Annotated in this window: 62 protein-coding genes (1 of these 62 cut by a window edge); 26 read left to right on the forward strand and 36 right to left on the reverse strand. The window is 66.5% G+C overall.

Features of this window, described 5'->3' with window-relative positions; all coding sequences use genetic code 11:
* Positions 1-79: 79 nt before the first annotated feature.
* Positions 80-718 (reverse strand): TetR/AcrR family transcriptional regulator, encoded by a 639-nt coding sequence (locus CWS39_RS17640; RefSeq protein WP_102144230.1) that lies wholly within the window; start codon positions 716-718, stop codon positions 80-82.
* A 56-nt stretch (positions 719-774) separates the two neighbouring features.
* Here CWS39_RS17640 and CWS39_RS17645 point away from each other — a divergent pair, with 56 nt between their 5' ends.
* The gene (locus tag CWS39_RS17645) at positions 775-2091 is read left to right on the forward strand and encodes an FAD-dependent oxidoreductase (RefSeq protein ID WP_102144231.1); all 1317 of its coding nucleotides are present in this window, start codon (positions 775-777) and stop codon (positions 2089-2091) included.
* Here CWS39_RS17645 and CWS39_RS17650 read toward each other — a convergent pair.
* Positions 2054-3334, reverse strand: a complete 1281-nt coding sequence (locus CWS39_RS17650) for a cytochrome P450 (protein ID WP_102144232.1) — start codon at positions 3332-3334, stop codon at positions 2054-2056. The genes CWS39_RS17645 and CWS39_RS17650 overlap by 38 nt on opposite strands.
* A gap of 46 nt (positions 3335-3380) precedes the next feature.
* Between CWS39_RS17650 and CWS39_RS17655 the strand changes: the two genes are divergently transcribed.
* Positions 3381-5297: a flavin-containing monooxygenase gene (locus CWS39_RS17655; RefSeq protein ID WP_102144233.1), complete on the forward strand. Its 1917-nt coding sequence runs from the start codon at positions 3381-3383 to the stop codon at positions 5295-5297.
* On the opposite strand, the gene CWS39_RS17660 is transcribed toward CWS39_RS17655, so the two are convergent.
* Entirely contained in the window at positions 5294-5797 is a 504-nt protein-coding gene (locus CWS39_RS17660; RefSeq protein WP_102144234.1) for a nuclear transport factor 2 family protein, read from the reverse strand. The genes CWS39_RS17655 and CWS39_RS17660 overlap by 4 nt on opposite strands.
* Positions 5798-5915: 118 nt before the next feature.
* Between CWS39_RS17660 and CWS39_RS17665 the strand changes: the two genes are divergently transcribed.
* Positions 5916-6356, forward strand: coding sequence for a hypothetical protein (locus tag CWS39_RS17665; protein ID WP_102144235.1), 441 nt, complete (start codon positions 5916-5918; stop codon positions 6354-6356).
* Here the strand turns inward: CWS39_RS17665 and CWS39_RS17670 are convergent.
* Entirely contained in the window at positions 6353-6814 is a 462-nt protein-coding gene (locus tag CWS39_RS17670) for an SRPBCC family protein (RefSeq protein ID WP_102144236.1), read from the reverse strand. The two genes, CWS39_RS17665 and CWS39_RS17670, sit on opposite strands and share 4 nt — an antisense overlap.
* Positions 6815-6837: 23 nt before the next feature.
* Positions 6838-7251 (reverse strand): DUF6188 family protein, encoded by a 414-nt coding sequence (locus CWS39_RS17675; RefSeq protein WP_102144237.1) that lies wholly within the window; start codon positions 7249-7251, stop codon positions 6838-6840.
* Between the two features lie 118 nt (positions 7252-7369).
* Here CWS39_RS17675 and dsbE point away from each other — a divergent pair, with 118 nt between their 5' ends.
* Both dsbE and CWS39_RS17685 read left to right on the forward strand, forming a co-directional pair.
* A complete protein-coding gene (gene dsbE, locus CWS39_RS17680; RefSeq protein ID WP_233213555.1) occupies positions 7370-7864 on the forward strand; it encodes a disulfide bond-forming protein DsbE in 495 nt (164 codons plus the stop codon).
* Positions 7865-7877: 13 nt separating this feature from the next.
* Positions 7878-8774, forward strand: a complete 897-nt coding sequence (locus tag CWS39_RS17685) for a cytochrome c biogenesis CcdA family protein (RefSeq protein ID WP_102144239.1) — start codon at positions 7878-7880, stop codon at positions 8772-8774.
* On the opposite strand, the gene CWS39_RS17690 is transcribed toward CWS39_RS17685, so the two are convergent.
* The 3 genes from CWS39_RS17690 to CWS39_RS17700 are packed head-to-tail and all read right to left on the reverse strand — an operon-like array spanning position 8722 to position 9531.
* Entirely contained in the window at positions 8722-9069 is a 348-nt protein-coding gene (locus CWS39_RS17690) for a hypothetical protein (RefSeq protein WP_102144240.1), read from the reverse strand. The genes CWS39_RS17685 and CWS39_RS17690 overlap by 53 nt on opposite strands.
* Position 9070: 1 nt before the next feature.
* Positions 9071-9280, reverse strand: coding sequence for a hypothetical protein (locus tag CWS39_RS17695; RefSeq protein ID WP_102144241.1), 210 nt, complete (start codon positions 9278-9280; stop codon positions 9071-9073).
* A 26-nt stretch (positions 9281-9306) separates the two neighbouring features.
* Entirely contained in the window at positions 9307-9531 is a 225-nt protein-coding gene (locus tag CWS39_RS17700; RefSeq protein ID WP_102144242.1) for a DUF1918 domain-containing protein, read from the reverse strand.
* A gap of 176 nt (positions 9532-9707) precedes the next feature.
* Here CWS39_RS17700 and CWS39_RS17705 point away from each other — a divergent pair, with 176 nt between their 5' ends.
* From CWS39_RS17705 to CWS39_RS17715, 3 genes are all read left to right on the forward strand, one after another.
* Entirely contained in the window at positions 9708-10691 is a 984-nt protein-coding gene (locus CWS39_RS17705; RefSeq protein ID WP_102144300.1) for an esterase family protein, read from the forward strand.
* A 145-nt stretch (positions 10692-10836) separates the two neighbouring features.
* Positions 10837-11721, forward strand: a complete 885-nt coding sequence (locus CWS39_RS17710; protein WP_102144243.1) for a cyclopropane mycolic acid synthase family methyltransferase — start codon at positions 10837-10839, stop codon at positions 11719-11721.
* Between the two features lie 39 nt (positions 11722-11760).
* Positions 11761-12309 carry a hypothetical protein gene (locus CWS39_RS17715; RefSeq protein WP_102144244.1) on the forward strand — a complete coding sequence of 183 codons (549 nt, stop codon included), beginning with the start codon at positions 11761-11763 and terminating at the stop codon, positions 12307-12309.
* Position 12310: 1 nt separating this feature from the next.
* Here the strand turns inward: CWS39_RS17715 and CWS39_RS17720 are convergent, their stop codons facing one another.
* The 4 genes from CWS39_RS17720 to CWS39_RS17735 are packed head-to-tail and all read right to left on the reverse strand — an operon-like array spanning position 12311 to position 15212.
* The gene (locus tag CWS39_RS17720; protein ID WP_102144245.1) at positions 12311-12688 is read right to left on the reverse strand and encodes a thiol-disulfide oxidoreductase DCC family protein; all 378 of its coding nucleotides are present in this window, start codon (positions 12686-12688) and stop codon (positions 12311-12313) included.
* A gap of 20 nt (positions 12689-12708) precedes the next feature.
* Complete coding sequence (locus CWS39_RS17725) at positions 12709-13701, reverse strand: NAD(P)H-dependent flavin oxidoreductase (protein ID WP_102144246.1); 993 nt, start codon at positions 13699-13701, stop codon at positions 12709-12711.
* The gene (speB, locus tag CWS39_RS17730) at positions 13698-14738 is read right to left on the reverse strand and encodes an agmatinase (protein WP_102144247.1); all 1041 of its coding nucleotides are present in this window, start codon (positions 14736-14738) and stop codon (positions 13698-13700) included. The genes CWS39_RS17725 and speB overlap by 4 nt, the downstream gene beginning before the upstream one ends.
* Before the next feature lie 30 nt (positions 14739-14768).
* The gene (locus CWS39_RS17735; protein ID WP_102144301.1) at positions 14769-15212 is read right to left on the reverse strand and encodes an acyl-CoA thioesterase; all 444 of its coding nucleotides are present in this window, start codon (positions 15210-15212) and stop codon (positions 14769-14771) included.
* Between the two features lie 39 nt (positions 15213-15251).
* Between CWS39_RS17735 and CWS39_RS17740 the strand changes: the two genes are divergently transcribed.
* A complete protein-coding gene (locus CWS39_RS17740) occupies positions 15252-16199 on the forward strand; it encodes a threonine ammonia-lyase (protein WP_102144248.1) in 948 nt (315 codons plus the stop codon).
* On the opposite strand, the gene CWS39_RS17745 is transcribed toward CWS39_RS17740, so the two are convergent.
* Entirely contained in the window at positions 16196-17662 is a 1467-nt protein-coding gene (locus CWS39_RS17745) for a peptide MFS transporter (RefSeq protein ID WP_102144249.1), read from the reverse strand. The genes CWS39_RS17740 and CWS39_RS17745 overlap by 4 nt on opposite strands.
* A 199-nt stretch (positions 17663-17861) precedes the next feature.
* On the opposite strand from CWS39_RS17745, the gene CWS39_RS17750 reads away from it, so the two are divergent.
* Together CWS39_RS17750 and CWS39_RS17755 are read left to right on the forward strand one after the other, a co-directional pair.
* Positions 17862-19139 carry a DUF7159 family protein gene (locus tag CWS39_RS17750; protein WP_102144250.1) on the forward strand — a complete coding sequence of 426 codons (1278 nt, stop codon included), beginning with the start codon at positions 17862-17864 and terminating at the stop codon, positions 19137-19139.
* Positions 19140-19390: 251 nt separating this feature from the next.
* Entirely contained in the window at positions 19391-20104 is a 714-nt protein-coding gene (locus CWS39_RS17755) for a L,D-transpeptidase (RefSeq protein ID WP_102144251.1), read from the forward strand.
* Here the strand turns inward: CWS39_RS17755 and CWS39_RS17760 are convergent.
* From CWS39_RS17760 to CWS39_RS17775, 4 genes are read right to left on the reverse strand one after another with little or no spacing between them, the layout of a single operon-like run.
* Entirely contained in the window at positions 20088-20762 is a 675-nt protein-coding gene (locus tag CWS39_RS17760) for a sterol desaturase family protein (protein WP_102144252.1), read from the reverse strand. The genes CWS39_RS17755 and CWS39_RS17760 overlap by 17 nt on opposite strands.
* Positions 20759-21481 carry a FadR/GntR family transcriptional regulator gene (locus CWS39_RS17765; protein WP_102144253.1) on the reverse strand — a complete coding sequence of 241 codons (723 nt, stop codon included), beginning with the start codon at positions 21479-21481 and terminating at the stop codon, positions 20759-20761. Before CWS39_RS17765 ends, CWS39_RS17760 begins: the two co-directional genes overlap by 4 nt.
* A 51-nt stretch (positions 21482-21532) precedes the next feature.
* Positions 21533-21952 carry a lipoprotein LpqH gene (locus tag CWS39_RS17770; RefSeq protein ID WP_102144254.1) on the reverse strand — a complete coding sequence of 140 codons (420 nt, stop codon included), beginning with the start codon at positions 21950-21952 and terminating at the stop codon, positions 21533-21535.
* Positions 21953-21993: 41 nt separating this feature from the next.
* Positions 21994-22728, reverse strand: a complete 735-nt coding sequence (locus tag CWS39_RS17775; RefSeq protein WP_102144302.1) for a helix-turn-helix transcriptional regulator — start codon at positions 22726-22728, stop codon at positions 21994-21996.
* A gap of 142 nt (positions 22729-22870) precedes the next feature.
* Between CWS39_RS17775 and CWS39_RS17780 the strand changes: the two genes are divergently transcribed.
* On the forward strand, positions 22871-23173 hold the full coding sequence (locus tag CWS39_RS17780) for a hypothetical protein (protein WP_102144255.1): 303 nt from the start codon (positions 22871-22873) through the stop codon (positions 23171-23173).
* Here the strand turns inward: CWS39_RS17780 and CWS39_RS17785 are convergent.
* Positions 23148-24389: a cytochrome P450 gene (locus CWS39_RS17785; protein WP_102144256.1), complete on the reverse strand. Its 1242-nt coding sequence runs from the start codon at positions 24387-24389 to the stop codon at positions 23148-23150. The two genes, CWS39_RS17780 and CWS39_RS17785, sit on opposite strands and share 26 nt — an antisense overlap.
* A 212-nt stretch (positions 24390-24601) precedes the next feature.
* Between CWS39_RS17785 and CWS39_RS28645 the strand changes: the two genes are divergently transcribed.
* On the forward strand, positions 24602-25042 hold the full coding sequence (locus CWS39_RS28645) for a hypothetical protein (protein ID WP_142386866.1): 441 nt from the start codon (positions 24602-24604) through the stop codon (positions 25040-25042).
* Positions 25043-25048: 6 nt separating this feature from the next.
* Here the strand turns inward: CWS39_RS28645 and CWS39_RS17795 are convergent, their stop codons facing one another.
* The 3 genes from CWS39_RS17795 to CWS39_RS17805 all read right to left on the reverse strand — a co-directional run bounded on the left by CWS39_RS17795 (position 25049) and on the right by CWS39_RS17805 (position 29062).
* Positions 25049-27277: a molybdopterin-dependent oxidoreductase gene (locus CWS39_RS17795; protein WP_102144257.1), complete on the reverse strand. Its 2229-nt coding sequence runs from the start codon at positions 27275-27277 to the stop codon at positions 25049-25051.
* Positions 27278-27282: 5 nt separating this feature from the next.
* Positions 27283-27861 carry a TetR/AcrR family transcriptional regulator gene (locus tag CWS39_RS17800; protein ID WP_102144258.1) on the reverse strand — a complete coding sequence of 193 codons (579 nt, stop codon included), beginning with the start codon at positions 27859-27861 and terminating at the stop codon, positions 27283-27285.
* A gap of 70 nt (positions 27862-27931) precedes the next feature.
* A complete protein-coding gene (locus CWS39_RS17805; protein ID WP_102144259.1) occupies positions 27932-29062 on the reverse strand; it encodes a nitronate monooxygenase in 1131 nt (376 codons plus the stop codon).
* A 157-nt stretch (positions 29063-29219) separates the two neighbouring features.
* On the opposite strand from CWS39_RS17805, the gene CWS39_RS17810 reads away from it, so the two are divergent.
* The gene (locus CWS39_RS17810) at positions 29220-29951 is read left to right on the forward strand and encodes an HAD family hydrolase (protein ID WP_102144260.1); all 732 of its coding nucleotides are present in this window, start codon (positions 29220-29222) and stop codon (positions 29949-29951) included.
* Here CWS39_RS17810 and CWS39_RS17815 read toward each other — a convergent pair.
* The gene (locus tag CWS39_RS17815; protein WP_102144261.1) at positions 29917-30996 is read right to left on the reverse strand and encodes an NAD(P)H-dependent amine dehydrogenase family protein; all 1080 of its coding nucleotides are present in this window, start codon (positions 30994-30996) and stop codon (positions 29917-29919) included. The two genes, CWS39_RS17810 and CWS39_RS17815, sit on opposite strands and share 35 nt — an antisense overlap.
* Before the next feature lie 73 nt (positions 30997-31069).
* Here CWS39_RS17815 and CWS39_RS17820 point away from each other — a divergent pair, with 73 nt between their 5' ends.
* The 6 genes from CWS39_RS17820 to CWS39_RS17845 all read left to right on the forward strand — a co-directional run bounded on the left by CWS39_RS17820 (position 31070) and on the right by CWS39_RS17845 (position 38242).
* Complete coding sequence (locus tag CWS39_RS17820) at positions 31070-31807, forward strand: glucose 1-dehydrogenase (protein ID WP_102144262.1); 738 nt, start codon at positions 31070-31072, stop codon at positions 31805-31807.
* 123 nt (positions 31808-31930) lie between these two features.
* Complete coding sequence (locus CWS39_RS17825; protein WP_306768839.1) at positions 31931-34570, forward strand: glycoside hydrolase family 2 protein; 2640 nt, start codon at positions 31931-31933, stop codon at positions 34568-34570.
* Between the two features lie 60 nt (positions 34571-34630).
* A complete protein-coding gene (locus CWS39_RS17830; RefSeq protein WP_102144303.1) occupies positions 34631-34858 on the forward strand; it encodes a hypothetical protein in 228 nt (75 codons plus the stop codon).
* 7 nt (positions 34859-34865) lie between these two features.
* The gene (locus tag CWS39_RS17835) at positions 34866-36134 is read left to right on the forward strand and encodes a competence/damage-inducible protein A (RefSeq protein ID WP_102144264.1); all 1269 of its coding nucleotides are present in this window, start codon (positions 34866-34868) and stop codon (positions 36132-36134) included.
* 42 nt (positions 36135-36176) lie between these two features.
* Entirely contained in the window at positions 36177-37385 is a 1209-nt protein-coding gene (locus CWS39_RS17840; RefSeq protein ID WP_102144265.1) for an enhanced intracellular survival protein Eis, read from the forward strand.
* A gap of 23 nt (positions 37386-37408) precedes the next feature.
* Positions 37409-38242, forward strand: coding sequence for a hypothetical protein (locus tag CWS39_RS17845; protein ID WP_102144266.1), 834 nt, complete (start codon positions 37409-37411; stop codon positions 38240-38242).
* Positions 38243-38244: 2 nt separating this feature from the next.
* Here the strand turns inward: CWS39_RS17845 and CWS39_RS17850 are convergent, their stop codons facing one another.
* Together CWS39_RS17850 and CWS39_RS17855 are read right to left on the reverse strand one after the other, a co-directional pair.
* Positions 38245-39159: an alpha/beta fold hydrolase gene (locus CWS39_RS17850; protein ID WP_102144304.1), complete on the reverse strand. Its 915-nt coding sequence runs from the start codon at positions 39157-39159 to the stop codon at positions 38245-38247.
* A 57-nt stretch (positions 39160-39216) separates the two neighbouring features.
* Complete coding sequence (locus tag CWS39_RS17855) at positions 39217-39711, reverse strand: macro domain-containing protein (protein WP_102144267.1); 495 nt, start codon at positions 39709-39711, stop codon at positions 39217-39219.
* Positions 39712-39822: 111 nt separating this feature from the next.
* On the opposite strand from CWS39_RS17855, the gene CWS39_RS17860 reads away from it, so the two are divergent.
* The 3 genes from CWS39_RS17860 (at position 39823) to CWS39_RS17870 (ending at position 42503) form a co-directional block, all read left to right on the forward strand.
* Complete coding sequence (locus tag CWS39_RS17860) at positions 39823-40872, forward strand: FtsX-like permease family protein (protein WP_102144268.1); 1050 nt, start codon at positions 39823-39825, stop codon at positions 40870-40872.
* Positions 40873-40874: 2 nt separating this feature from the next.
* Complete coding sequence (locus tag CWS39_RS17865) at positions 40875-41864, forward strand: ABC transporter ATP-binding protein (protein ID WP_102144269.1); 990 nt, start codon at positions 40875-40877, stop codon at positions 41862-41864.
* 381 nt (positions 41865-42245) lie between these two features.
* Positions 42246-42503: a hypothetical protein gene (locus CWS39_RS17870; protein WP_233213556.1), complete on the forward strand. Its 258-nt coding sequence runs from the start codon at positions 42246-42248 to the stop codon at positions 42501-42503.
* Between the two features lie 3 nt (positions 42504-42506).
* Here CWS39_RS17870 and CWS39_RS17875 read toward each other — a convergent pair whose 3' ends face one another.
* The 5 genes from CWS39_RS17875 to CWS39_RS17895 all read right to left on the reverse strand — a co-directional run bounded on the left by CWS39_RS17875 (position 42507) and on the right by CWS39_RS17895 (position 45641).
* The gene (locus CWS39_RS17875; RefSeq protein WP_102144270.1) at positions 42507-42746 is read right to left on the reverse strand and encodes a hypothetical protein; all 240 of its coding nucleotides are present in this window, start codon (positions 42744-42746) and stop codon (positions 42507-42509) included.
* Between the two features lie 57 nt (positions 42747-42803).
* Positions 42804-43664 (reverse strand): LLM class F420-dependent oxidoreductase, encoded by an 861-nt coding sequence (locus CWS39_RS17880; RefSeq protein ID WP_102144271.1) that lies wholly within the window; start codon positions 43662-43664, stop codon positions 42804-42806.
* Positions 43665-43675: 11 nt separating this feature from the next.
* Entirely contained in the window at positions 43676-44152 is a 477-nt protein-coding gene (locus CWS39_RS17885) for a hypothetical protein (RefSeq protein ID WP_102144272.1), read from the reverse strand.
* Between the two features lie 315 nt (positions 44153-44467).
* Entirely contained in the window at positions 44468-45214 is a 747-nt protein-coding gene (gene yaaA, locus CWS39_RS17890; protein ID WP_102144273.1) for a peroxide stress protein YaaA, read from the reverse strand.
* A 10-nt stretch (positions 45215-45224) separates the two neighbouring features.
* Entirely contained in the window at positions 45225-45641 is a 417-nt protein-coding gene (locus CWS39_RS17895) for a hypothetical protein (protein WP_142386867.1), read from the reverse strand.
* Between the two features lie 324 nt (positions 45642-45965).
* Between CWS39_RS17895 and CWS39_RS17900 the strand changes: the two genes are divergently transcribed.
* Entirely contained in the window at positions 45966-46394 is a 429-nt protein-coding gene (locus tag CWS39_RS17900; protein WP_102144275.1) for an MmpS family transport accessory protein, read from the forward strand.
* Positions 46391-49297, forward strand: a complete 2907-nt coding sequence (locus tag CWS39_RS17905) for an MMPL/RND family transporter (protein ID WP_102144276.1) — start codon at positions 46391-46393, stop codon at positions 49295-49297. Before CWS39_RS17900 ends, CWS39_RS17905 begins: the two co-directional genes overlap by 4 nt.
* A gap of 78 nt (positions 49298-49375) precedes the next feature.
* Here the strand turns inward: CWS39_RS17905 and CWS39_RS17910 are convergent, their stop codons facing one another.
* The 3 genes from CWS39_RS17910 to CWS39_RS17920 are packed head-to-tail and all read right to left on the reverse strand — an operon-like array spanning position 49376 to position 51355.
* The gene (locus CWS39_RS17910; protein ID WP_102144277.1) at positions 49376-49837 is read right to left on the reverse strand and encodes a DUF5078 domain-containing protein; all 462 of its coding nucleotides are present in this window, start codon (positions 49835-49837) and stop codon (positions 49376-49378) included.
* A 16-nt stretch (positions 49838-49853) separates the two neighbouring features.
* The gene (locus CWS39_RS17915; protein WP_102144278.1) at positions 49854-50186 is read right to left on the reverse strand and encodes a DUF732 domain-containing protein; all 333 of its coding nucleotides are present in this window, start codon (positions 50184-50186) and stop codon (positions 49854-49856) included.
* Between the two features lie 32 nt (positions 50187-50218).
* The gene (locus CWS39_RS17920; RefSeq protein ID WP_199178179.1) at positions 50219-51355 is read right to left on the reverse strand and encodes an alkaline phosphatase family protein; all 1137 of its coding nucleotides are present in this window, start codon (positions 51353-51355) and stop codon (positions 50219-50221) included.
* 66 nt (positions 51356-51421) lie between these two features.
* Here CWS39_RS17920 and CWS39_RS17925 point away from each other — a divergent pair, with 66 nt between their 5' ends.
* Positions 51422-51889 carry an Rv1352/Rv1906c domain-containing protein gene (locus CWS39_RS17925; RefSeq protein ID WP_199178180.1) on the forward strand — a complete coding sequence of 156 codons (468 nt, stop codon included), beginning with the start codon at positions 51422-51424 and terminating at the stop codon, positions 51887-51889.
* Positions 51890-51924: 35 nt separating this feature from the next.
* Here the strand turns inward: CWS39_RS17925 and CWS39_RS17930 are convergent, their stop codons facing one another.
* From CWS39_RS17930 to CWS39_RS17945, 4 genes are all read right to left on the reverse strand, one after another.
* On the reverse strand, positions 51925-52680 hold the full coding sequence (locus CWS39_RS17930) for a glutamine amidotransferase (protein ID WP_102144279.1): 756 nt from the start codon (positions 52678-52680) through the stop codon (positions 51925-51927).
* Between the two features lie 53 nt (positions 52681-52733).
* The gene (locus CWS39_RS17935; protein WP_199178181.1) at positions 52734-53297 is read right to left on the reverse strand and encodes a DUF4188 domain-containing protein; all 564 of its coding nucleotides are present in this window, start codon (positions 53295-53297) and stop codon (positions 52734-52736) included.
* Positions 53298-53368: 71 nt separating this feature from the next.
* Complete coding sequence (gene katG / locus CWS39_RS17940; protein WP_233213557.1) at positions 53369-55501, reverse strand: catalase/peroxidase HPI; 2133 nt, start codon at positions 55499-55501, stop codon at positions 53369-53371.
* Between the two features lie 135 nt (positions 55502-55636).
* Positions 55637-55705 carry the 3' portion of a Fur family transcriptional regulator gene (locus tag CWS39_RS17945; RefSeq protein WP_102144281.1) on the reverse strand. 378 nt of this gene lie beyond the right edge of the window, so 69 of the gene's 447 nt are visible here — the last part of the coding sequence; the start codon falls outside the window, past its right edge; the stop codon is at positions 55637-55639.

A 55705-nucleotide genomic window follows, 5' to 3' on the forward strand; every position in this document is an offset into this window, starting at 1 on the left:
CAACGCCGCCATCATGCTCATCCTGAGTGCCGGTCAACATGCATGGGTTGAGTGCCCGCAGACGCGTCAGGCAAACCGTCTACGCACCGATCAGCTGCCCAACCAGCATCTGCGCCAACCACTCCTCGAATCGATCGGTCGACCATCCGCGAACGCGGACCAGCCGGCCGAACAGCATCGGATCGCTGGCCAACCACGCCACGTCGACCGCCTCGTCCCGCGTGAGGCCGACCGCCAGGGCGCCGAGCGACGACAGCCGGTCCACGACCTCGCGGGCACCCTCCAAGCGTTGTCGCTGGGCAGCCTCGAGCAGCTCGCGGGCCGCCGCGTCCATACCCGCGGCGACTTCGAGCGCTTGAAACAGGGGAGCGACCCGCGCATCGATGTCTGCCTGTATCCGCGCCCACCCCGTCAGCAGAGCCACGCCGTCGCGGTCGTCCAGCAGCCGCTGCATCTCCGGTCGATCGGCCAGGGCAACCGGTTGATCGTCGCCGGCGATCGCCCAGTCCAGCGCCGTCTTGAGCAACTGAAGTTTGCCGCCCACGGCGGTGAATACCGTCTTGCGGCTCACCCCGGCGGCCTGCGCGACGGCATCGATCGTGGTCGCGCCGTAGCCGTCCTGCACGAAGAGCCGCGCCGCCGCCGCCACGACGGCACGACGCGTTTCGCGCGCCTGGGCCGAACGGAGCTCAGACCGATAGTCCCGCTTGACAGACATTGTAGGTGACTCTTAGTGTATTCATTACACTAAAGACTACCTTAATTGAGGACTCGATGCGAACCGTCATCGTGGGGGCCGGCCCGACCGGCCTGTTCACCGCGATCGCCCTGGCCCGTCGCGGACGTGACGTCGTCGTCGTCGACCGCGATCCCGGCCCGCCGCCGCACGGTATGTGGCGGCGCAAGGGCGTCATGCAGTTCCATCACGCCCATACGTTTCGCGGACCGGTTGTCGAGGCCCTGGATGCCGAAATGCCGGACGTTCTCAAAGAATTGACGACGGCCGGAGCGGTGGTCGCTTCACTACCCGACGGTCGGCCCGCGGCACTGCTCTGCCGTCGGTCGACCTTCGACCGCGTGCTGCGCGCCAAGGCGATCGCGGAGCCCGGCGTGGTGCTCATCACCGGCCACGTCGACGAGGTGATCAGCGATCGGCACCGCGCCGTCGGGGTCAAGGTGCACGGCCGGTGGCTGGCCGCCGATCTGGTCATCGACGCCGCGGGCCGAGCCAGCCGATTCACCGCCGGAATCCGCAGGCCCGCCGAGGGAGGTGACTGCGGCGCCGTGTACGTCACCCGCCAGTACCGTCTGCGCCATGACGCGACACCCGGGCCGGTCAACTCGCCAATCGGGCTGTCGCTGAGCCTCGCCGGTTACTGGGCCATCGCGTTTCTGCACGACGACCGCACATTCTCCATCACTCTCACCCACGGTGGCACCGACAAACGCCTGCGCCTCCTGCGATACGACGAGGTATTCGACGCTGCGGTGCGGGCCATCCCGCAGCTCGCTGGCTGGATCGAACCGACCCGGGCGCGGCCGATCACGCCGGTGCTGCCCGGTGGCCGGCTATACAACAGCTATCGGGGCCAAGCCGACGACACGGGCCTTCCGGCGCTGCCGGGCTTGATTTCGGTGGGCGACGCGGTGTGCACGACGACGCCACTGGCCGGGCGCGGTGTAACGCTGGCGCTGCGGCAAGCCCGGGAAATGGTCCGGATACTCGACACAGAACGCGATATCGAAACCGCCACAATGCAATTCGACAGCTGGTGCGCCGAGCAGATCCGGCCCTGGTTCGACGACCATCGCTACGCCGACGCCGCGCGGATGCGTCGCTGGGCGGGTGAAGACGTCGATGTCAGCCTGCGGCTGCCGTCCGATCTGATCGTTGCGGCGGCGCAAGCCGATCCGGCATTGCGCAGCGTCGTCGAACCCTACGCCAGGATGGACGCACTGCCGGCCAGTCTCGACGCCGCGGAACCGCGCGCCAGGGCGCTCTTCGCGCGAGGCTGGCGGCCCAGCGTCGCCGCTGGGCCGACGATCGACGAACTCAGTGCGGCGGTGTCCACGCGACCGGAAGCCGCTTGATGCCGTGGATGAACGGCGACAGCAGCCGGGCCGGTTCTTCGGTCGCCTCGATATCGGGTATCTGGCGGTGCAGTTCCTCGAACGCCACGCTGATCTCACGGCGGGCCAGGTTGGCGCCCAGGCAGAAATGCGCACCGCCGCCGCCGAAGCCGACGTGCGGATTCGGTGACCGCGTGACGTCAAAAGTCCAGGGATCGGGGAACTTCGACTCGTCGCGGTTGGCCGAGACGTACCACAGCGTCGCCTTGTCACCGGCGGCCAACTTCACGCCGCTTAGCTCGCAGTCTTCGGTGAGCGTGCGGCGCATGTAGATCACCGGCGACGCCCACCGCACAACCTCCTCGACTGCAGTGGGCGCCACCTCGTCGTAATTGGCCCACCACTTCGCCCGCTCGTCGGGGTAGCGTGTCAGCGCGAGCAGCCCGTGGCTGATCGCGTTGCGAGTGGTCTCGTTTCCGGCCACCACCAGCAGGATGAAGAACGACGCGATCTCACCCGATGTCAGCCGCTCACCGTCGACCTCGGCTTGCACCAGCGCTGTCGTCAGGTCGTCCGACGGGTTGGCACGCCGGTCCTCGGCCATGGCGGTGGCGTACGCGCCGATGTCCATCGCGACCTTCACGAACTCCTCATAGTCCGTGGCGATGTCGGGGTCACCGAACCCGAGAATCACGTTGGTCCAGTGGAAGATTCGTTGATGGTCCTCCTCGGGAATACCCATCATGTCGCAGATCACCTGCAGCGGCAGTGGGCCGGCCAACTCCTCGACCACCTCGCCCGAGCCGTCGGGATGCTCGGCGATCATCTTCTCCACCAGACGACGTGCCCGGTCGCGTACGGAGGCCTCGGTGCGCGCCACCACCCGCGGCGTGAAGGCCCGGCTGACGATGTTGCGCATCCGCAAGTGGCGCGGGTCGTCCATCACGATCATCGACCCGAAGTACTCCGACAGTTCGGGGTTGGCGTCGCTGATGACGATGCTCGGGCTCGAACTGAAGATGTGCGGGTGACGGCTGGCGAACCACACGTCGTCGTATCGCGTCAGCGCCCAGTGCCCGACGTGGTCGTTGTTGGGCGACTCCAGCGGAGGGTGGAACGAGATCGGCGCCTCGCGGCGCAGGGTCGCGAAGGCGCCGTCGCGGACGTCGTCGTCTTGATTCCAGAACTCCCAGGAACCCAGGTCGACCTCGGAGCGCGGCACGTTCGGGGGCGCCGCTCCGTTCACCCGCGTCGCAATTCCCACGTCGCCGAGCCTAGGCCGCTGCGCGAGAGCGTGATAGCAATTCAGGGTGCGAAACCCTCACGCCGGGCAGCCGTTCACGACGCCGGACGACGAGATCGCCGCGGCGTTGCTCGACGTCAGCATCCCCACGTTGATGTTGTCGCTGGTCCACATGTCGGGCGATCCGAGCCTGATCCGCGGTGAGCTCAAGCCCGCGGGGCTTTTCCTCAACGAGGTGCAGGGCTACATGTCCGAGGAGGACAAGGCCGCGGTCCGCAAGATTGCGCTCGAGATCATCGCCGACTACCGCGACCGCGGCTGCCCCGAGCCGGAGCCCATCGGACCCGAACTGCTGCACGAGATGATGCAGTGGCTGGTGTGCGAGCCGGTGCCCGACGAGTACGTGCCGATGCTGCTGGAGGAAATGGAGCTCGACGGTCGGGACAGCCGCGCGATCCGAGGCGCTCCGGCCGACGACTTCCCGGTCGTCGTCATCGGCTGCGGTGAATCGGGGCTGCTGGCCGGTATCCGGCTGAAAGAAGCCGGCATCCCGTTCACCATCGTCGAAAAGAACGCCGGCGTCGGGGGAACGTGGTACCAGAACACCTATCCCGGCGCCCGGGTGGACGTCGGAAATCACTTCTACTGCTACAGCTTTGAGCCGACGGACCAGTGGACGCACTTTTTCGCCGAGCAGCCCGAACTGCAGGGCTACTTCCAGCGGGTGATGGACAAGTACGACATCGGCCGCCATGTGCGGTGGGAGACCGAGGTCACCGAGGCGTCCTGGGATGAGGATAGCGCGACCTGGACGGTAAAGGCGCGCAACCGAAACGGGGAGACGACGACGTTGACGGCGCGGGCCGTCATCAGCGCGGTCGGCCAGCTCAACCGGCCGCACACCCCGCGCATCGACGGCCAGGATGGCTTCGAAGGACCGGCGTTTCATTCCGCCGAGTGGGACCATTCGGTCGATCTGCGCGGCAAGCGCGTGGCGTTGATCGGCGCCGGCGCCAGCGGTTTTCAGATCGCGCCGGCCATCGCTGCGGACGTCAAGGCGCTCACCGTCTTTCAGCGGACCGCCCAGTGGATGTTCCCCAACCCCAATTATCACGAGAAGGTCGGGCCCGGCGTGCAGTGGGCGCTGCGGCACCTGCCGTTCTACGGCCGGTGGTACCGCTTCCTGCTGTTCTGGCCGGGCTGCGACAAGGGGTTGGAGGCCGCGCGGGTCGATCCCGACTATCCCGAGCAGCAGAAGGCGGTCAGCGAGATCAATGAGATCACCCGGATCATGTTCACCGAGTGGATCACCAGCCAGGTCGGTGACGATCCGGAACTGCTCGCGAAGGTGCTGCCCGACTATCCGGCGACCGGTAAACGCACGCTGCAGGATAACGGCAGCTGGCTGAAAACCCTGACCCGCGACAACGTCGAGTTGGTCCGCACCCCCATCGCACGCATCGAATCCGACGCCGTGGTGACCGAGGACGGCGAACGCTATCCGGCCGATGTCATCGTGTACGCCACCGGGTTTGCGGCCAACAAGATGCTGTGGCCGATGACCATCGTGGGCCGCGACGGCGACATCCTCGCCGAACGGTGGGGCGAACGACCGTCTGCCTATCTCGGCATCACCGTGCCGGGCTACCCGAACTTCTTCTGCATGTACGGGCCGGGCACCAACCTCGCCCACGGCGGCAGTCTGATCTTTCACTCCGAATGCCAGATGCGCTACATCACACAGTGTTTGGAAACACTCATCACCGGCGGACATCGGTCGATGGAGCCCAAACAGGACAAGGCCGCTGACTGGCATCGGCGCAGTCAGGAACAGATGCGCAAGCTGGTGTGGTCACAGCCGTCGGTCAAGCATTCGTTCTACAAGAACAGCTTCGGCGAAGTGCACACGCTGAGCCCGTGGCGCCTCGTCGACTATTGGGCCTGGACCCGCGAACCGAACCCGGACGATTTCGTGTTCCGCTAGGCCAGTTCCCAGTTCATGTTCGCCGCGAACGTGCGCCCGTCGTCGGAAAGCGTGCCCAGGCGGTGGCACCGTTGCACGTAGCCCTGCACCATCACCAGGAAGTTCATCGGGTTGTAGGCGTCCTCCTCATAGCTCCACAGCCCCTCGCCGGCGTACTTCAGCACCGTGATCACCGGTGTCTCGTGAATGCTGCCGTCGCCAGGGTCCTTCATGCGGTTCATCACCTTGCTGATGACCCAGCCCTTGTCGGTGTCGATCGAGCACCACGACACCGGATAGAACGGCATCTCGCTGCCGGGGAACATGTTCATCGTCGAGACGATCCATTCGCGGATGGCTTCGCGGCCCGCCATGTTGCCGAGCGCGTGTTCGACATAGGTGGCGTCCTCGGTGAACTGGTCGGCGTAGCGCGACCAGTCCCAGGTCTCGCCGATGTCGGCCACCACCCGCTCGTAGTGCTGGAATGCTGCCTCGAGTTCGGCATGTGACCACTGACCCATCGCAGTGTTGTACCAAACCGGCGGCCGCCCGGCGTCGGTAACGAGCAGAACGGGCCTGCCGATAACTCCGGTGGGGGAGCCGGTGAATCCTGTCGGGGATTAGGGAACGAAGAGAACGATGAATCTGACCAAGGTCGCCTCCGCCGTGGTGATCGTGGGCGCACTGGGCATGGGATCTGCCGGGCTCGGCGCTGCAACGGCGGTTGCGCAACCCAGCGTCCCCGCGCCGTTGAAGCCGGGCAACGACATCGACCGCCCGTGCTTCCCGTTCTGCGAGGACCGCGACTGGCACGATCGCGATTGGAAGCGCAACGACTGGGACAAGTGGGACAAGGGTCCGTGGTGGGCGAACAACCGCCACGACTGGTGGGACGACCGTCAGGGCCCGCCGCCGTGGGGCTGGGGCCCGCCGCCCGCATATCACTGGCACGGAGGCCCGCCGCGGCCGTTCAAGTACTGGGGCTACGACGTGACCCCGGTCTGGCATGACGGCTTCCGCCAGTGGGGTATCTGGCTCTTCGGCCTGTGGATCCCGATCTTCGGTATCGGGGTGATCTAACCGTCGGGCGCTTCTACGACGGCCTTGATGCGTTCGAGCGTCTTGCGCATATCGCGCAGATTGCGCCGGCGACGGAGCTGGCCGCCGAGCACCGAGTAGAGCTTGAAGAACAGGCTTTGATCCAGCCGGAATGACTCGGTGACCTCGGTGCCGCCGTCGACCGGCGTCAACCGGTAGTGCCAATGGTTGACCGGCCGGTCGCCGATGAGCACGTCGAAGCCGAACTCGCGGCCGGGCTCGCAGTGGGTGACCCGGCACGTGGTCCAGTACACCGGGCCGATCTCGTTGCGCTTGACGTGGCCGCGAAAGCGGGCGCCCACGGCTGGTCCCGTGGCGCCGTCGAGCCACTCGGCTTCGAACGTCTCGGGGGAGAACCTGCCGATGTTGCGCACATCGGCGACGAGGTTCCAGATCTTGTCTGCGGGTGCCGCCATGGGCACAGTCACCGAGCCGTCCATGCCGACATTTTTACCCCAAGGGCTCAGCGGCTCTCTTCGTCTTCGGCGAGATCGTGCCGCACGATGCGCACGTGGCCGCGCGGTAGACAGGCGGCGTAGCCGTGGTACTTGCCGTAGAGCTCCCATGCCGTGTGGTGCTCGTCGGGCGGCACATCGATGCGGTGACCGTCGGAGAACGCCAGATGCAGACTGCCGTCGTCGTCCCAGTCGGCATGTGTGCACGTTTGGCCCGAGAAATCGAACAACGGGCGCTCTTCGTTTCTTATCGCATTAGGGTCAATCGTCACCACTTCTGCGTCGTTGTGATCGATCGGCGGCAGGGTGAGCTCAAACGGCACGGAAATGACGAGTTCGTTGTATTCGTCCAGGTTGATGACCAGACCGTCTTTAATGTTGATCCGCTGGACCAAACACCCCTGGATCCATTGTTCGGTCATTTTTCTTTCTTTCGACGACCGCTTCCACGAGATTTGAACGTCATACCCATTATGGCCGTGTTTAGTTATGTGTGGCCAAGGTCACTCACGATGAACCATGGCCGAAGGAGATGATGCGATGAGGATCCGATTCTGGTCGGCGGCTGTCTTGTGGGTGGCCGCCGCCGCGCTGGCATTCGCGCTGGTCAGTCCCCCCGCCGCAGTGGCCGACGACCGCCTGCGCTTCAGCGCCACGACGCTGTCGGGCGCCCCGTTCGACGGCGCGAGCCTGATCGGCAAACCGGCGGTGTTGTGGTTCTGGACGCCGTGGTGCCCATTCTGTAACGCCGAAGCGCCGTCGGTGAGTCAAGTCGCGGCCGCCAATCCCGATGTCGCTTTCGTCGGCGTGGCCGCCCGTTCCGATGTCGGCGCGATGCAGGCCTTCGTCGACAAATACAACTTGAACTTCACCAATCTCAACGACGCCGACGGTTCGATCTGGGCCCGCTACAACGTGCCGTGGCAGCCTGCCTACGTTTTCTATCGTGCGGATGGTTCCTCGACGTTCGTGAACAACCCGACCGCGGCCATGCCCCGCCAGGAGCTGGCCGATCGCGTGGCCGCGCTCCGCTAGCCGAACGCGCCGGGTGAACCACGACCTGTGGGGGTTGGCGTTCGGCGCCGGCTTGGTGGCGGCGCTGAACCCCTGCGGGTTCGCGATGCTGCCCGCCTACCTTGCGCTGGTGGTGCGCGGCGGCGATACGGGCTGCGTCGCGGCGCTGACCCGGTCGCTGGCCGCCACCGCCGCGATGGGCGTTGGCTTCGTCACGGTGTTCGGCGCGTTCGGTCTGCTGACCGTCGCGGCGGCGGCCACCGTGCAGCAGTACCTGCCGTATGTGACGGTGCTGATCGGTGTAGCGCTTGTCGCCCTTGGCATTTGGCTGCTGGCCGGACGCGAGCTCGGCGCGCTGGCCTCCCCACGACTGCTGCAGAACCAGCGATGGGGGCCGAGCGGCCGGCTGGGTTCGATGTTCGGCTACGGCATCGGATACGCCCTCGCGTCGCTGTCGTGCACGGTCGCGCCGTTCCTCGCGGTCACCGGCGCCGCCCTTCGCGGCGGCTCCGCGATGAGCGTCGTGTCGGTATACCTGGCGCACGCCGCGGGTTTCACGCTCGTGGTGGGCGTCCTTGCGGTCGCCGCGGCGCTGACCAGTTCCGCGGTCGCCGATCGGATGCGGCGAATCCTGCCGTACCTCAACAGGATCAGCGGCCTGCTGCTGATGCTGGTCGGCTCGTATGTGGCGTATTACGGCTACTACGAGATCCGGCTCTTCACCGCCGGCGGTGACCCGCACGACCCTGTGATCGCCGCCGCCGGACGTGTGCAGGGCGCGCTGGCCGGTTGGGTTCACCAGCACGGGGGATGGCCCTGGCTGGCGGCACTGGCCGTGCTGGTGCTGGGCGCCCTGGTGTGGCGGGTGAGAGCTACCGCTAGGTCCGCCGCGAGATCTTCAGGTCCGGCCACGGTGGACGACGGACCATAGCGACCGTGGCCAGCGTCGCCGCAACGAGCCCGATCAGCTCGCCCATCAACGCGATTCGGGTGACGTCGACCGCCGGCTGCCAGGTGACCGTGCCGTCCTTGATGACGAACACGCCGACGGGTTTGGCGAGCAGGCGCGACTCTGAGTCGGCGCCAGGCTTGGATCTGCCGCGCACCTTGGCGACGGGGATAACCGTTGTGCCGTCGGCCGTTTCGTACGGCTGACCGTAAACCTGCGAGGCCCGTGGGTCGCCGGTGTCGGCCATCACCGCATCGAGAGCGTCGGGCAGTCTCATCTCAACGGTCGAAGTCCGCCTCGTCGGACAGCGGCACCGCGATGGCCTGTTCGATCAGATCGGCTTCGTTGGCGTCCCAATCCCGCGACATCGTCACCCGGTCGGCGTCCAGGTCAGTGTCCTCATCGCTCACCTCAACCGGGATGAGCTGCTCGACCGCGTCGGCTTCCGGTGCGTCGTCACCGAATGAGAATTCGTCGGGAGTGGTCATGGTCCCCGCAATCTATCAGTAATCAATCAGCGAAACCGTGCTCGCGCGTCGGCCGCTTCCTGCTCTGCCGGAGTGACGACCATGGCATCCGGGCCCGGGTACACCGTCGACACGTGTCCGCTGCCGAACCAGCGGACCACATACGGCGGTGCGCCGTCGTTCCCGCGCACTTCGGTGATCTCACCACGGTGGTCATGCTGTTCGACCGTGGTGCCCTTGACCACCAACCAGTCGCCTACCTTTGCCTTCATCGTCAACTCCTTCCTCGAGTTGGCCGAGCGCCGCACGACTTTTCGATATCACCGATTGTCCTCCCAACGCGCGGGTGATCGAAAGTGGTTTGAATGCGTATTCCGGGGAACGGAGGTGTAACTGACCGTTCGCGGTCCGCGATTAAGCCGGTATACGCGAGATGGGATCAGAAGCGATGAATCACTTCGACAAGCCAGCCAGCAAGGCAGGGAAATGGCTCCGCCGACTCTCGGTGGCCGCAGGCGCCGCGGCCCTGATGTCGAGCCTGATCGCAGCGGTCGGCACCGCGCCGTCGGCCCACGCCGCGGTCGAAGTCCTCAGCGTGCCGTCGCCGTCGATGGGCCGCGACATCACCGTCCAGTTCCAGGGCGGCGGCCCCAAGGCGGTGTATCTGCTCGACGGCCTGCGCGCCCGCGATGACCGCAACGGCTGGGACATCGAGACCGGCGCGTTCTCGTGGTTCGACGGTTCGGGGGTGTCCGTCGTCATGCCGGTCGGCGGAATGTCGAGCTTCTACACCGACTGGTACCGACCCGCGGTCGGCAACGGGCGCACGCAAACCTACAAATGGGAAACCTTTTTGACCTCCGAGCTGCCCGCGTGGCTCTCCGCCAACAAGGGCATCAGCCCGACGGGCAACGCCGTCGTCGGGCTGTCGATGTCGGGCAGCTCCGCCCTTATCCTGGCGGCCTATCACCCCGGCCAGTTCGTCTACGCGGGCTCGCTGTCGGGCTTTTTGAACCTGTCGGAGGGTCTGTGGCCGGTACTGATCGGCATCGCCATGGCCGACGCCGGCGGTTTCAACGCCCTGGACATGTGGGGCCCGTACGGCGGCGGGGCCTGGCAGCGCAACGACCCGATGCTCCAGATCGGCAAACTGGTCGCCAACGGCACCCGGATCTGGGTGTACAGCGGTAACGGCAACCCGACGGATCTGGACGCCGGGCTCGGCAACGCCCAGATCCCGGCACAGTTCCTCGAGGGGCTGACGATCCGCACGAATCGGGAGTTTGCGAGCCGCTACGCGGCCGCTGGGGGCAGCAACGGCGTGTTCAACTTCCCGCCGAACGGCACCCACAGTTGGGGCTATTGGGGGGCCCAACTGCAGGCGATGAAGCCCGATATCCAGCGGGTGTTGGGGGCCGCCCCTGCCTCATAGGTGTAGCGGCCCCGCGCAGGCGACGCGCTGATTAGCTGATGCCATCGGCTTCGGGTACTGTGCGTAAACTGCTGCGGTCGGGGGAGGCTCTCCAACCTGTGGGGGGCTTCAGACAAGATCAACAACTAGCGTCGAAGGCTGAACCTTGCCAGAAGTAACGAGTGGTACCCGGGGGCTAAAGCCGCACTTCGAGGACGTCCAGGCGCATTACGACTTGTCCGACGATTTCTATCGCCTGTTCCTCGACCCTACTCAGACATACAGCTGTGCGTATTTTCAACGCGACGATATGACGCTCGAAGAAGCGCAGCTGGCCAAGATCGACCTGTCGCTGGGCAAGCTCGGCCTGCAGCCCGGAATGACGTTGCTCGACGTCGGCTGCGGGTGGGGCGCGACGATCAACCGTGCGCTGGACCGCTACGACGTCAACGTGATCGGGCTGACGTTGAGCCGCAACCAGCAGGCCCACGTCCAACAGCTGCTCGACAACCATCCGAGCACCAGGAGCAAGCGCGTCCTGCTCAAGGGGTGGGAGCAGTTCGACGAGTCGGTGGACCGCATCGTCTCGATCGGCGCGTTCGAGCACTTCGGGCGTGACCGCTACGACGACTTCTTCAAGATGGCCTATGCCGCGCTGCCGGCCGGCGGGGTGATGATGCTGCACACCATCGTCAAGCCCAGCGAAGAGGATTTCGCCGCGCGAGAGCTGCCCATCACCATGAAGCACTTGAAGTTCTTCAAGTTCATCATGGACGAGATCTTCCCGGGCGGTGATCTGCCTCAGCCCAAGGTCGTCCAGGAGCATGCCGCCAAGGCCGGCTTCGAGGTGAAGCTGGTTCAGCCGCTGCGGCTGCACTACGCGAAGACCCTCGACATCTGGGCGGCGTCGCTGCGGGCGCGCAAGGACGAGGCCATCGCGATTCAGTCGGAAGAGGTCTACGAGCGGTACATGAAGTACCTGACCGGCTGTGCGGAGTTGTTCCGCGACGGCTACACCGACGTCTGCCAGTTCACCCTCACCAAGAGCTAGCTCAGGTCAGTAGCCTGACCCCAAGGAAGTGGTCAGGCGATGGACGACAAGACCGGGCGGATTCGCTCGTCACGGGCGGTGACGCTGCTGGCTGCCGCGTTGCTCGTGTCGTTGGTGTTGGGTGTGGGACTTCTACTGGTCAACTCCTCGGGCGAGAGCGTGCGGCAGCCAGCGCTGTCCGATGAGCAGGCCGCCGCCCAGGTCCTGGAATCGGCCAAGCGAATCGTCGCCGTCGCACGGCTGGACGGGGTGGCCGGCGGCTACCGGTTCATGTCGTGCACAAACGAGCGCGACCCGCCGTATCAGGTTGCCATGCACCTGACTTTCCGGCTGCCCCATCAGAATTCGGTGAGCTATCTCGACGAGGTGGCCGCGGCCATGGTGGCCGATGGTTGGCATGAGGCACCGGCGATGGCCCAGCACTTCGGCAAGAAGCTGACCAAAGACGGTGTCACGTCCGTCTTCTATCGCGATCCCCGGCACCGCGAGGTCGCGACCATGCGCCTCTACGGGGAATGCCGCGCGATGGCCGACCACCGTAATGACAATCCGGCGTGGACGGAGGTCACCGACCGGCTGCGGAGCTGAATCAGCATCCAGCGGGATGTGATTCGCAGTACGGGGTGGTGCCCGGGAAGCGGTAGCGATGCGTCGCGACCCAGCGATAGACGGCGTCCTGGAGCCACCGCACACCCGGAATCCGGTAGAGCCTCAACGGCAGCGTGGTGCCGACGGCCGCGGACACCGCCGCGTTGGCGGCTTCCGCACCCGCATACACCTCACCGGAGGAGTCGAGCCAGCGCACGGATTCCAGCAGGCGTTCCGGCGGGACGCCGAGCCGCTCGGCAACACTGGGGCCCTGCAGGGGCTCGGTGGTCAGCTCGCCGGTGCGGTCGAGTTTGAGCAGGAGGTCGCGGGATCGCGTACACATCCCGCATGCGCCGTCGAAGAACAGGGTTCCGGCCATACACCCATTGTCCAGGCCTGTCAGCGGGGTGCGAGTTCGGCCACCGCCTGCCGCACGGGGATGACCGACGACATCCGCAGCGCACTCTCCCCGGCATACAGTGCCGCCCGGTCCACCACCGAACCGGGCATGTCCACGGTGGGTGCGACGGGGGAGAACAACGGCAACCGCGGGGTCTGGGCCCGTACCAACGACGCCGCCGCACGATCGGGCAGCTTGGCCAGCACCGCGCTGCCCGCGTTGATCAGGCGCGGCGCCAGCTTCGCCGTGCCGTCCTCATGACACCAGCGTTGGGTGGCGGCATTGGGCACCACGCGATGCGGCGCGGGCCAGGCCAAGCCGAACAGCGTGGTGCGAAACGTCTTGTCGGCAGCCAGAACTCGCTGTTGGTACTGCGGATGTGCGCGCGCTTCGTGGGTCAGCAGGAACCGCGTCCCGGCCACCACGCCGCCGGCCCCCGCGCTCAGGGCGGCGGCGGTGTCGTGTGCGCAGGCGATCCCGCCGGCCACCAGCACAATTCGGTCCTCGGCGATCTTGAGTGCCCGCGGCAGCAACTCCGACGCCGGGGTATCACCGGACAGGTGGCCACCGGCTTCGGATCCCTGCGCGATGAGACCGGCGGCTCCCCAGTGCACCGCCGCGCGTGCCTGTCCTTCGGTGCCGACCATGACGAACACGAAAACCCCCGCCTCGGTGAGCTCGCGCACCAGCGCATGATCACCGCCAAAAGCCAACACCGCCACGTCAATTCGTGACTCGACGCATGCTTCGACATGGCTGCGTCGCAGAAACGGCATCAGCAGATTCACCGCCACCGCGCGGCCGGGGGCCGCGGCCCGGACCGCTCGTACCGCGTCGCGCAGCTGCGCCGGCGGCATCAGGCCCAATGTGCCCAGCCCACCCGCTGCCGCGACGGCGACGGCCAGGTCGACACCGGCCAGGCCACCGCCCATACCCGCCTGCGCGACCGGAACGTCCAACCGGAGCCGGTCGAGCACATCGGGCGGGGTCATGGCCGTGCTGGGGGGCCCGGCTTGGCGGCGGCCGCATCACGGCGGCGCGCGGCCATCCCCGACAGCGCCTCGAGCACCACGCGGTGCGCCGCGTTCACGGTGAGCTCGGCATGGTCGTAAGCCGGCGAGACCTCCACCACGTCGACGGCGGCGACGTCGTGCTCGTAGCAAAGTTGGCGCACCATCCGCAGCAGGTCCGCGCTGGTAAGGCCGCCCGGTTCGGGGGTCCCGGTACCGGGTGCATGCGACGGGTCCAGCACGTCGATATCGACCGACAGGTAGAGCTTGTCGGCCTTGGCCAGGGCCTCGCTGACGGCATCGGTCATCACGTCCTTGAAGCCGCGGTCCCAGATCTCCTGCATCGTGTGCCAGGTCATGCCCTGTTCGAGCATCCACTCGAAGACATCCTGCGGCGGCCAGTAGCCGCGCAACCCGACCTGAACGAAGTGGGTGCCGGGCACCGCGCCCGATTCGATCAGCCGACGCATCGGCGTGCCGTGGCTGGCCAAATTGCCCTCGATCTCGTCGGCGGTGTCGGCGTGCGCGTCGAAATGCACGATGCCGACGTTTCCGTATCCGTGCACGTCGGCCACCGCCGTCGCGGCCGGCCAGGTGATCGAATGGTCGCCACCCAGGATCACCGGCACAATGCCCCGCGAGGCGACCGCATGCACGCGTTCGCGGATGTTGGCGTGCGACACCTCGGTCTGGCCGTGCGGGCAGTACGCGTCGCCGAAGTCCACCACTTCCAGCCAGTCGAAGATCTCCAGGCCCAGATCGAGGTGATACGTGCCGGGCTCGTAGGCCGTCGCCCGGATGGCCCGCGGTCCGAACCGGGCGCCGGGCCGGTTCGTCGTCGAGATGTCGAACGGGGCGCCGACGATCGCCACATCGGGCCGCCATGACTCGAGTTGTTCCACCTCGGTCAGAAACGGCCGGTGCCCGAACGACACCACCCCGGCGTACGGGAGGTCGAGCTGCTCGGCCATGCCCGGCGGTAGGTCGCGCTTCGGCGGGTGGTCATGGTCGGCGCCCATATTCCGACCGTACCGCTGTACGGCTATCCCTCAACCGATTTCGGCAAGCGTGGTCGCCAGCGCTTCACGCAGCAGATCGGGAATCGGCCGTTTGGCCCAATCGTCGGTCGACACCACGACATAGACATTGCGACCGCGCACCGCGACCTGCTCGGGGGTGTCTGAGTCGTCTCCAGCCTGTCGCCGCACGGCGAATCCGAGCGTGAAACTGGTCGACCCGATCCGCTCGCACGCCACCGTCACCCGCACCGCGTCGCGCCACCGCACCGGCGCCACGAAGTCGATCTCGCTGTGCACCACCTGGAAATCGTGACCGGAGGCGATCAAGCCCGGGTAGGTCACGCCGAGGTGGTCCAGAAATGCAGTGCACGCCTCGTCGAACCAGGTCAGGTAGTGGCCGTTGAACACCACGCCCTGCTGGTCGATCTCGGCGTAGCGCGGCACGATCGGCAGCGCGAAGCCTGTGTCGGTCACCTGACCCACAGTAGGTGGTCGGTCCGGCAGACTTGTCTGGTGCAGCTGGTCACGATCGACGACATCCGCGCGGCGGCCCACAGGATCGGCGACTCGATCGTGCGCACCCCGCTGTTGCGGGCGGGCTGGGGCGATCGGGAACGCCCGCTGTGGATCAAACCCGAGAATCTCCAACCGATCGGCGCGTTCAAGGTCCGCGGCGCGTTCAACGCGATTGGGCTCCTGGACCCGACCACCCGGGCCCGCGGCGTGGTGGCGTATTCCAGCGGTAACCATGCTCAGGCGGTGGCCTACGCGGCGGCCGCGTTCGGGGTGCCTGCGCACATCGTGATGCCGCGGGAGACACCGAATGTCAAGGTGGCGGCCACCCGCGGCTACGGTGCCGAAGTGGTGCTCTGCGGCCCGGGGGAGCGCGAATCGGTGGCGGCGCAGGTCGTGAAACAGACCGGCGGTGTGCTGGTGCCGCCGTTCGACCACCCGGACATCATCGCGGGGCAGGGCACCATCGGGCTGGAGATCATCGAGGATCTGCCCGAGCTGGCCAATGTGCTGATCCCGGTCAGCGGCGGGGGCCTGGCGTCGGGCATCGGCACCGCGATCAAGGCACTTTCCCCGCACACCAACGTATTTGGGGTGGAGCCCGAACTGGCCGCCGATACGGCCGAGGGCCTTCGCCTGGGCCACCGCGTGGAGTGGTCCATCGACGACCGCAACCGCACCATCGCCGACGGTTTGCGCTCGCAGCCGTCCGAGCTGACGTTCGCTCATCTGCAGAAGGTGCTGGACGGGGTCATCACCGTGTCCGAGAACGAGATTCGGTCCGCCGTACGCGAACTGGCCTTGCGCGCCCGCCTGGTGAGTGAGCCCAGCGGCGCGGTGGCGCTGGCCGCCTACCGCAAGGGTGTGACGCCGGCCGGCCTCACGGTGATGATCCTGTCCGGAGGCAATATCGAACCGCCGATGCTGTCGGAGATCCTCGCCGGTTAGTGCACACCCTCCATCAGCCGACTGATCCACGGCGCCAGAGCGAAGACCGTCAATCCGACGAGAATCGCCACGGCGCCGAGGATCCCGAAGTAGGCGAACTCGCGCGCCGGGTCGTAGTAGCGGGCCAGCACGCCCGACATCGAGGTGCCAACGCCGACCGAGAAGAAGTACAGGGCCATCATCTGCGCCCGAAAGGCTTCTGGGGCAAGCTTTGTCGTCACCGACAGCCCGATCGGCGACAGCAGTAGTTCGGAGATCGCGAACACCGCCATGATGCCGACCACCCACAGGGCGGGCACCGCGTTGCCCGTCGTCTGGGCCATGGGCAAAAAGAGCAGGAAGGCCAAACCCATCCCGACGACGCCGTAGGCGAACTTGCGCGGCGTAGTCGGCGCGCGGTTGCCCAGACGTGTCCAGAGGGCCGCGAAAAGCGTTGAGAGAACGATGATCCAGATCGGTTCGATGGAACCGATCCAGTTCGACGGTGCGGTCCACCCGAACAGCGACCAGTTCATGCGTTCGTCGGAATAGATTGCCAGTACGGTGAATATCTGCTGAAACAGTGACCAGAACACGGCGTTCGCGACGAACAGCGGGATGAACGCCCGTACCCGGGTACGTTCGATGGCAGCAACTTTCGAACTTGTCAGAATGACAACGAAGTACGCGACGGCAGCCGCGACGATGACACCGGTGGTCACCGTGGACAGATTCGCCAGCGTCACCAACCGGGTGATGAAGGCCGCGACAATGACCGCTGCGGCCAGCACGACGATGCCGAGCATCCATTTGATCGCACTGGGCGGCAACGGGTTCGGCACGGTCCGGCCGTGTGCGCCGAGGTTGCGCCGGAAGGCGACGTACTGGGCCAGGCCGAACGCCATCCCCACGGCCGCCGCCCCGAATCCGTAGTGAAATCCCATCCGCGTCTGCAGCAGACCGGTGACCAGCGGCCCCACGAACGCTCCCAGATTGATGCCGAGGTAGAACAGCGTGAACCCGCCGTCGCACCGGGCATCGCCCTTCTCGTAGAGCGTGCCCAGCAGCGACGACGCGTTGGCCTTCAGCGCACCCGACCCGAGGCCGACCAGCACCAGGCCGACTCCGACACCCGCCAACCCGGGCAGCAGCGCCAGCGCGATGTGGCCGAACATCACCACCACGCCGCCGTAAAACACCGTGCGCTCCATGCCGAGCACCCGATCAGCGATCCAGCCGCCGAGCACGGTGGACAGGTACACCAGACCGCCGTAGGCACCGACGATGCCGGTGGCGGTGCTCTTGGGCAGTTCGAGGCCCCCGTCGGTGACCGAGTAATACAGGTAGTACCCGAGGATCGTGAGCATCCCGTAGAACGAGAACCGTTCCCACAGTTCGACTCCGAACAGATTCGCGAGTCCGATGGGATGGCCGAAAAGCGTGCGTTCGGCGGGGCGGTCGGCCACCTCGTCCACTGCCGGCATGGGGTCAGGGTGCCACGCCGGGCGGGTTGTCACCGGCGGTTTGCGCGGTCAGCGGGTCGGCAAACAGCCCAAAACAGTGTGTACAGGACGTTCGTACGCGTCAGCACAGCCGGGCCGCCAAGCGGGCCGATGTCGGTTGAGCCCGGGCCCCCCGACGCAGGTAAGGTCACCCGGATACGTGGGTCCAAAAGGGGTGCAAGTGGACGCGGTACTCGGCTTATCGGTGACGCCGACCGCTGTCGGACTGGTCCTCGTGGAGGGTCAGGACGCCGACGGCGCAACCATGGACCGCGATGCGTTCGAGGTGCCATCGCGTGGGTCCAACGCTGCGGCGACGTCTGAACAGGCGGCGGCCGCGGTGCTGCGCACAGAGGCCGCGGCGACCTCGCGTGGGCACCGGGTCCGGTCGATCGGCGTCACATGGAGCGACGACGCCGACACTGAAGCCTCCTTGCTGCTGAAATCGTTGAGCGACTGGGGTTTTGACAACGTCGTACCGGTTCGGCTGCCGGAGGCCACCGAGGCGCTGGCGCGGGGTATCGCCGACGTCATCGGCTATGAGACAACGGCGGTCTGCGTGGTCGAACCCGATACCGTCGTCGCGCTGATCGTGCACACCCGCGACGGTGCCATCCAGACCGCGATCAGCCACACCATCGACAGTGAGCACCGGCTGGTGCGTTGGCTCAGCGCGGTGTTCACCAAGGCCGACTGGCGACCAGAGGCGCTGGTGGTCGTGGGCTCCGCCGGTGACCTCGACACGCTCATGCCCCGCCTCGAGGACGCGCTCTCGGTGCCGGTCTTTGCGCCCGCCGAGGCCGAACTGGCGCTGGCGCGAGGGGCCGCGCTGGCGTCGGCGCACGACGCGGAATTCGGACTCCTCGACGCCCCGCTGGACCACCACGACGACCCCGCCCCGCCGCACCGGTCGCGGGCTCACATCGGGCCGCTGGCGCTGCTGGCCGGGGGCGTGGTGACCTTCGTGGTGTCCGTGTCGCTGGCGATCAGCCTGCAGCTGTCCGGCCGTTCTGAGCCGGCCGAGTCCCAACCGGCCGCCAACACGTCCGAAAGCCCTGCCGCGGTTCGACCGGTCGCGCCGGTGGTGCCGCCGCCGGTGGCCATTCCTCCGCCGACGCCAAGCGCGCCACCCCCGCCGCCGGAGGAACCGATCGACACGGCGCCCGCACCCGCCGCCAGCGAGATCGTCGAGACCGTGCCGGTGGTCGAGGCGCCGGCGGTCGATACGGTCCCGGTCGAGGCCCCACCGGCAGCGGTGCCTCCGGGTGCCGTCCCCCCCGCGCCCCAGGGCCCGCCGGTGGCCGAGCAGGTGCCGACCCAGAAGCCGCCGCTGCTGACCCGGATACTGGGGCGCCTACCCGGCCTCCACGGCGGCGCCGACGAGGTGGAACAGCCGGCGCCCGCGGCAGTCCCGCCGCCGGCACCGCCTCCACCACCGCCGCCCGCACCGGTCCCGTAAACCGTCTACCTATTGTTTGCGGTGCCCGTCACGCGTCCGGCGCGGCGGGATTGCGCGGTGTGAAACATTCCGGCGTGCAGAGTCGATGTTCTGGTGTGGAGCAATGCCGAACTGGGCACGAGGTGCGGACGCACGTGCGGGCCAGCGGTTCTCGGGTGAAGCCGCAATGACGACCTACACTACAAGTGTGCTGATCGCACCATCGCGAAGGGACGGAAGCCGTGCGTAGAGCGGTTCGATACGTGCTCGTTATGACGGGCATTGCGACGATCGCCATGACAGGTTCGGTCAATCCGGCCACCGCGGCGGTCATCGAGCCGCCGGTGGTCACTGCGGTCGAGCCGGCCGGTGACGTGGTGGGTGTCGCGCATCCCGTGGAGGTCACGTTCGCGAAGCCGGTGAGCAACCGGGCGGCCGTCGAGCAGTCGATCACCTTCGAGTCGACGAAAGCACCGAGCGGACGATTCACCTGGCTCAACAGCCGCACCGTGCAATGGAATCCGGACGGCTTCTGGCCGGCGCACTCCCAAATCAAGGTTTCCGTCGGCGATATGTCGACCAGCTTCGAGACCGCATCATCGGTCGTCAGCGTCGCCGATATCAACGCCCACACCTTCACGGTCAGCATCGACGGCGAGGTGGCGCGGGAGATGCCTGCCTCGATGGGCAAGGCCAAGTTCCCGACTCCGCAAGGCAGATTCAGCGTCCTTGGAAAAGAGTCCGTCGTCATCATGGATTCGCGGACCATCGGCATCCCGCTGGAGGATCCGGAGGGTTACAAGCTCACCGTCAATGATGCGGTCCGAATCACCTGGGGCGGTGTGTACGTGCACTCCGCGCCGTGGTCGGTGGGCTCACAGGGTTACGCGAACGTCAGCCACGGTTGCATCAACCTCAGCCCGGACAACGCCGCGTGGTATTTCGACACCGTCCGCATCGGTGACCCGGTCATCGTGCAGGCGTAGCGTGCAGATTCTTCGCCGTCGGTGAGGTGACAACGGTGGCCGGATCCGGGTAAGTCCCCAATACCCGGTCGGCGGTGCCCGAACTGGTCACGGTGAACCAGAAGTGCTCGTTGCGGTAGTGGTGCAGCCGATGGTTGCGCCAGACCGCGCGGTACACAGCGGTTTTCGGCTTGTAGTCGGTGTGGATCAGATAGTGGCACCACTCGTAGCCGAGCGCGAGCATCATGATGAACACCAGGTAGGTCAGCCCCATGCCGAGCCGCGGAAACGCCAGCAGCGCAATGGCAACGGCCCCCGGCAGTATCCAGAACAACTCCTTGGTCGGAATGAAGATCAGCGGAATGTTGCGCGGGTCGACGTGATGGCGGCGATGGTCTCGGGCCAGCAACGAGTCAATCTTGAAGCGGCCTATACGCCGTGGGCGCCAATGCAAAATGAACACGTGCACCAGCCATTCGAAGAACGGGAACACTGCGAGCATCACCACCGGCACCACGGCGTCGGTGAGCTGCCAATCGCCGACGAGGATTCGTGCGGTCAGCGCGGCGATGAGAACCGCGCCAATCATCCACGGCGACGGGTGCTTCCAGAACTCACGGAAGGCGTCGAACAGCGTGACGCCTCGACGAGTTCCACGTTTTTCGGTTGCGGTGGTCATCGTTGGTCCTCCAGTGTGCTGATCGCCGCAAGCAGCGCGACGGTCGCTGGCTCGAGAAGGTCTTGCGCGGCTTGCCTCGCACCCGCGGGATCGCCGTGGCGGATGGCTTCGGCGAGTTTGCGGTAGGCCTCGGGACGGCCCACCTCTTCGGCCATCATGGTGGCCAACGCGGGCAGCGCGGGCTCGTACGTCGCGCGCAGCGTGTTGTACATCAAACGAAACGCGATCGAATCTGCGCCGTCGACAACCAGATCCCAAAAGGCCATCGCCAGCCGTTGCTGTTCGATCGGATCGTCCTCGGCGGCGAGTTTGCGCACCGCCTCGTCGAGTTGGTCGGCCAGCTCGGCCGGTCGGCGCTCGGCGGCCAGCTCGGCGATCTTGGGCCCGTTGTGCAGTCGGGTTTCGAGGATGCTGCGAATGACGGACACGTCGATCTCGCCGCCGCGGAACAGCAGGCGGGGGAGCAGGTCCAGTCCGGCGTGGCGGCGGAAGTCACGCACGGTGGTGGCGTCGCCCTGGCGAATCTCGACGAGGCCGGCTTCGGTCAGCCGCTTGAGCGCCTCGCGGACCGCGGGCCGGGACACGCCGAGCACCTCAGCGAGCCGGCGCTCGCTGGGCAGTGTTTCTCCGGGGGCCATCTCACCGCTGAGCACCTCGGCGACGATCTGCTCGAAGACGTCCTCGGGCACCGATCGACGATTCACGGGTTGCAGCGCCATGCGCCCAGCCTGCCAGCGCGCCGGCTAGAGGTCAAGTGGTCAGACCAGTGATCAGCAGTTGGCCTCGATCTTGAACGGCACGGTGACGCGCTCGAGCGGCTTGTCGGTGAACGCCCCGGCGGCGGTACCGGAGATGACGAAGTTGCCGTCGTCCACCTGACCCTCGGCCTCCGCGGGCTTGGCATCCCAGAACGTGCCACTGAATCCGCCCAGATCCCGGAAGGTGACGGAGGCCGGCGTCACCTCCTGCCCGGTGTTCACCGACGCGGTAAAGCCGCTCTCCGAGTCGTCCGGGGTTTCGATGATCCAGTTCCACCGCACTTGGGTGCACTGCACCGTGTGCGGTCCGCCGGTATCCCTGCCGTCGATGGTCACCTCCGCCGTGCTGGCGCCCAGCGCCGGGGGCGGTGTCGAGCACCCCGCAAGGCCGAGCATCAGTGCCGCAGTCGCCGCCATGAGTCTGCCGTCCATGCCGCTCATTGTGGCCCGGCCAAACTCGGCGCGAGGGCGCTTTAGCGGAGTGCGGCGGCAGTCTCGTCGTCGGCGGGCAAAAAGGCCTCGATGCTCAGCTCTGCGGCGGTGAGATCGAGCGCGGTGCCGAATGTCGTCACCGTGCTCAAGAACGTCAGCAGACGTCCCTGCCGGGAGTACAACTCCAGTGGGACGACGACGCCGCCCAGGTCTCGAATCTCCTCGAAACCGCCTGGGTAGGACTCGATCTCCGCAAGCAGCTCGGACAGGTCGGCAGAACCGCTGACCGCCACCTCGCGCCGCAGCCGGCTGATCAGGTGATGCCGCCACTCCGCGAGGTTCTTGATGCGTGGTGCCAGACCGTCGGGGTGTAGGGCGATTTGCAGCGCGTTGGGACGTTCGAGCAAATGCGGCGCCACCCCGTCGAGCAGTACACCGGCGCCCTCGTTGGCGCGAACGATCTGCCAACCACGGTCCACGGCGACGCACGGAAATGGGTTGTAGGCGGCCAGAACCCGCTCGACACCGTCGCGCACCGCGGCCATGTCTGGATCATCGAGGGACCGCTCGGCATATACCGGGGCCAGACCGGCGGCCATCAGCAGCTGGTTCTGTTCACGTAGTGGCACGTCGAGGGCCTCGGCGAGGCGCAGCACCATCGTGCGGCTCGGCACCGACCGGCCGGTCTCGATGAAGCTGACGTGCCGCGGCGACACGTCGGCCTGTAGGGCCAGGTCGAGTTGGCTGAGGCGACGCCGTTGCCGCCACTCGCGCATCAGGGAGCCGAAGGACGGTGCCCGTGTGGTCGTCACCGCCTCAGTGTCACCCGCCGACGGCCACGCCACCACTACGTCCGAGGTAATTGCACCGCTTACCTGCGGACGGCACTGTTGAGGATGTCAAGGCAAGGAGCACGACATGGCAGACGCACGGGTTGCCGACGGCACGATCCCGCGGTGGCTCCGCTTCGTGTTGGCCTCCGACCGGGCGGGTTCGGCGTGGTACGTCGGCGCCGGATTCTTCTTCGCGCCTGCCCTCGCCATCGTGTCGCCGTGGCCAACGGTCACAGCGGTGCTCTGGGTGATCATCGCGCTGGCGGGGTTGTGGCTGGGCCTGCTCGGGATCGCGATGGCCACCGGGTTGGCGATGGTGCTGCGATCGAATGTCGAGATCCCCGAGGACTATTGGCGTTCGATCATCGACTATCCGCGGCGTAACTGACCTGCCAGTGTTTGATGCCGTTGAGCCACCCCGACCGCAGCCGCTCGGGCTTGCCGATCGGGGTCAGGTCGGGCATGTGGTCGGCGATCGCGTTGAACATCAGATCGATCGTCATCCGCGCCAGGTTCGCGCCGATGCAGTAGTGCGCACCGGTTCCGCCAAATCCCACGTGCGGGTTGGGATCCCGCAAAATGTTGAAGGTGTACGGATCGTCGAACACGTCCTCGTCGAAGTTGGCGGAGCGGTAGAACATCACCACCCGCTGGCCCTTCTTGATCGTCACGCCCGATAGTTCGTAGTCCTCGAGGGCGGTGCGCTGGAACGAGGTGACCGGGGTGGCCCAGCGGACGATCTCGTCGGCGGCAGTGGCCGGGCGTTGCCTTTTGAACAGCTCCCACTGGTCGGGGAATTCGGTGAACGCCATCATGCCCTGAGTGATCGAGTTGCGGGTGGTCTCGTTGCCCGCCACGGCCAGCAGGATGACGAAGAAACCGAGTTCGTCGTCGGAGAGCTTGTGCCCTTCGACGTCGGCCTGGACCAGTTTGGTGACGAGGTCCTCGCCGGGGGTGTCGGCCCGTTCCGCGGCCAGTTTCATCCCGTACATGATCAGTTCCATGGACGCGGAGATCGCGTCATTGTCGGCGAACTCGGGATCCATGTCGCCGACCATCTGATTGGACCAGTGAAACAGCTTCATCCGGTCTTCCTGGGGCACGCCCATCAGTCCGGCGATCGCCTGCAGCGGCAGCTCGCACGACACCTGCTCGACGAAGTCGCCCGAGCCCGCCGCCGCGGCGGTCTTGGCGATGGCCTGCGCGCGCTGGTTGAGCTCATCGCGTAGCCGCTCGACCGCGCGTGGCGTGAACGCCCGCGAGACGATCTTGCGCAGATGGGTGTGATGGGGAGCGTCCTGGTTGAGCAGAACGAACTTGCCGCGCTCGATCTGCTCTTCGACGGTGCCGTCCTTGTAGCGGGGCAGTGCGGTCTTCTTCAGGCTGGAGAAGACATCGCTGCGCAGCGATATCTCCTTGACATCCTTGTGCTTGGTCACCACCCAGTAGCCGCCGTCGTCGAAACCGCCCACGCCCTTGGGCTGCTCGTTCCACCAGATCGGCGCCACCTTGCGCAATTCAGCCAACTCCTCGACCGGCAGCCGCTCGGCGTAGATGTCGGGGTCGGTGAAATCGAATCCGGGTGGAAGATTCGGGGTCGGCATGGATGAGCTCCTCATCAAACGACGTCGTCTAGTGCTCGTAAGCCATTGCTACACCACAGATCGGGCGTGTCGCCGCGGGTTGTGAAAACTCGGAAGTGAAACGTGTTCCACGGGTCCGGACGGCGGATCCCGTGCGCCACAGCGGACGCAGGTGTAACAATTCAGTGAGCCGTGGAGAAGCACCGCATAACGGGGCACGAAAGGGGGAGACGGTGAAAAGCGGCGAACCGACGAAGAAGTGTGCGATCACGATCGCGGCGCTGACAGCGCTGACCATCTCTGCACCGACGGCAGCCGCAGACCCGGTTGTGCCCTCGCCACCGCCCCCGGACATCACCCACCACGCGGCGCAGTCACCGCCGGGTCCACCGGCGCCGCCACTCGAGGGCGTGCCGCACTTGCCGAGTCCCGAGAACCTTCCGCCGGGCACCTCCGATACGCCGACGGAACCGGCGGAAAGCCGCGGACTGTCCTATCTGCGGGATCTGTGGCACGCCTATCAGACGCAGGAAATCAGCGGCGCCGACGCGCTGCTGCTGCTCACACAGCGCCCGCTCGATCCGAACGCGGCGCCCCCGCCCGGGGTGCCGGCGGGCCCACAACCACCAGCACAGCCAGCACAGCCAGCACCCCCACCGCCGCCGGCCCCGTAGTGACGATTACCCCGCGACGGGTTCCAGGCGGGCGGGAACGTGTTTGTGCCACGGCGTTCCGGCGTAAGGATCGCGCCACTCCGTTGAGGTGAGCGCATTGGGCGCCACGCCCGAAATGTGCTCGCGCCCTGCGACGTCGGTGAAGTCGAGGCCATAACCGTTGGGCAACGACGCATGACCGGGCAACATGGCTTCACTGATCTCGACGGTCGCCTCGGCGCTCCCGCGAGCGGTGGTGATGCGGGCGCGGCCACCATTGACCAGACCGAGCGCCTGCGCGTCCTCCACGCTGACCCGCAACGCGCCCTCGACGTCTCGTTTGCGCCACGTCGGGTCCCGGAAGATGTCGTTGGCGGTATAGGCGCGGCGCTCGCCGGCCGAGAGCACGATCGGAAACTGCGGGGTGGTCAGCGTGGTCCGGTTATCGCCCAGGTTGCTTATCTCAGCGAGCATCTCGGGCATATCGAGGGCGATCTTGTGGTCGGGATGGCTGATCAGATCGAAGTCCTCTTCGTATTCGTGCACCGTGAACGTCACACCGGAGCGGTTCTGCAGAATCGCCTCGAAGAGCGCATTGCCGTCGGCGTGCCCGGCGCGGCGGACGGCGTCGGGGTAGGTCGCCGCCGTTTTCTGGGCAAGCCCCCACAGCGCGGCCGCGCCCGCCAGCCCCTCGGGCAGCGTCGGGCCCAGCGTCTCGTAAAGCACGTACGGCAGCACCCGGGACAAGGCCGGATTGGCGCTCACGGCAGCGAAAAACGCCTCGGTGTAGGCCGGTAGACCCTGCCGCGCCGCCGCCCGCAGCGGTTGCAGATCGGCCTCATCCACCACCCCGAGGGCGCGGACCAGCCGCGCCCAAATCTCGGGTTCGGGCAGCGTGCCGGGTAGCGGCTCGAGCAGCGGATGGCGCAACTGAAAGGTGTTGTGCGGGAACTCCAAATTGAAGAACGTCGCCTCCGCCTTCTCGAATTGGGTGGCCGCGGGCAGCACGTAGTGGGCCAGTCGCGCCGTCTCGGTCATCGCGACGTCGATCACCACCAACAACTCCAGCGATTGAAAGGCTCTGCGGCAGGCATCCGAATCGGCCAGCGAGTGGGCCGGGTTGCTGCTCTCGACGATCATCGCGCGGAACCGGTCGGGATGGTCAGTCAAAATCTCTTGCGGCACAACGTTACCCGGGATCAGACCACCGATGATCGGCGCGCCCGTCACTGGCGTGCGCCCCACTCCGGATGCCCGCATCAGCGGAGACATCCACGAATGCAGGTGCTGGCTGCCGCGTTTGGCGAAGTTGCCGGTGAGGATCCATAGCAGCTTGTTCAGGTAGGAGCACAACGTGCTGTTGGGCGCCTGCTGAATTCCCAGGTCCTCGAACACCGCGACGCTGTCGGCGGCGGCGATGCGCCGCACGGCTGCGCGCAGCAGTTCCTCGTCGACGCCGCAGTGCTGCGCGTAGTCGGCTATCGGTATGTTGCGCAATGCTTCTCGCACCGGGTCGACGCCGTTGACGTGCTCGGCCAGAAACGCCTCGTCGCACAGGTTCTCCTGGGCCAGAACGGCGGCCATCGCCGCCAGGCACCACGCGTCGGTGCCGGGCCTGACCCGCAGATGGAAATCGGCCATCTTCGCCGTGTCGGTGATCACCGGGTCGATCACGATCATCGACCGTTTCGGATCCTTGGCGATGTCGTTGAGCACCACCCGGGCTCGCGGAAAGCTTTGTGACATCCACGGGTTCTTGCCAATGAACACCGACACCTCGGCGTGCTCGAACTCGCCTCTGGTGTGGCCGCCGTAGAGGTGGGCGTCCACCCACGCCTCGCCGGTCTTCTCTTGGGCCAGTGCGTTGGACCGGTAGCGCGAGCCGATGGCTTTGAGGAATGCGCCCGAGTAGGCGCCGCCGAGGTGATTCCCCTGACCGCCACCGCCGTAGTAGAAGATCTTGTCGCCACCGTAGGTCTGGGCGATGTGCTGAAATCCCTCGGCGATCTCGCTGATGGCGGTGTCCCAGTCGACGGCCTCGTAGCTGCCGTCCGGGCGTCGCCGCATCGGCGTGGGCAGCCGGCTGCTGTTGTTCTGGTAGTGGTCCAGCCGCAACGCCTTGTTGCAGGTGTAACCGCGCGATGCCGGATGGTTCTTGTCACCGCGGATGCGGGCGAGCCGACGGCCCTCGAGTTGTACGACGATGCCGCAATTGCATTCGCACAAGATGCACGCCGTGGGCTGCCATTCGCTCATTGCCGTCACTCCTTGGATTTCTCGGACTGCAACAGTGCCCGCAGCTGGCGGTGCACCAGGTCCAACGGTTTGACGTCGCGCGAGGCACGTGCGACGACGATGGCGCCTTCGAGCGCGGTGGTCATCAGCATCGCGAGCTCCTCGGCGCGGGACGCTTCGATGCCGTCGGCCACCATGCGCTGCGCGATCCGATCGGTCCAGCGTGCAAAGGCCGCCGCCGCCCGCTCGATCACCGGCACCGACGCGTCGGGCTTGTCGGGGTCACCCGCCTCCACTGTGACCGCCACGACCGGGCATCCGGCGCGGTAATCGGTCTCGAGGAGCTGCTCGCGGTAATTCCGCACCAAGGTGTCGAGGGCATCCAGGCCTGTTGGGGCCTTGGCGATCTGGGCCGCGATGTAATCGGCGGCGAAATCGATTGCCTCACATAGCAGTTGAGTTCTTCCGCCGGGGAAGTAGTGGTAGGCCGATCCGCGGGGGGCGCCGCTGTGTTCGAGCACGTCGGCGATCGCGGTCGGATGTGCGCCGCGTTCCCGGATCAGCAGAGCAGCCGATACCACCATGCGTTCTCGAGGGCTGGCCACCTTATGTATGCTAACCTACATAATCGACAGAGGCCAGAGGCCGGCGCAGAACCGCATCAAGCGGAATCAGTTACGCGCCGGCGGCCTCATTGATCGCGTCGAGCCGACCGGTCGCCTCGAGGTATTCGTTCACCCAGCGCTCGATGACCGCGGCGGACTTCTCGACCTTGTTCAGCTGGCCCACCACCTGGCCGACGGGGTTGAACGCGACGTCCACGCTCTCGTTCGGGTACTTGTGGGTGGCCGCGACCGCCATGCCCGACACCATGTACTGCAGCGGCATTCCAAGCGGCTTGGGGTTCTCGGGTTGCTCCCACGCCTCGGTCCAGTCATTGCGCAGCATGCGCGCGGGCTTACCGGTGAATGACCGGCTCCGCACAGTGTCGCGGCTCGTCGCCTTGGCGTAGGCCGCCTGCTGCACCGGCGTGTGTTCGGCCTCTTCGACCATCAGCCACTGCGAACCGGTCCACGCACCCTGCGCACCAAGCGCCAATGCCGCGGCGATCTGCTCACCGCTGGCGATGCCGCCCGCCGCCAGCACGGGCACCGGCGCGACCTCCTTGATGACCTGCGGCCACAGCACGATCGAGCCGACCTCGCCACAGTGGCCGCCGGCCTCGCCGCCCTGGGCGATGATGATGTCCACACCCGCGTCGGCGTGCTTACGGGCCTGGGACGGCGAGCCGCACAGCGCGGCGACCTTGCGGCCGGCGTCGTGGATGTGGGTGATCATCTCCGCCGGCGGGGTACCGAGCGCGTTGGCGATCATGGTGACCTTCGGATGCTGCAACGCCACTTCGACTTGCGGAGTGGCGGTCGCCTCGGTCCAGCCGAGCAACTGCAGCGCGTCCTCGTCGCTGTGCTCGACGGGCACGCCGTGGTCGGCGAGAATCTTGCGGGCGAAGTCGAGGTGCTCCTGCGGCACCATCGACTGCAGGGTCTTGGTGAGCTCTTCGGCGGACATGTCGGAGTTCATGCCCTCGTACTTGTTCGGGATGACGATGTCGACGCCGTAGGGATGGTCGCCGATGTTCTCGTCGATCCACTTCAATTCGATCTCGAGCTGCTCGGGAGTGAAGCCGACCGCGCCCAGCACGCCGAAGCCGCCGGCCTTGCTGACGGCGACGACCACGTCGCGGCAGTGGGTGAAGGCGAAGATGGGATATTCGATCCCCAGGTCGTCGCAGATAGGGGTATGCATGCCTGCTCCTTGGCGGGGTCGACAAATTGAAACGTGTTCTAGTTTAGTACCAGATCCCGGCGCGCCGGGATAGTCCCTGTCCGTCACGCTCCGCGCTTGCGGTTTTGCCACGGTGCGGCACACTCGGTAACGGTCTGGGAATCGGGGGTAGCGCGGCATGGGGTCGAGAAGTTCGGTCGACGAGATCGTCGCGAGCCCGCAGGGCCCGCACGTCGGCGCGTTCTTCGATCTGGACGGCACGCTGGTCGACGGGTTCACCGCCGTCGCGCATGCGGGCCATCGCATCCGGCGGCGCCAAGCCAGCCTGGGCGAAGTGCTCGGCGTGATCGAAGCGTCGCTGCGATACCGCCTGGGCCGCATGCAGTTCGAGCGCCTCGTGGTGCGGGCCGCCGGGTACCTGCGCGGCGAATCGATCGACGAACTCGACGAACTCGGTGAGCAGTTGTTCGTCCGCCACGTGGCCGCCCGCGTCTACCCGCACATGCGTGAGATCGTCCGTGCCCATCAGGACCGCGGGCACACCGTGGTGATGAGTTCGTCGGCGTTGACGATCCACGCCGAACCCGTCGCCCGCTTTCTCGGCATCGACCATGTGCTGTGCAACCACTTCGAGGTCGACGAGCACGGCACACTGACGGGAGGCATCGTCGCGCCGGTGCTGTGGGGCGCACAGAAGGCCTCCGCGGTGGAACAGTTCTGCGCGGCCAACGACGTTGAGCTGCAACAGAGTTACTTCTACGCCGACGGCGACGAAGACACCGCGCTGATGCGCCTGGTCGGCCATCCTCGGCCGGTGAACCCACGCGCCGGGCTGGCCGCCGTGGCCACCCAACACGGATGGCCGATACTGCGCCTCAACGGCTCCCGGCGTAGAGGCCTTTCCCGGTGACAAGCGGCATGTCCAGGGTTGTCCTGATGCCTGCAGGCGCCGCCACCACCGCGGGAATGGAGTTCACGATGCGTCCTGCCGCCGCGACGATCGCGGCATGGTTGTGGTCGCCCTTGCGGCTGCTCGGGCAGATGTCCACGGCATAGGACGGCTCACCGACGATTTCGACCCGATACGAACCGCCGGGCTGTGCCGGCTGCGCCCAGTCCGGGCGCAGGTCCTCGCGCAGCCGGGTGACGTGTTCGATGACGATGACCGGCCGGCCCTCGACCATCCCGCGGATCTCGAACTTCAGCGCCGCCACGCTGCCCTTCGGCACGTGTCCCGCCGCGATGTCGAACGCCTCCGGTGCCGGCTCCTGTTCGAAACTCTCTGTGATGTCGTCGATTTCGATGGCCAGGCCGGCGGCGAGCTGACGGATCGAGGTGCCCCAGGCGATGCTCAGCACGCCCGGCTGGAACAGGATGGGCAGGTCGTCGAGCGGCTTGCCGAACCCCATGACGTCGAACATGACGGTCGCGCCGTCGTAGGTCGCGTAATCGGCGATCTCCATACACTTCACCTGCTCGATGCTCTGGCAGGTGCCCGCGAGCGCGAATGGGATGAGGTCGTTGGCGAAGCCGGGGTCGACTCCGGTGATGAACAGGCTCGCGTTGCCGGCTTTCGCCGCCTCCTCGATGCCGGCGATGTATTTGCCGGGCATCAGCTTCCAGGGGAACTGCAACACCACCGGGGCCGAGCCGACGACGTTGATGCCGGCCGCCAACAGCCGCACCACATCGGCGATCGCATCCGGCCCGCGGGTGTCGCCCATCGCGCAGTAGACGGCGCAGTCGGGTTTAGCCGCGATCAGCGCGTCCAGATCATTGGTGGCCGTGATTCCCGTCGAAACATCAAGTCCGGCAAGCTCTCCGGCGTCCTTTCCAACCTTCGCCTGCGATGACACCCACACGTGCGTGAGCTCGTACGCGGGATTGGTGAGCAGTCCGGTCAGCGCGAGTCGACCGACATTGCCGGTGCCGATGTGGGCGACGCGGATGGGCATGGATGTCTCCTACCACAAGCGGTACTGGAACAGGTTCTAATTTTGCGCGGATCCTACGGTAGCCTGACCCGTCATGGGACGCGTAGACGGAAAAGTGGCACTCATCAGCGGCGGTGCGCGGGGCATGGGCGCAGCTCACGCCCGCATGCTCGTGGCCGAGGGTGCCAAAGTCGTGATCGGGGACATCCTCGACGAGGAAGGCAAGGCGCTGGCCGACGAACTCGGCGCCGCCGCCCGCTACGCGCACCTCGACGTCACGCAGGCCGATCAGTGGGACGCCGCGGTCGCTGTGGCCACCGAAGAGTTCGGCCTCCTCAACGTCTTGGTCAACAACGCGGGCATCGTGGCGCTGGGCAAGATCGGCAAATTCGACATGGCCCAGTGGCAGAAGGTCATCGACGTCAACCTCACCGGCACATTCCTCGGCATGCAGGCTGCCGTCGGCGCGATGAAAGCCGCGGGCGGCGGGTCGATCATCAACGTGTCGTCCATCGAGGGGCTGCGCGGCGCCGCGATGGTGCACCCGTACGTGGCCTCCAAATGGGCGGTTCGCGGGCTGACCAAGTCGGCGGCATTGGAACTGGGGGCCAAGAACATCCGAGTGAACTCGATCCATCCCGGCTTCATCCGTACCCCGATGACCGAGCACTTCCCCGACGACATGCTTGCCATTCCGCTCGGGCGGCCCGGCCAGTCCGACGAGGTGTCGACGTTCGTGGTCTTCCTCGCCAGCGACGAGTCGTCGTATGCGACCGGGGCGGAGTTCGTCATGGACGGCGGTCTGGTGACGGACGTGCCGCACAAGCTCTAGGCTGGGCGTATCGGCCACTCGATCGGGAGAATCCTCCTCGCGCTGCTGCTGCTGCTGGTATCGCTGTGCGCGGCCGACTTTCCGGAGCGGGCCCGGCCGGGTCCGCCGCCCGCGACGATCGAATTGGCGCACGGCTGGAAGCTCACGTCGGCACGGGATGTCACCGCGGACGGCGCAACGCTTTCCGGGGCGCACTACCGTCCCACCGGCTGGCATGAGGTCCGCCAGATGCCGGCGACGGTGCTGCAGATCCTCACCGACGACGGCACCTACCCCGATCCGTACCGCGGCACGAATCTACGTGATCAGATACCTCAAGACCTGTACCGACAGGATTGGTGGTACCGCACCACATTTGACGCGCCCGCCGGACACACCAGCTACCACTTGCAGCTTCCCGGCGTCAACTACCGCGCCGAGGTGTGGCTGAACGGTCATCTGGTGGCCGGCAACAGACAGATCGTCGGTATGCACACCAGCCACCAACTCGATGTCACACCGTGGATCGAGCAGGCGGAGACCAACGTGCTGGCCGTCAAGATCACTCCAGAGCAGGCACTCCAAGACATCGACGGTGTCGAATTGGCCGACAGCTGGTACGACTGGATCAACTGGAGATATCTCGGATATCAGGGGCCCGGCAAGAACCCGGCGAACGGTAATTCCTTTGTGCCTGACCGTAATGCCGGCATCTTCAAACCGATTTCTCTGCGAGCCTCGGGCGCAGTCCTCATCGGCCCGTCGACGGTCAACACGGAGCTACCCCAGGCGGATCGAGCCAGGCTGACGATCCACACCAGCGTGCGCAACTCGTCGTCGCGAGCCGTTCGCGGCACACTGCTGGCAACGATCACCCGCGCGGGCAAGCCGGACCTCGGTGTTGAACAAGCAGTCACTCTGGCGCCAGGGGAAGATCGCGAAATCAGTTTCACCCCCAATACTTTCGCAGCGCTGACAGTGGCCAACCCTGACCTGTGGTGGCCCTACACCATGGGCGAGCCGAATCTGTACGACCTGCGGTTGGAATTCCGGCAATACAACCAGGTCGTCGATGCCAGCGAACAGCGGTTCGGCATCCGCACCGTCACCCAGCACCGCGACGACAACGAGCAGTTCCCGGAACTGGGCGCCGGCGGCAACTTCTACCTGAAGGTCAACGGCAAAGACTTCCTGGTGCGCGGCGCGGCATACACGCCGGATCTGCTCTACAAATACGACCCGGACCGCGAAGCGGCGATCCTGCGCTACGTCAAAGACTTGGGCCTCAACATGATTCGCTTCGAGGGCAAGTTCCCCGGCGAGAACATCGTCGAGCTGGCCGACGAGCTCGGCATCCCGCTCATGTTCGGGTGGATGTGCTGCAACCAGTGGGAGAAGTGGTCTCAGTGGGACGCCGAGGATCACCGGGTCGCCCAGGACAGCCTGCGCTCGCAGATTCTGATGCTGCGCCGGCACCCGTCGGTGTTCCTCTGGGCCAACGGAAGTGACGGTAAGGCGCCTCCGGACGTGCTGGGCAGATACCACCAGATCATCGAGCGATTGCACTGGCAGAACGCGACCGTCGACACCGTCTCATCGTTCACCAGAGACGCCACCGGTGTCATCGACTGGGACGGCATCCACATGGCCGGCCCGTACAGTTGGCGCCCGCCCAGCTACTGGTTCAGCGGGCGCTACGGCGCCACTCGCGGATCCACCGCCGAGCAGGGCGACAACGAGCACATCCCGCCGGTGGCCAGCCTGCGCAAGTTCATTCCGCCGGAACGGCTTTGGCCAATCAACGACACCTGGTACTTCCACGCCGGTTCGAACACCAGCAACTCCACCCTGACCAGCATCCGGCGCGCCATCCTGCGGCGCTACGGATCATCCAGCAGCGCAGAGGAATTCGCGGCAAAAGCCCAACTGGCGCACTATGAGTCCACGCGCGCTCAGTTCGAGGCGTACGCCGCGAAGGGCTGGGCCACCCACAAGATGACGATCTACTGGATGCTCAACAACCATTGGCCGTCGTTCTTCGGCCATATCTTCGACTACTACCTGCGGCCCGGTGGCGCGTACTTCGGCGCCAAGAAGGGGCTGCGGCCGCTGTCGGTGGTGTTCGATTCGTACGCCACCGGCGATCACCGGCTGGCCAACGTCACGGTGGTGAATCAGACGACGCGGGACCGCGACGGTCTGCGCGTGCGCGTGCGGGTGTACGACCTCGCAGGCAACCTACGCGAGGACTCCGTTACCGGCGCGCTCACCGTGGCGGCGGGCGGCACGGCGCTCGCCATGACGCTGCCTCGCGTTGCGCGTGACTCGCCGGTCTACTTCGTGCGCTGCCAGTTGACCGACCGTGATGGCAACGTCATGGCGGAGAACACCTACTGGCAGTCGCAGCGCCTCGACGACGTCGGGGAGCCACGCACCGACACTGCGTTCGAGCTGAACCAGGTCAGCTGGGCCGACATGACGGCGCTCGACGACATGCCCGAGGTCGCGCTGGACGTCACCGCGCAGCGAGCGCCGGGGGAGCGCGACGTCACCGTCCGGCTGCACAACCCGACGCGCCGGATCGCGTTCTTCGAACGAGTGGAGTTCACCGCGACCCGCGACGGCGACGAGATCCTTCCGGTCGAGTACTCCGACAACTACGTCACCGTGTTCCCCGGCGAAACCGTCGAGGTTCGCGCTGCGATCCCGCCGTCCGGCCCGACGGCGACCTGGGTGCGGGTCAGCGGCCACAACACGACGCCGCAGGTGGTGGCGGTCGGATAGCCGCGGGCCGAGCCGCGTCGGATACCTTGGAGCGGCAGCCCGTAACAGGAGGAACATATGATGAGCGCAACCGTTGACCGGCAGGAGCTCGTCCGGCTCGCCGAGGAGGCCGGCTGGCGGCACCAGGCCGACGACCGCGTCGACGTCTATGTCCGGGGAAACGCCCGGGTGCGAGTGATCTGGCGCGGCGACGACGTGATCAACGGCGGCTCGCTCTTCCACGACGACATCATGACCACCTACACACGGGATTTCGCGGCCATCAACCGATGGCTCACCGCCAAGTGAGAATCCGGTGAGCGTCCGCGCCGGCATCGTGGTGACCGGGACCGAGGTCCTCACCGGGCGCGTCGCCGACCTCAACGGACCCTGGCTCGCCGACCGCCTCCTGGAGTTGGGGGTCGAACTGGCCCACATCACGATCTGCGGCGATCGCCCCGCCGACATCGAGGCGCAGCTGCGCTTTCTGGCGGATCAGGGAGTGGATCTGATCATCACCAGCGGTGGATTGGGCCCCACCGCCGACGATATGACCGTCGAGGTGGTGGCGCGGTTCTGTGGGCGCGAGCTGGTGCTGGACCAACAGCTCGAAGCCACGATCACCGCGATCCTGCAGCGGCTGATGGCCCGCTTCACCGGCGTGGACTTCGAGGCGGTGCGCGCCGCGAACCGCAAACAAGCCCTCGTTCCACTCGGCGCGCAGGTGATCGACCCGGTGGGCACCGCACCGGGCGTCGTGGTGCCCGGCAAACCGACGGTGGTCGTGCTGCCGGGACCGCCGCGCGAACTGCAACCCATGTGGCACACGGCCGTGGCGACCGATGCGGTGCAGACGGCGATCGCCGGGCGGACGATGTACCGGCAGGACACCGTGCGCATGTTCGGGCTGCCGGAGTCGGGGGTGGCCGACACGCTGCGCGACGCCGAGAAGGCCATTCCCGGGTTCGACGCGCTCGAAATCACCACCTGCCTGCGGCGCGGCGAAGTCGAAATGGTGACGCGCTACGAGCCGCAGGCCGCGCCGATGTACGCGGCGCTGGTCGAGTTGCTCCACGAGCGCCACGACCGCGAAATCTTCTCCGAGGACGGCTCGCGGGTTGACGACCAGGTGGCGCGGCTGCTGGCCGGTCGGCGCATCGCGGTTGCAGAATCCTGCACCGCGGGCCTGCTCGCGGCCCGACTGACGGAGCTTCCCGGTTCTTCGGCGTACGTCGCCGGTGGCGTGGTCGCCTACGCCAACGAGGCGAAAACCCAACTGCTCGGCGTGGCCGCGGAGCTGATCGACACGCACGGGGCGGTGTCCGAACCCGTCGCCGAGGCGATGGCGCGCGGTGTGCTGGGCCGCTTCGACGCCAACACCGCGATCGCGATCACGGGCATCGCGGGCCCCGGCGGCGGGACAGACGACAAGCCGGTGGGCACAGTGTGTTTCAGCGTGCTGTTGGCGGGTGCGGCACCCGTCACCCACACCCTGCGGCTGCCCGGCAACCGCAACGACATCCGCGAGCGGTCGACGACGGTGGCCATGCATCTGCTGCGTCGCGCCCTGATGGAGACGACCTGAGGTGTGCGCCGCCGAAAATTGAATGCGGGTCGCTAACGGCTTGTGGCACAGTCGCGTTCTGTGATCACCTCCCTCCGCTCGGTCACCGACGACGACTGGCCGGCGATGTCGTTGTTGGGCGCCACATGTTTTGGCGAGTTCGGGCATCCGGATTCAGAAGCGGCGTGGCGCGCCATGGTGGCCGACGACGGCGGCGTCGTCGTGTGCGACGGCACCGACATCGTCGGTATGGCGATATACCTCGACCTGCGGCTCACGGTGCCGGGCGGGACGGTGCTGCCGGTGGCCGGCCTCAGTTGGGTAGCGGTGGCGCCCACCCACCGCCGGCGCGGACTTCTGCGCGCCATGTACACCGAACTGCACCAACGTATTGCCGATGCCAAGTATCCGATCGCGGCACTGACGGCCAGTGAGGGCGGCATCTACGGCCGTTTCGGGTACGGACCGGCCACCATCGAGCAGGAACTCGCGGTCGAGCGCCGGTTCGCGCAGTTCCACGCCGACGTCCCCGATCCCGGCGGCGTGCGGTTGGTCAAGCCCGCCGAGCATCGCGACGAGTTCGCCGCGATCTACGAGCGATGGCGCCTGGAGACACCCGGCGGGCTGATTCGTCCGCAGGCGTTGTGGGATGACCTGCTCGCCGACCGCGACAACACCCGCGGCGGCGGCAGCGAGTGGTTTGCGTTGCTCCATCCGGACGGCTACGCCCTGTATCGGGTGCACGGCGAGGATCCGATGACGGTACGGGTCCACGAGGTCACCGCGGCGACCGCCGACGGCCACGCCGCCATATGGCGTGCGCTCATCGGTCTGGATTTGATGGACAAGATCGTCATCGGTACCCACCCCGGTGATCCGCTGCCGTACCTGCTGACCGACCCTCGACGGGCGCGCACCATCTCCTACGGCGACGATTTGTGGCTTCGGATCATGGATGTTCCCGCTGCGCTCGCCGCCCGGCGATACCAGGCGGATCTGTCCGCCGTGATCGAGGTTTCGGACCGATTCCGCAGTGACGGGGGCAGATTCGTGCTCGAGGTTCGTGACGGTCGCGCTCACTGCGTCCCGACAGACGCCCCAGGGGAGGTCGCGATGGACATCGACGTGCTGGGCAGCCTCTACCTGGGGGCGCACCGAGCGTCGGCGTTTGCCGCGGCAAATCGGTTGCGGGCCAATGACTCTGTGCTCATCCATCAGATCGACGCCGCGTTCGTGAGCGATGTACCCGCCGAATTGGGCTTCGGTTTCTAGCCGCGGCGCGAGATCATGGCCTGATGGCCGACAACCTCAACGAGCTCTACAGCGTCAAGCCCGACGAATTCACCGCGTTGCGCACCAAGCTCGCCGCGGCGGCCAAGAAGCGCGGCGACGCTGCCGCCGCCAAGCAGATCTCCGCCGCGCGCAAGCCCACCACCGCGGCCTGGGTCGTCAACCTGGCGGCACGCAACGAGCAGACGCGGCGGCGGCTGACTGACCTCGGTGACCGGCTACGGGCAGCGCACGCCGCCATGGACGGCGAGCGCATCCGCGAGTTGTCGAGCGAGCAACGCCGGCTGATCGACGAGGTTGTCCGAAGCGGTTTCGCCGCCGCCGGAGTGAATGACCCCTCCGCCGCACTGCGTGACGATGTCGTCGGCACGGTGCAGGCGGCGATCGCCGACCCCGAGGTGGCGGCGCGACTCGGCCGCCTGACGAAGGCCGAGCAGTGGACCGGCTTCGGCGAATTCGGTGACACCGCAACGGTATCCACGCCCAGCAGGCCGAAGACGCAACGGGAGCCGAAACCCGCGAGGGCCGAGCCTGCCGACGACACCCTCGATGAAGCACGCCGGGAACGCGAAGCCCTGCGCGCCACACTGGACGCGGCCGAGCGCGCCAAGGCCGAGGCGGACGACGCGTTGACCGAGCGGCAGGCCGACCTGGCGGCGGCGCGGTTACGCCGCGACGACGCCCGCCGTCGCCTCACCGAGGCGGAGGAAGCGCTCTACGCCGCCGAAGACGCTTATGACAAGGCCAAGCAGGCCAGCCGGGAGGCGACCGAAGCCGTCAAAGACGCCAAAGGGCGCCTGAAGGAAGCCGAGCGGGCCACCCGTCGGCGATCCAGCTGAACTCACTTCTGCGCGGAGCTGTCCCACGCGTCGAGCATCGTGCGCATGATCTCTTCAGCGCGCCCCAGCCCGGCGAGGTGGCTTTCGCCCGGCAGGTGGTACAGCCGCGCGTCGGGCAGCTTCGACACCACATGCTCGCCATGGGCGAACGGCACGATGTGGTCGCGGTCGCCGTGCCACCAGTAGACGGGGACTTTCACCTCGTCGAGCCGAAAACCCCAGTCGCGGGCGAAGACCACGATGTCGGCAAACGGGGCGGCGAGCTGTTTGCGGCTGCCGTTGAGCAGGTCGTCGAGGAACATCGCCTTGAACTCGGGACGCACCAACAGTTGGCGGTCGGCCTCGGGGGAGATCCGGGCATACGCATAGAGTGCGGGCTCCGCGACGGGCCGGATCAGGCGGATCAGGCCGGTGGCCGCCAGGCGGATGGGGAGCCCGGCCACCTGCAGCAGAGGTGCGACGAAGGTGCCGAGGGCCATCACACCGCCGCCGATGGCGTCGGGGCCGCTGGTGGGCGCCACGCCGCCGAGTACACCGACCGCCAGAACGCGGTCGGGCATGGCCGCAGCGCAGGCCAGTGTGTAGGGGCCGCCGCCGGAAAGCCCGATGACCTCCATCTTGTCGATGCCCAACGTGTCGGCGATCGTGCGCAGATCCTCGGCGAAGGCAAAGACGTTCTCGTACTGGTGCGGTGTCGACGAGCCGATGCCGGGCCGGTCGAGTCCGATCAACCGGATGTGGTGCTCGTCGGCGAACACCCGCGCCTCTGTCGGAATCTGCCGGCGCGCGCCGGGAGTGCCGTGCAGCCAGAAGATGGCGCGGCCCTGAGGGTTCCCGAATTCGGCGAAGCCGATCTGCCGGTCCTCGCCGACAGCGATGTTTCCCTCGATCTTGGGGCGCTCGATTGCGACAACCATGCGCAGAGTGTCGCACGTGCCCCAGGTCACATTTGCAGACGGGGGCAAACTCCCGAACTATGCCTGCAAGACAGACCTGAAGGCTTGTTCCGCGGCGTCGCCATGGACGGCGAACACCACACGCTGCAGCGACGCGGGCTGATGCTGCCGGACCGCGTCGATCATCAGCCGGGCCGCCGCGTCGAGCGGGAAACCGCCGACTCCGGTGCCGAACGCCACCAAGGCCAGCGACCGGCAGCCCAGTTCGTCGGCCTTGCGCAGCGTCGACTCGGTGGCTCGCGTGATGATCTCGGCGGAGGTCGGCCCACCGAGTTCCATTGTCGCGGCGTGTATCACGTAGCGCGCCGGCATGTTGCCTGCCGTCGTCTCGACCGCCTCACCGAGGCCGATCGGCGCCTTCTCGTCCGACTCCCGCTGCACCTCCGGACCACCGGCGCGGGCGATCGCCGCGGCAACCCCGCCGCCGTGCCGCAACCGCGTGTTGGCCGCGTTGGCGATCGCGTCCACGTCCAGCTTCGTCACGTCCGCCTGAAGAACTTCCATCTCGACCATGACTGTCGCCTACCAGATAACGGTGGTCGGGGCAATGCGCCTGCGCCGAAACCGCCATCGCGATCCCGGCATCTCGGTAACGTCGGGGACCATGCGAAAGGGCGTCGGCGCGTGCTGACCGCGGCCTTGCGGGATCTGCAGTGGCGGCGCCGGCGCTTCCTCATCGCAATCGTCGGAACCGGAATGGTATTCGCGATGACGCTGGTGCTGACCGGGTTGACCAACGGGTTTCGCGTGGAGGCCGCGCGCACAGTCGACTCTCTCGGCATCGACACGTACCTGATCAAGACCGGCGCGGCGGGGCCGTTCATCGGTTCGGCGACGTTCCCCGCGGCAGAGTTGCGGGCGGTCGCCCGGATTCCCGGCGTGCAGATCGCGGTGCCGCTCGTGTACGGGAGCGCGATCATCCAGCGCGGCGACTCGCCGCAGCAGGCCAACATCTTTGGGGCGTCGCAACGCGGTCCCGGGATGCCGGCGATGATGGCCGGCCGTGCGCCAGGCGCCCCCGGTGAGCTCGCGGTATCCGACACGCTGGGCCGCGGTCTCGGTGACGTTATTGAAATCGGTTCTCGCACAATGCGTATCGTCGGCCTGGTCAAGGACTCGACGGCGCTGTCGGGACAGCCGAACGTATTCCTCACCGTCGAAGGTGCGCAGCAGTTGCTGTTCTCCGGTCAGCCGCTGATCTCCTCGATCGGCATCGCCGGGCAGCCCGCGCACGTTCCGCAGGGCTACCGGGTCGTCGACCGCGCGGATGCCATGAACGACATGTTGCGCCCGCTCAACGGGGCATACCGTGCGATGAGCTTCATGGCCGTGCTGCTGTGGGTGGTCGCGGCGTTGATCGTCGGCTCGCTCATCTATCTCTCGGCGCTGGAACGCACCCGCGACTTCGCGGTGTTCAAGGCCGTCGGTGTGACGACCCGCGCGGTGCTCGCCGGCCTCGCGTTGCAGGCGGTCCTCGTTGCGGTGATCTCGGCGCTGTTCGGTGGTGTGCTGTCGCTCATCCTCGGCCCGCTGTTTCCGCTGCGCGTGGTGGTGCCGGGATCGGCGTTCGTGCTATTGCCCGCCGTGGCCGTGCTGATCGGGCTGCTCGCCAGCGTTGCCGGCCTGCGCCGTGCGGTTCGGGTCGACCCGGCCCTCGCGTTCGGAGGTCCTTGACCATGAGTGATCTGCGCGTCAAGGACCTGGTGGTCGAATACTCCAGCGGGGGATATGCAGTACGCCCCATCGACGGCCTGGACCTGGAGGTTGAGGCGGGCTCGTTGGCAATCCTGTTGGGCCCCAGCGGTTGTGGGAAGACAACGCTGTTGTCGTGCCTCGGCGGTATTCTGCGCCCGACGGCGGGCCGCATCGAATTCGGCGATATCGAAGTCACCGCCCTGGACCGTCGGGAGCTCTCGTCGTACCGGCGCAACACGGTCGGCATCGTGTTCCAGGCGTTCAACTTGGTGCCCAGCCTCACTGCGATCGAGAACGTTTCGGTGCCGATGTGGGCGGCGGGCATGTCCCGCGCGGCCGCGCGTCAACGCGCAGAGGAACTGCTGAGCCGGGTCGGGTTGGCAGACCGGTTGCGCCACCGTCCCGGTGACCTCAGCGGCGGTCAGCAGCAGCGGGTCGCAGTCGCGCGGGCGATCGCGCTCGACCCGCCCCTGGTGCTGGCCGACGAGCCAACCGCGCACCTGGATTTCATCCAGGTGGAAGAGGTGCTGCGGATCATCCGCGAGCTGGCCGACGATCACGTCGTCGTCGTCGCGACCCACGACACCCGGATCCTGCCGTTGGCCGATCGGGTCGTCGAACTGGTTCCACATCTGGCCTCGACGGACCGGCCACCTGAAACCGTTTCGCTCACAGCAGGATCCGTGCTCTTCGAGCAGGGCACCATGGGCGATTTGATCTACATCGTGTCCGACGGCGAGCTGGAGATCGTGCGCGAACTGGCCAACGGGGGCGAGGAACTGCTCAAAATCGCCACTGCCGGTGACTATTTCGGCGAGATCGGCACGCTGTTCGGCATGCCGCGCTCGGCCACGGTGCGCGCTCGCACGGACGCCACCGTGATCGGGTACACGGTGCAGGCGTTCCGTGAGCGGCTCGGTGCCACTGGTGTGCACGATGCCATCGAGCATCGTCCACTCGACCTGGATTGAGCAATCCGGTTGATATCCGGTATATCAAGATCAACTAGTTAGCCATACTGCGTCTCTTCGCCATGCGTGATCGGGAGTGCCGCCGGTATACCAGCGAATTCCCCAGATCTCGGACGGCTCGATATCCCATTTGCCAGTGGCGATATTCGAGCATGTCAATTGACATTCGTCGGTTTCAGCCCTTGACATTGGCCCGTCATCTGTCCAAGGATCGGTTACGTTCGGGGAACGATCAACCGACGTTGATCGCATCCCTCGGGGGGTGGTGCCTGGGGAGGGCGGCATTGTTCAGTGGATTAGCTATGGCCGGTACGCGCGCGTCTCGTTGCTCGATTACGGCAAACAGTTGCCATGGCGCAAAGCGATAACGAGGGGAATGACGTGACTGATCAGGACGTGGCCGCCGAGCAGGACGAGCAGAAGACCGAAACCGTCGTCGCGGTAGACACCCGCGTTCGGGTCCACCCCGACACCGACAACGAGGTGCACGGTGTCGTCGTCGAGGATTTTGGGGACAGCGCCGGATATTCGGTGGACATCGGTGAGAAGCACATCGCCAACGCCGCTCGTCGCTGGGCGGTCATGCTCGACAGCGGCACATTGGAATTCGTCGACAGCGACGACCTGGTGCCGGAGTAGCCCTTAAAGGATGCGGCGCGGTGAACGTCCCACTTCATACCCGGTGGGGAAGGACATCTCGATCACCCGTAGCTGATCGTTGGCCTTGGACTCCAGCTCCAGCACGACGCAGCTGTCGCCGACGACCTTGGACTCCAACACGGTGTAGTGCTGGCCGCCGCCGTTGATGTCGGTGATCGGGTCACCCGAACGGAGTGCCTCGACCGGCACGAGCTCCGGGGTTTTCGTATCGCGTGACTCCACGTCGGCAACCGTAGCCAATCGGCCGAGCGCGGTGGCCGATTTCGCGCGATCGATCGGCTAGCGCAGTGCCGCCCCGAGCCTGCGCCACTGTTCGCGAGGGAAGACCGTCTGGTCGGCCAGCAGCACCTGGATGCACACGTGATCGGCGCCGGCGGCAACGTGCTCGTCGACTCGCCGTAGCACGGCCGCCTCGTCGCCCCACGCGATGATCGCGTCGAAGAGCCGATCACTCACCGTCGACACGTCCTCGGGCGAGAAGCCGGAGCGCAGCAGATTGTTGGCGTAGTTCGGAAGCGCCAGATAGGCGCGCAGCCAATCGGTCCCGATGGCGCGGGCCTCGTCGGCGTCGTCGGTGAGGATCACCGTCTGTTCCGGCAGCAGCAGCGGCCCGGCACCCAACACCTCGCGGGCCGTGTGGGTGTGATCGGGCGTGACGAGGTACGGGTGAGCGCCGCGTGACCGCGTCGCGGCCAACTCGAGCATCTTCGGCCCGAGCGCGGCGAGCACCCGCTGCTCGACCGGTACCGGCCGGGGAGCGGCGTCCAAACCGTCGAGGAACGCGCGGGTGGCCGCCAGCGGCCTGCGGTAGCGGCCCGGCTCGGCGGCATCGATCAGGGGCGCGTGGCTGACCCCGATGCCGAGCAGGAAACGCTCACCGTGGCTGGCGGTCAGCGAGGCATGCGCGGCGGCGGCGTCGGCCGGCGTGTGCATCCAGAGGTTGAGGATGCCGGTCGCGACGACCGTCTGTTTGGTGGCCGACAGCAGGCGCTCCACGGCCGCAAGCACCGGTCCGCCGACGTCGGGAATCCACAGCGCCGAGAAGCCGAGTTCCTCCAACTCCGTGGCGGCGTCGGCGGATTCGGCCGGATCCCCGTACTCCAGCTGGGCGCTCCATACACCAACTCCCGAAAGGTCCATAGCCACCGACTCTATCGGGGTGCCGGACCGGCGGATTGTCCGCGCAGCTCGCGGTATTCGATCATCGGCTCGTGTTTGATGACCCGATCACCTGCGGTGACGAGAAGCTCAGTGGGGGAGACGGCATAGGTGACGCTGTAGTTGCGGGCGAGAAACCCACGCGGGGAAGCTGTTTGCGCCGCGGTGTGCAATGACGCCTCATCGCTCAACCGCACGCCGAAGTACTCGTAGGAGCCGCCCGGCTCGGCGCAGATCACCACCAGCGACCCTGCGGTGCGTCCGATGGCCGATGCCGTCTGCGACCCGTCACACCGCGCAGCGGAGTTCACGAAACCTCTGTCGTCGGTGGCGAAGGGCGACGCCGGCGCCGGCGGACGCGTCACCGGCGCCGGCGCGGGCAGTTGACGAGCGCCCGCCACCGCCGTCGAATCCTTGCCGGCCCACTTCATCAGGAGTCCGGTGACAAGCCCCACTGCCACCAGGAGCACGGCCGTTCCTGCGACCTTGAGGGGGGATACCCGGCTGCGCGCACGCTGTTTTCGATGACGGCCTCGTGTTCGAAGTTGAGGTGGCGAAGACGCTGGGTAGGTGACCAAGGCCGCTCCCGTCATGGCACAGTCATGCACAGGTTGGTAGGAATCACTCTCGGCGCGAGTTTCTTCATTTTGCACGAACGGCCCCGAATCAATGCGGGCCCCTGCGGAATTCGTTCGTCGAGTACTTTTCACGCGCGTCCAGCCGCATTTGCCCACCGCCGCCTTCGTCAAGGCGACGAAGCCTGCCGGGCCTTGCTGAGTTGATCGTCAGGCGGGCACGACGACGGTGAGTTGCGTGCCTCGGCGTTCCACCCGCATGCCGGCGCGACGAGCGATCGCGGCCACCGCTGCCGCGTCGTTCGGCTCAGACCGGCTCGAGGCGAGGGCCCGGGCGAGCCGTCCCTTGTGAGCCTTGTTGAAGTGACTGACCACCGTCCGCCGACCATCGGGGTGCTCGGCGAGCACCTGCACGTCGACGGCGCCGGGCACCCTGCCGAGCGCCACGTACGAACCGGAACGCAAGTCGACGACCAATTGACTCGCCGCGATCTCGGCCAGCACCGGTTCGAGCAGCGGCCGCCATCGTGCGGGCAGTCCCGGCTGCCCCGGCAGCTTCGACGTCGCCGACAGCCGGTAGGCGGGTACGGCGTCGTCGGCACGCAGCAAGCCGAACAATGCCGATGCGATCGCGAGGCGGGCGTGGGCCCGCGAAGCCGTTGCGCCACGCAACGATTCGATGTCGAGGGCGTCGTAGAGCACCCCGGAGTAGCGCTGGATCGCGGGCATCGTCGGTGCACTGCGAAGCGCCGCGTTGCGGTCGATCTCGGCATCCTGAGACGCCGAGATTCCCAGGGCCCGACGTGCGGCCGGGCGGTCGGCGGCCAGGTCGACGAGTTCATCGATCAGCGCGGCACGCATCGGACCGAGCGAGGGTGAACTCAGCGACTCCAGCCGCAACGGCGGTCCGTCGCCGCCGGGCTGTTTGGTCTCCGACGGCGGCAGCAGCACGAGCACGGCGGAGAGGTTAGCCGGTCGCCGGATCCATCATCGAATAGCAGCGCCGGGTGTTGGTGAGGATGAGCACGCCCGAGACCGTCTCGGCAGCGACGTCGGGGAACTCGAAAAGCCGCAAGCCGTCGTGCGGGCCGATCCGCTCGGTCTTGGCCCGGTCGACGCCGCTCTTCGTGCGGACCAACACGGTGACGACGTCGGCGTGGTCGCTCCAGACGGTGACGAGAGTGCCGCCGTCGCTGACGTCACGTCCCCACGCGTCCGTCGGCGGGCACGCCGGATTGCCCTCACGATCCGGGGGCAGGAGAACCTCGGCGGGCGTCGGCCTGGCGGCGGCGTCAGCCGCGGCGACCGCGGCGATGGTGGTCTTGCCCGTGGCAGGCACAGGTTCGTCGGCGCGATGACCGCAACCCGCTAAGAGCAGCGCCACCGCACACATCGCAGCAACGCGAACGCACATTTCCTGCCTTCCGTGCGCCCTTCTACGTCTCCATAACCCAGATTACGGTCGGGCAAACCTGTGCGCAGGAATTTCGTAGATATTGACGGGGGTGTCCTTTTTATAGGCCGTGATCTGCCCCTCACCGTGGGATTACTGGTGAGTCAGCCCACAGCTAAACGCCGAGGGAGGGGGCGACATGGATAAGTTAAATGCACTAATCTATGGCGACGGCAAGGGCCGGAGGAGGCGCATGGCGCCGGCCTCCGCCCGGGACTGATCAGATAGCGAACGTCGACGGTTGCGGGGAATGCGGTGTTGAAAGTCTTCAGGCGAGCGTGGATACCGCTCGTCATCGTGGTAGTGGTCCTGATCGCGGGCTTCACCGTTCAGCGGATACGCACCTTCTTCGCCGCCAACCCCATCACCGTGACCCCCAAGGTCTTCGCTGACGACCCCGAACCGTTCGATCCCAAGGTCGTCAAATACGAGATTTTCGGCGACGGCAGCTACGCCAACATCAACTACCTGGATCTCGACGCGAAGCCGCAACGGCTGGACGGCGCCGCGATTCCGTGGTCGCTGACGCTGGAGACGACGGCGCCGTCGGCGGCCCCGAACATCGTGGCGCAGGGTGACAGCAGTTCGATCACCTGCCGCATCACCGTCGACGACGAAGTGAAGGACGAGAGGACCGCAACCGGCGTGAACGCCCTGACCTTTTGCTTTGTGAGGTCCGCATGAGCGTGCCCGTGACAGACGCGCCGACCGACGCGTTCCCGCCCGCCCGGCACGCGAAGCGTCCGTTCATCCCGCGGACCATCCGCACGTTTGCGGTGCCGATCATCTTGGGCTGGATCGCCCTCATTGCCGTCCTGAATGTCGTTGTGCCCCAGCTGGAAGCGGTCGGGGAGATGCGCGCGGTGTCGATGAGCCCCGACGAGGCGCCGTCGATGATCGCGATGAAGCGCGTGGGCCAGGTGTTCGAGGAATACGACTCGGACAGCTCGATCATGATTGTCCTCGAGGGTCAAGAGCCCCTGGGGGACGCCGCGCATGCGTTCTACGACGACATGGTCGACAAGCTCGAGGCCGACACCAAGCACGTGCAGAGCGTGCAGGACATGTGGAGCGACCCGCTGACCGCCACCGGGTCGCAGAGCAATGACGGCAAAGCCGCCTACGTGCAGGTGTACCTGTCCGGCAACCAGGGCGAGGCGCTGGCCAACGAATCGGTGAAGGCCGTCCAGGAGATCGTGGACGGGCTCGAGGCGCCGCCGGGTGTCAAGGCCTACGTGACCGGACCGGCGGCGCTGGCCGCGGATCAGCACATCGCGGGCGACCGAAGCCTGCGGATGATCGAGGCGGTCACCTTCACGGTGATCATCGTCATGCTGTTGATGGTGTACCGGTCGGTCATCACGGTGCTGCTGACCCTGGTGATGGTCGTCATGCAGTTGATGGCCGCCCGCGGCGTGGTCGCGTTCCTCGGCTACTACGAGATCATTGGGCTGTCGACCTTCGCGACCAACCTGTTGGTGACGCTGGCGATCGCGGCCGCCACCGACTACGCGATCTTCCTGACAGGCCGATATCAGGAGGCCCGAGGCACGGGCGAGGACCGAGAATCGGCCTACTACACCATGTTTCACGGCACCGCGCATGTGGTGTTGGGTTCGGGTCTGACCATCGCCGGCGCCACCTTCTGCCTGAGTTTCACCCGGCTGCCGTACTTCCAGACGCTGGGCGTGCCGCTGGCCATCGGCATGGTCGTCGGCGTGCTCGCCGCGCTGACGCTGGGTCCTGCGATCATCAGCGTGGCCAGCCGCTTCGGCAACGTGTTGGAACCCAAGCGGCAGATGCGCGTTCGGGGTTGGCGCAAGGTCGGCGCCGCGTGCGTGCGGTGGCCCGGCGCCATTCTCGTCGGCACGATCGCGTTGTCACTGGTCGGCCTGCTGACGCTGCCGGGCTACATGACCAACTACAACGACCGCAACTATCTGCCACCCGATCTGCCGGCGCAGCAGGGCTACGCGGCCGCGGACCGGCACTTCTCGCAGGCCCGGATGAACCCGGAACTGCTGCTGGTCGAAAGCGACCACGACCTGCGCAACTCGTCGGACTTCCTCGTCATCAACAAGATTGCCAAGGCTGTCTTCGCAGTCCCGGGAATCTCTCGCGTGCAAGCCATTACGCGGCCGGACGGAAAACCGATCGAGCACACCTCGATCCCGTTCCAGATCAGCATGCAGGGCACCACCCAGAAGATGACCGAGAAGTACAACCAGGACCTCACGGCCAACATGCTCAAGCAGGCCGATGAGATGACGAAGACCATCGAGAACATGGAGCGGATGAACGCGCTGACCGTCCAGATGGCGGCGACCACCCACTCCATGGTCACCAAGATGAAGGACATGACGCTTGACGTCGCCGAATTGCGGGACCACATCGCCGATTTCGACGACTTCTTCCGTCCGATCCGCAACTACTTCTACTGGGAACCGCACTGCTTCAACATTCCGGTGTGCTGGGCGCTGCGGTCGGTGTTCGACACCCTCGACGGCATCAACACGATGACTGACGACATCCAGAACCTGCTGCCGGACATGGAGCGCCTCGACACGCTCATGCCTCAGTTGGTCACGCTGATGCCGCCGATGATCGAGACGATGAAGACCATGCGCACGATGATGCTGAACATGTATTCCACCCAAAAGGGAATGCAGGCTCAGATGTCGGAGATGCAGGAGAACTCCGAGGCGATGGGCGAGGCCTTCGACGCGTCGATGAACGACGACTCGTTCTATCTGCCACCGGGAGTCTTCGAGAACGAAGACTTCAAGCGCGGCATGGAGAACTTCATCTCGCCGGATGGCAAGTCGGTGCGCTTCATCATCAGCCATGAGGGCGATCCGATGACGCCGGAGGGCATCGCACGCATCGACCAGATCAAGAACGCGGCCAAGGAAGCCATCAAGGGCACGCCGCTGGAAGGATCCAAGGTCTACCTCGCGGGTACGGCGTCGGTCTACAAGGACATGTCCGACGGCAACACCTATGACCTGTTGATCGCCGCAATCGCTTCGCTCACATTGATTTTCATCATCATGCTGCTCATCACGCGAAGCGTGGTGGCGTCCGCGGTGATCGTCGGCACGGTGGTGTTGAGCCTGGGCGCGTCGTTCGGTCTCTCGGTGCTCATCTGGCAGCACATCATCGGCATCGAATTGCACTGGATGGTGATGGCGATGTCGGTGATCATCCTGTTGGCCGTCGGCGCGGACTACAACCTGTTGTTGGTGTCGCGGCTCAAGGAGGAGATCCACGCCGGCATCAACACCGGCATTATCCGCGCGATGGGCGGTAGCGGATCGGTGGTGAACGCGGCCGGCCTGGTGTTTGCGTTCACGATGATGTCGATGGCCGTCAGTGAACTGACCGTGATCGGTCAGGTCGGTACGACTATTGGCCTGGGTCTGCTGTTCGACACCCTGGTGGTGCGGGCCTTCATGACGCCGTCGATCGCGGCGCTGATGGGGAAGTGGTTCTGGTGGCCGCAGCGCGTGCGCCAGCGTCCGGTGCCCTCACCGTGGCCGTCGCCGTCGCCGAGGCCGGCTCAAGAGGACGAGTTCAGCCCGGTCTGAGCACGCCGCGATAACGAAACGTCCGCCCCGCCTTCAGAGTTCTGAGGACGGGGCGGACATTTTTGTGTCCGAGAGCGCTCACCAGGTCCAGACGGACGGATCCTGTTGCGGGTAGGAGGCGCAGACGTCGGTGGCGTGTGCGGTGACGCCTTTGTTGTTGAAGAACAGTTTCGCCCAGTTGGGCCAACGGAAGGCCATCTGCTCGTAGTAGATGTCGGTCGCGACCTTCTCCGAATAGGCTCGGCGGCCGGCGTAATCCATCGAGAAGAACCAGTAGATGCGGTCCCGGGCGCCCTGTTGCACGTCGGCCGGCTTGTTCTTGTAGTCGATCATGTAGCGCTCGTAGTAGATCGGGTCGGTATCGCGAACGGCCGCCATGTACTGATCGACAGTGCACGTCGTCTTGAGCATCCGGTTCGGGATGGGGTAGTCGTCGGTGGCGTCGGCCCCGGCGATGCCGGGCGCGGCCGCCATGGTGCCGCCCAGCGCGAGTGCCGCGATGCCGGTCCGGACGAGAGTGGTCACACGATGCGCACGCATGCGGATCCTTTCAGGCTTAACGGGGTTGCGCCGCGGCGCGCTGTAGGACGGGTCGCTGGTCGGGGCAGTAGAAGTCGATGGCGGCGCCGAGGAACTGCCACGCCTGCTGGGTGGTGCTGCCCTTCTGAAGCTGCGCGGACACGAAGTCGGCGGATTGGTAGGCGTCGGTGTCCAGCTTGTTGTGCAGCCGCTTGCAGGTGATCTTGGCGATCCAGGCGTTGTAGTCGCGCTGACCGTAGATGCCGTAGGTGTGCAGCTGGTTGGCGAAATCGGTGTCGACGTCGGCGTGTGCCGGCGCGGCCAAGGCGATCGCCAGGGCGCCCATGGCAGCGAGCCCGAGTACCTTCATGCGATAAATCTTAGCTTCTCTAACTCTCGCCGTCAGACGCAGGCCACCAGCAGCGGCACCCGCTGCTCGGCGCTGGTGAGCGAGCCGTGATGCCCGATCAGCGACGACTCCAGCGGCTCGACGTTGCGCCGCACGATCGCCGCCGCGCCTCGCGCCGCCGCGACGACGTCACCGATGCGCGGCCTGACGTCGTCGCCGACGCGCTCACCGAACCAGCCGGCCGCGACCGCCTCCTCACGCGACACCACCCAGGCCTGTTCCGCCAGCGTCTCGCGCCAGGTCGCCAGCACGTCGTCGCCGGCGCCGTCGGCGACGTAGACGTGTCGGGCCCGCGGCTCCCCGCCGATCGCCGCCACCCCGTCCAGAAGCGACGAGCACGCGTCGACGTCCACGATGTCGGACGGCGCGACCTCGACCATGCCGTGGTCGGCGACCACGGCGAGCAGCCCACCAGGTGGCAGGCTCTCCACCACCGACTCGACCAGTCGGTCGACGTGCCGCAACTGCATCCGCCAGGCCGGTGAGCCGGGGCCGTAGAGATGCCCGAGCAGGTCGAGCTCACCGTGGTAGGCGTAGCAGAATCCGTTGTCGGCGATGGCCGTTCGCACGCTGGCGGCCAGGTCACCGAGGGCCTGCACGCCGATGTAGCGTCCGCCGCGCAGCACCGCGCGGGTGAGCCCAGAATTGGTGAACTCTGCGCCGGAAATGACGTGGACCGTGACGCCCGCGGCGGCGGCCCGCTCGAAGAGCGTCGGTCGGGGCTGCACCTGCTCGGGCGGGACCTCGTCGCGCAGGTCATCGCCCCAGGGGTGGGGGCGCCACCGCAGCGCATTGACGACGCCGGTGCCGGGCAGGCGGAAGGAATAGCCGACCAGCCCGTGTTCCCCAGAGCGGCAGCCGGTGCCGACGGCGGCCAACCCCGCCGCCGTGGTCGAGGGGAATCCGACCTGCAGTGACCGGCCCCGCAGGCCGGCCAGCACCGCGGCGTCCGCGGCGTGGGCGTCGAGCAGTTCGGCGCCGAGGCCGTCGACCAGCAGCACGCAGGCCCCGGCGATCTCGCCGGGCAGGTCGAGGCGGTTGTCGAAGCCCGTCACTCCCATCGCGCCGAGCACCGACGGCACCACATCGGCCAGGTGCGGGAGGCTGGGGTCATGCTGCGGCAGCTCCACTCCGCGAGCCTATCGGCGGACCGGGAAGTAGGGGTTAGCACAGCTAATTAGGTAAGGTGGGCTGCTATGTGGTCGATGAGAGCAGCGGTCCTCACCGCCGTGCTCGTTGCGGGGTGCGGGGGTGCCGGCATCGCGCATGCCGATCCGCCGCCGCCTCCCGAACCACCCAAGACGACCATGGACCACGACGGCGTCTATGTCGTCGGCACGGACATCGAACCGGGCACCTATACCTCGGCGGGGCCGGTGGACGACGACGTCTGCTACTGGAAGCGGATGGGCGATCTGCACGGCGACGCGATCATCGACAACGCGATGACCAAGAAACCGCAGACCGTGCTGGTCGATGCGACCGACAAGGCCTTCAAAACCGACGGCTGCCAGCCGTGGCAGAAAACGGACGCGGTGACGGCCACCGGCCCGCTGCAGGGCCCGGTCGCCGCATTGATCGCCCAAGCCCAGCTGCGCGCCTACCTGAACAGCATCAACGCCGGCGCCACCGCGCAGGGCTTGCCGCCGGTACCCGGCCCCTGAATCATCGGAATTCGCAACCACTTTCGACCAGTGTGCTAGCGCCGACGCAGGTAGCGCCGCGCGAACCGACGGAGGATTTCGGGCGGGTGCTCGATATTGTGTTGCCGGGCAGCAGATTTCAGTGATTCGGCGGTTTCGGGTGCGAAGTAGCCGTGGTTCTTGTAGACGTCGATCCGCGTGCAGATGCCGTCGGCGTCGAGTTCGGGATGGAACTGCGTCGCATACACGTTGGCGCCGACGCGGAACGCCTGCACGGGACAGTCCGATGACTCGGCGAGGCGCACCACGTCCGGCGGGAGCGAGGTGGCCGCTTCCTTGTGTCCGCCGTAGGCGTCGAACACGTCGGGCAGCCCAGAGAACAGCGGATCGTCATGGGCCTGCGGGGTGAGGGTGATCGTGACGGCGCCGACCGGCTCACTGTAGGTGCGGTCCACGGTGGCACCGATGATCGAACCGAGTGTGCCGACGCCGTAACAGCATCCGAGAAACGGAAAGTCGCGCTCGACGATGTCTGCGATCAGGGGCAGGAGTTCGGATTCGACCCGCTGCTGCGTCTCTGACTTGGATTCGGCAGCGTCGCTGACGTTGTAGGGTCCGCCACCCAAAATGATGCCGGACCAGTCGTCAAGGTCGATCATCCCTAAAGGCCTGTGGGTCAGGCGAATACGGTGCAAGCTGTCGGCGTCCAGACCGGCGAAGCGCATCATCGCCCGGTACTCGTCGTCGGCGGCCGCATCCTCGCCGCGGATCGACAGCAGCAGGAAGGGTGCGTGGTCGACGTCGGTGCGCATAGGCGATCTGCGCTAAATGTAATCGACCGCGCAGAGGTTTCTGAGTATCTGGTTCAGTACGGCGGCAGCGCAGGCTCATCCCTGTCGGTGACACCCATTCGCGCGGCAGCCGAGTGCATGCCGCGCGGTACCGGCACCATCGCCGTCACCGCGGCGAGCCCGTAGGGCGGCATGTTGCTGTAGGCGGTCTCGATGTCGGTCGTCTTCACCCGGTACGTCTCGTGCCAAATGCCCACATCGCCCGATTTACCGACGCGGCGGTTGTACTGCCGCCAGGGCTCCAGGTGCGGGTCGTCGGCATCGCGCGCGAAACGTTCCAAATCCTCGAAGGACCGCCAGTACTGGACCATGAACGGCGGAACGAGTGAGATCCGGTACCCGAGCAGGCCTTTCTCGGGATGCGCGTCGAGGTATTTCAGCATCTTCGGCATCGCGGTCATGACCGACAGCCACAACCTGACTTTGCGCGGCTTGTTGATTCGCATCCCGAGCATGAACACGACGACCTCGCTGCCGAGGCCGTTCAGATCGGCCATGTGGCGGCCATTGAGAACCTTGGCCATCAGATCTCCCTCGTCCGCGGCCAGTATCCCAGCCGCGCCCTGCGGGAAGCCCATATTGACAGATTCGTCAAAGCACGACACCCCGCGAGCCTCGCAGCCCGCGGGGTGTCGTCGCCTCGGTTCGGTTACTTCTTCTTGAGGTCGAACCTGTCGTTGTTCATCACCTTGACCCAGGCGGTGACGAAGTCCTTGACGAACTTCTCCTTGGCATCGTCGGCGGCGTACACCTCGGCGAGCCCGCGCAGGATCGAGTTCGACCCGAACACCAGGTCGGCCGCGGTGGCGGTCCACTTCGGCTGACCTGTCGTGCGGTCACGACCCTCGTAGACGCCCTCCACCGACTCGGACACCTTCCACTCCGTGGCCATGTCGAGCAGGTTCACGAAGAAGTCGTTGGTCAGCGTCCCCGGCCGATCGGTGAACACACCGTGCTTGGTCTGGCCGTAGTTGGCACCCAGTGCGCGCATCCCGCCGACGAGCACCGTCATCTCGGGAGCGGTCAGGTTCAACATGTAGGCCCGGTCGACCAGCAGATGCTCCCCACCGGTCTTGATGCCCGGCTTGAGGTAGTTGCGGAAACCGTCCGCCTGCGGTTCGAGCACCGCGAACGACTCCACATCTGTCTGCTCCTGCGAGGCGTCGGTGCGTCCCGGCGCGAACGGCACCGTGACGTCGAACCCGGCATCCTTTGCCGCCTTCTCGACGCCGGCGCTACCGGCCAGCACGATCAGGTCCGCGAGGGAAACCTTCTTGCCGCCGGACGCCGTGGCGTTGAAGTCCTGCTGGATCTTCTCCAGCACGGGCAACACCTTGGCGAGTTCGGCCGGCTGGTTGACCTCCCAGTTCTTCTGGGGTTCAAGGCGAATGCGTGCGCCGTTGGCGCCGCCGCGCATGTCGGTGCCGCGGAAGCTCGCCGCCGACGCCCACGCCGTGGACACCAGTTGCGATACCGACAGACCCGATTCGAGGACCTTGGCCTTCAGGGCCGCGATGTCCTGCTCGTCGACCAGCGGGTGGTCGACCTCGGGAACGGGGTCCTGCCACAGCTGCGGCTCGGGCACCCACGGGCCCAGGTAGCGGGAGATGGGACCCATGTCGCGGTGCAGCAGCTTGTACCACGCCTTGGCGAATGCCTCCGACAGCTCTTCGGGATGATCCAGCCAGCGCCGGGTGATGTCGGCGTAGATGGGGCTCATCCGCATCGAGAGGTCGGTGACGAGCATCGTCGGCTTGCGTGGCGGCCCGCCGAAGGGATCGGGGATGGTCGCTTCGGCATCCTTCGCCTCGTACTGCCATGCGCCCGCAGGGCTCTTGGTCAGCTCCCACTCGTGGCCGTACAGCGTCTCCAGGAAGCTGTTGTCCCACTTGGTCGGAGTGGGCGTCCAGACCACCTCGAGTCCGCTGGTGATGGCGTCCTTGCCGACGCCGGTGCCGTAGGAGCTCTTCCACCCCAGGCCCTGGTACTCGAGCGGGCAGGCCTCGGGTTCGGGCCCGACGAGGTCGGCGTCACCGGCGCCGTGGGTCTTGCCGAACGTGTGGCCACCGACGATCAGCGCGGCGGTCTCCTCGTCGTTCATCGCCATCCGGCCGAAGGTCTCGCGGATGTCGATCGCCGCGGCGATCGGGTCCGGCTTGCCTTCGGGGCCTTCGGGATTCACGTAAATCAGCCCCATGGTCGTCGCGCCATAGGGATTCGCGAGTTCCCGTTCACCGGTGCCGGAGTACCGCTTGTCGGTGCCCAGCCAGGCGTCCTCCTCACCCCAGAGAATCTCCTCGGGCTCCCAGATGTCCTCGCGACCGAACGCGAAGCCGAACGTCGGCAGGCCCATGTGCTCGATGGCGGCGTTCCCGGCGAACACCAGCAGATCGGCCCAGGACAGCTTCTTGCCGTACTTCTTCTTGATCGGCCACAGCAGCCGGCGCGCCTTGTCCAGGCTGGCGTTGTCGGGCCAGCTGTTCAGCGGCGCGAAGCGCTGTGCCCCTTCGCCGCCGCCACCGCGGCCGTCGGCGATGCGGTAGGTACCGGCGGCGTGCCAGCTCATCCGGATGAACAGCGGGCCGTAGTGGCCGTAATCGGCCGGCCACCAGTCCTGCGAGGTGGTCATCACCTCGAACAGGTCCCGCTTGAGCGCCTCGACATCGAGCTTCTTGAACTCTTCGGCGTAGTCGTAGTCCTCACCCATCGGGTTGGCTTGCGGCGCATGCTTTTTCAGCACCGACAGGTCGACCTGCTCGGGCCACCAGTCCCGGTTGGTCATGGGCCGGTGCGCCTTTGGCGTGGGGGAGGGAATTGCTGGGTTTTCGCTCTCGCTGCGGCTCGCAGTGTGGTCCGCAGGGGCGGGGGGTTTGTCAGTCACAACATTCCTTCCGGGGGTTGGTGAATTGGGCTGTGATCACGGTTGTGATCGGGACGTTTGCGATGCCGCGCAGTCAGGGCACAGGCCCCAGTAGATGACCTCGGC

Origin of the sequence: Mycobacterium hubeiense (assembly GCF_002838065.1) — a bacterium.
Lineage (GTDB): Bacteria > Actinomycetota > Actinomycetes > Mycobacteriales > Mycobacteriaceae > Mycobacterium > Mycobacterium hubeiense.

Bases quoted from the DNA above. Each gene is read 5' to 3' on its own strand.
- CWS39_RS17815 (WP_102144261.1), bottom strand. From the start codon at position 30,996: ATGCCCATCCGCGTCGCCCACATCGGCACCGGCAATGTCGGTCGACTC.
- CWS39_RS17705 (WP_102144300.1), top strand. From the start codon at position 9,708: ATGAATCACTTCGACAAGCCAGCCAGCAAGGCAGGGAAATGGCTCCGC.
- CWS39_RS17670 (WP_102144236.1), bottom strand. From the start codon at position 6,814: ATGGACGGCTCGGTGACTGTGCCCATGGCGGCACCCGCAGACAAGATC.
- CWS39_RS17675 (WP_102144237.1), bottom strand. From the start codon at position 7,251: ATGACCGAACAATGGATCCAGGGGTGTTTGGTCCAGCGGATCAACATT.
- CWS39_RS17805 (WP_102144259.1), bottom strand. From the start codon at position 29,062: ATGCATACCCCTATCTGCGACGACCTGGGGATCGAATATCCCATCTTC.
- CWS39_RS17850 (WP_102144304.1), bottom strand. From the start codon at position 39,159: ATGGTTGTCGCAATCGAGCGCCCCAAGATCGAGGGAAACATCGCTGTC.
- CWS39_RS17720 (WP_102144245.1), bottom strand. From the start codon at position 12,688: ATGGCCGGAACCCTGTTCTTCGACGGCGCATGCGGGATGTGTACGCGA.
- CWS39_RS17725 (WP_102144246.1), bottom strand. From the start codon at position 13,701: ATGACCCCGCCCGATGTGCTCGACCGGCTCCGGTTGGACGTTCCGGTC.
- CWS39_RS17855 (WP_102144267.1), bottom strand. From the start codon at position 39,711: ATGGTCGAGATGGAAGTTCTTCAGGCGGACGTGACGAAGCTGGACGTG.
- CWS39_RS17695 (WP_102144241.1), bottom strand. From the start codon at position 9,280: ATGACCACTCCCGACGAATTCTCATTCGGTGACGACGCACCGGAAGCC.
- katG (WP_233213557.1), bottom strand. From the start codon at position 55,501: ATGACCAACCGGGACTGGTGGCCCGAGCAGGTCGACCTGTCGGTGCTG.
- CWS39_RS17645 (WP_102144231.1), top strand. From the start codon at position 775: ATGCGAACCGTCATCGTGGGGGCCGGCCCGACCGGCCTGTTCACCGCG.
- CWS39_RS17930 (WP_102144279.1), bottom strand. From the start codon at position 52,680: ATGCGCACCGACGTCGACCACGCACCCTTCCTGCTGCTGTCGATCCGC.
- CWS39_RS17665 (WP_102144235.1), top strand. From the start codon at position 5,916: ATGAATCTGACCAAGGTCGCCTCCGCCGTGGTGATCGTGGGCGCACTG.
- CWS39_RS17760 (WP_102144252.1), bottom strand. From the start codon at position 20,762: ATGACCACCGCAACCGAAAAACGTGGAACTCGTCGAGGCGTCACGCTG.
- CWS39_RS17745 (WP_102144249.1), bottom strand. From the start codon at position 17,662: ATGCCGGCAGTGGACGAGGTGGCCGACCGCCCCGCCGAACGCACGCTT.
- CWS39_RS17865 (WP_102144269.1), top strand. From the start codon at position 40,875: ATGAGTGATCTGCGCGTCAAGGACCTGGTGGTCGAATACTCCAGCGGG.
- speB (WP_102144247.1), bottom strand. From the start codon at position 14,738: ATGGGCGCCGACCATGACCACCCGCCGAAGCGCGACCTACCGCCGGGC.
- CWS39_RS17780 (WP_102144255.1), top strand. From the start codon at position 22,871: ATGGCAGACGCACGGGTTGCCGACGGCACGATCCCGCGGTGGCTCCGC.
- CWS39_RS17915 (WP_102144278.1), bottom strand. From the start codon at position 50,186: ATGAAGGTACTCGGGCTCGCTGCCATGGGCGCCCTGGCGATCGCCTTG.
- CWS39_RS17755 (WP_102144251.1), top strand. From the start codon at position 19,391: ATGACGGGCATTGCGACGATCGCCATGACAGGTTCGGTCAATCCGGCC.
- CWS39_RS17765 (WP_102144253.1), bottom strand. From the start codon at position 21,481: ATGGCGCTGCAACCCGTGAATCGTCGATCGGTGCCCGAGGACGTCTTC.
- CWS39_RS17925 (WP_199178180.1), top strand. From the start codon at position 51,422: ATGTGGTCGATGAGAGCAGCGGTCCTCACCGCCGTGCTCGTTGCGGGG.
- CWS39_RS17785 (WP_102144256.1), bottom strand. From the start codon at position 24,389: ATGCCGACCCCGAATCTTCCACCCGGATTCGATTTCACCGACCCCGAC.
- CWS39_RS17880 (WP_102144271.1), bottom strand. From the start codon at position 43,664: ATGGACCTTTCGGGAGTTGGTGTATGGAGCGCCCAGCTGGAGTACGGG.
- CWS39_RS17640 (WP_102144230.1), bottom strand. From the start codon at position 718: ATGTCTGTCAAGCGGGACTATCGGTCTGAGCTCCGTTCGGCCCAGGCG.
- CWS39_RS17660 (WP_102144234.1), bottom strand. From the start codon at position 5,797: ATGGGTCAGTGGTCACATGCCGAACTCGAGGCAGCATTCCAGCACTAC.
- CWS39_RS17820 (WP_102144262.1), top strand. From the start codon at position 31,070: ATGGGACGCGTAGACGGAAAAGTGGCACTCATCAGCGGCGGTGCGCGG.
- CWS39_RS17830 (WP_102144303.1), top strand. From the start codon at position 34,631: ATGAGCGCAACCGTTGACCGGCAGGAGCTCGTCCGGCTCGCCGAGGAG.
- CWS39_RS17810 (WP_102144260.1), top strand. From the start codon at position 29,220: ATGGGGTCGAGAAGTTCGGTCGACGAGATCGTCGCGAGCCCGCAGGGC.
- CWS39_RS17905 (WP_102144276.1), top strand. From the start codon at position 46,391: ATGAGCGTGCCCGTGACAGACGCGCCGACCGACGCGTTCCCGCCCGCC.
- CWS39_RS17715 (WP_102144244.1), top strand. From the start codon at position 11,761: ATGGACGACAAGACCGGGCGGATTCGCTCGTCACGGGCGGTGACGCTG.
- CWS39_RS17795 (WP_102144257.1), bottom strand. From the start codon at position 27,277: ATGAGCGAATGGCAGCCCACGGCGTGCATCTTGTGCGAATGCAATTGC.
- CWS39_RS17935 (WP_199178181.1), bottom strand. From the start codon at position 53,297: ATGGGCTTCCCGCAGGGCGCGGCTGGGATACTGGCCGCGGACGAGGGA.
- CWS39_RS17845 (WP_102144266.1), top strand. From the start codon at position 37,409: ATGGCCGACAACCTCAACGAGCTCTACAGCGTCAAGCCCGACGAATTC.
- CWS39_RS17690 (WP_102144240.1), bottom strand. From the start codon at position 9,069: ATGAGACTGCCCGACGCTCTCGATGCGGTGATGGCCGACACCGGCGAC.
- dsbE (WP_233213555.1), top strand. From the start codon at position 7,370: ATGAGGATCCGATTCTGGTCGGCGGCTGTCTTGTGGGTGGCCGCCGCC.
- CWS39_RS17770 (WP_102144254.1), bottom strand. From the start codon at position 21,952: ATGGACGGCAGACTCATGGCGGCGACTGCGGCACTGATGCTCGGCCTT.
- CWS39_RS17910 (WP_102144277.1), bottom strand. From the start codon at position 49,837: ATGCGTGCGCATCGTGTGACCACTCTCGTCCGGACCGGCATCGCGGCA.
- CWS39_RS17700 (WP_102144242.1), bottom strand. From the start codon at position 9,531: ATGAAGGCAAAGGTAGGCGACTGGTTGGTGGTCAAGGGCACCACGGTC.
- CWS39_RS17775 (WP_102144302.1), bottom strand. From the start codon at position 22,728: ATGCGCGAGTGGCGGCAACGGCGTCGCCTCAGCCAACTCGACCTGGCC.